Source organism: Micromonospora sp. NPDC006766 (assembly GCF_040636055.1).
Lineage (GTDB): Bacteria > Actinomycetota > Actinomycetes > Mycobacteriales > Micromonosporaceae > Micromonospora.
Window position 1 is genome coordinate 337,047 of sequence record NZ_JBEYIX010000002.1, and the last position, 48,685, is coordinate 385,731.

The following is a 48,685-nucleotide window of genomic DNA, read 5'->3' on the forward strand; positions in this document are numbered from 1 at the left end:
TCTCGCCGTGGTGCTGCTGCTGCGCCCGATCCGCCCGCGCGAGGTGGTCTTCGTGGTGGAGCCCGACCAGGTCCCGGTGCTCGCCGGGCGGCTCGGGGTCACCTCGCTCAGCGGGCTGGGCACCCGTGCGGCCACGCGCAGCCTGCCCGAGCGGCAACTGGTTTCCGTCGGATCGGCACCCGCCGAGCGGGCCCGACCGGCGATCGGACCGGTGCTCAGTCGACGCCCGGAGACCCTCGCGGACCTGCCGGTCCATGCGGCGTGGTCCTGGCCGCCCGCCTCGACGCCCGAGACACCCCGGCCGGTGGACGATCCCGCTCAGCGCAGGTTCAGGAGTGATTCTCAGCCGGTCGTCGCGCCGGCAGCGCCACCAGCAGCAGGAGACTGAGCAGCACGTACGCGTTGCGGGCGACGAACTCGCCGACGTTGCCGGTACGCGTCGGGGCGGCCCCCCAGTCCAGGAACGTGACCACCCCGTAGATGCTCACGAAGCCGGTGCCGGCAGCCAGCGTGAACAGCCTGCGCCGCCGCCGCGCGCCCTCCACCGTGTTCCGCCGCTCGTCCAGCCCGGCGCCGACCAGCACCACCACCGCCGGGATGAACCAGTAGACGTGATGGGTCCAGGTGATCGGGCTGAACAGCCCGCCGACCAGGCCGGTCAGGGTGAGGCCGGCGAGGGCGTCGCCGGCCCGGGCGACGCGCGCGGCCCGCCACAGCCCGTATCCGACGACCACCCCGACCAGCAGCAGCCAGGGCAGCTGGCTCGGCCGGTCCGGAGCGGTGAGCCGGCTGAGCAGGCCGAACAACGACTGGTTGCCGGTGTAGTCGGTGCGGCCCACCCGGTCCGTCGCCCACAACTCGCGCGTCCAGAACCGCCACGAGTCGGCCGGTGCGGCCGCCGCGGCCAGCAGGGTGGCCAGCGCCGCGGTCGCCGAGGCGAGCACCGCCGCCCGCCACCGCCGGGTGACCAGCAGATAAAGGATGAAGATGCCGGGAAAGAGCTTGAGCGCCGTCGCCAGCCCCACCCCCACCCCGGCCCAGCGCCGCCCCCCTGGTACGACGAAGAGCAGGTCCGCCAGGATCAGCACCACCAGCAGCATGTTGACCTGGCCGAAGGTGATCGTCTCCCGGGTGCTCTCCGCCGCGAAGACCAGCAGCACGGCGACCGTGACGGTGAACAGCCGGGGCAGGTCGTGCCGCTCCACCACGGGCTTCACCAGCCAATGGGTCGTCACCACCACGCCGAGTGCGGTCAGCACTGTGAAGATCGCCACCGTGGCGCCGAGCGGCAGCAGGGCGAACGGCCGCAGCAACAGCGCCGCGAACGGCGGATAGGTGAAGTAGAGCGCCCCCTGCACCCGATCCGGCTGGACGTAGTCGTAGAGCGGGTGGCCGGCCGCCCACCAGTCCATCGCCCGCATGTAGATCTTCAGGTCGAAGAAGTCGTGACCCAGGCTGGGGTGATACAGCGCCGGTAGCACCGCCGCCAGTGCCACCACCGTGACCAGCCGACGAGCTGTACGACCGCCCGGATCGTCGTCGGTTGCGGCGGGTGACGCGACTGGTTCGGCGGGCACGCAAGAACAACGACGGTCCGCCTCCGTCGGGTGCTCCAGTCGCGGGCGGTTCGGCGACGCGTAGTCTGGTCCGGTGGCTGATCTTCTCGTCTGGATCGATTGTGAGATGACCGGGTTGGACCTGGGCCGGGACGCCCTGATCGAGGTGGCCGCGCTCGTCACCGACCCCGACCTGAACGTGCTCGGTGAGGGCGTGGACGTGGTCATCCACGCCGACGAGGCGGCGCTGGACGGGATGCCGGAGATCGTCCGGACCATGCACGGCAAGTCCGGCCTCACCGAGGAGGTACGCCGCTCCACGGTCACCCTCGCCGAGGCCGAGGACATGGTGCTCGACTACGTCCGCACGTACGTCAAGGACCCCCGCAGCGCGCCGCTGTGCGGCAACTCGATCGCCACCGACCGGGGCTTCATCGCCCGGGACATGCCCCGCCTCGACGCGCACCTGCACTACCGGATGATCGACGTCTCCTCGATCAAGGAACTGTGCCGGCGCTGGTACCCGCGGGTGTACTTCGGGCAGCCGCAGAAGGGGCTGGCCCACCGGGCCCTCGCCGACATCCGGGAGAGCATCCGCGAGCTGGAGTACTACCGGCGCACCATCTTCGTCCCGCTGCCCGGCCCGGACGTCGACAGCGCCAAGGCCATCGCCGCCCAGCTCTGAGCCGCCGCCGGGGCCGAGCCGGAACCCGGTGGACGGGGCCAGCTCGGGTGTGGCTATTATTAGTCCGCACCCGGGCCGGGTCGACCGGCACGGAGAGCATGGTGGCTGTAGCTCAGTTGGCAGAGCACCGGGTTGTGGTCCCGGGTGTCGTGGGTTCAATTCCCATCAGTCACCCCATCAGTCAGGCCCCCTCAAACGAGGGGGCCTGACGCGTCGTAGGGGACAGGTAGGGGAACTCGATCAGGACGACGCCGATCAGCTCCATGGCGGTGGACGTGAAAAGCGATATGCCTCTGGGTCAGAAACATGACCCAGAGGCATATCGCTCAACAGGAGACAGCCCGCTCCAGGGAACGCTGGTCAGTTGGTCGGCTCGGTGCTGGGCTCGTCGGTGGTGTCCGGGTCCGGGCTGAGATCCTCGTCCGGCTGCGTCGGCGGCTCGTATGGCAGGGCGCTGCCCTTGACGTACTCGTCCCAGCTCATGTTCCAGTCAGTCCAACCGTTGCCGTTCTTGAGCTTGGTCTCGGTGCCCTTGACGGTGATCGGGTCGCCGATCCGAGTGTTGGCGAACAGCCAGGCACCGTTCGCCATCGAGACGTTCACGCAGCCGTGCGAGACGTTCTGCCGCCCCTGCACCCCCTCAGACCAGGGGGCCGCGTGGATGAACTCGCCGCCCCAGGTGAGCCGCTGGGCGTAGTCGATCTCCGCGCGGTAGCCGTCCTTGGGGCCCAGCTCGTCGAACGTGTCGAAGACCGTGTGGCGCTTCTTCTCGATCACCAACATCGTGCCGCTGGACGACGGGGTGGACGGCTTGCCGAGGCTTACCGGGATCGTCTTGATCACCTTGCCGTTCTTGGTGACCGTCATCCGCTTGCTGCTGTTCTCGACCGTCATGACGAGAGACGGGCCGATCTTGATGTCGACGGTCAGGTCGGGGCCGCCGTACCAGCCGCCGCCGAGCGGCAGCCCGCCCGCCTGCACCCGGTAGCTCACCGTGCTGTTGGCCTTCCAGAACTCCTTCGGCCGGTAGTGCACCTCGGTCGGGCTCACCCAGTGCCAGATGCCCTCCTGGGCCGGCTTCGCGGTCACCGTCATCCGGCGCTGCAGATCGGCCCGGCGGTCCTCCGGAATCGCCCGGCCGAACCTGACGATCAGCGGCATACCCACGCCGACAACCTGGTTGTCGCCGAGGAAACTGCTGATGTTGACCAGCTTGGCGGGCTTGGCCATGGTGGTGAAGGTGCTGGTCGCCGTCGCCGGCTTACCGTCGTCGCCGGTCGCGGTCACCGTCGCGGTGTACGTCTGGCCGTAGTCCAGAGCGCCGGCCGGGAGCCAGCTCTTCCCGTCGGCCGCGAGCTTGCCTTTGACGGCCTTGCCGGCGGAGTCCTTCAGCTCGACCGTGGTCTCCGTCGCCTCCTGCGTGGTGAAGGAGATGGCGGTGGCGGCCGGCACGTTCTCGGCGTCGGCCTTGGGCTCGGTGATGGTGGCCGTCGCCTTCGGCGGGCTCTCGCTGGGGCTCTGCCAGTTGGACGGCTTGTCGCCGCCCTTGCCGCCGGTGCAGGCGGTCAGCGCCATCGCGGCGGCGAGCACTGCGGCCGCGAACACCCGACGGCGCCCACGGCGTCGGGCGGCGCCGAAGCGGATCAGCTCGTCCTGGCTAGCTCGCATGATTCCCCCACAATCGTGATCCCGGGCCCCTCGTCTCTACAGACGCGCGAGTATGGATACCCGTTGCCGGAAGTGAATCGAAACACCTGATCGCAGAGTAACGATTCCGATACGGTGCGGCACCTCGCGAGCGGTCTCGTATCCCCAGCTTAGAAGGCCGGCTCGGCCCCGCCGTCGGGGACCGGCAGCGCGCTGCCTGCGACGAACTGCGACCAGCTCATGTCCCATGCCGTCCAGCCGTTGCCCGGCGCCACGCCCCGCTCGGTGCCCTTGACGGTGACCGGATCACCGACCAGGGTCCGGCCGAACAACCAGCGCGCGTTCGCCATCGAGACGTTCACGCAGCCGTGTGAGACGTTCTGCCGGCCCTGCACCCCCTCCGACCAGGGGGCCGCGTGGATGAACTCGCCGCCCCAGGTCAGTCGCTGGGCGTACTTGATGTCCGTGACGTACCGGTTCCGTGGGTCCGGCTCGTCCCGGGTGTCGAAGACCGTCGACTCCTTCTTCTCCATCACCACCAGGTTGCCGCTGGACGAGGGGGTGCTCTTCTTGCCCAGGCTCACCGGCATCGTCTTGACCAGCGCGTCGTTCTCGTACACGCGCATTTGCTTGTTCGCGTTGTCGACCTTCATCTCAAGCTTGCGGCCGATCTTGGCGGTCGCGCTCCGGTCGACGTTGCCGTAGCGGCCGTTGCTCAGCGGGATCCCGGCCAGCGCCAGCCGTACGCTGATCGTCGTGCCCGGCTGCCAGTACTCCGGCGCCCGGTAGTACGCCTGCGTGCCGTTGTCGAACCAGAACCAGGCTCCCGGCTGCGGCGGATCGGTCTGCACGAACATCCGCCTCTGCACCGCGGCCCGGTCCTTCTTCGGGATGCCCGGCGAGAACTCGACCACCACCGGCATCGCCACGCCGTACGTCGCGTCGTCGAACAGGTACAGCCCCGAACCGATCATCGACTTCGGCTTGGCCATCGTGGTGAAGGCGCTGGTGCCCTGGTGGGTCTGGCCGTCCGTGCCGGTGGCGGTGACCGTGGCGGTGTAGCGGGTGGCGTACTTCAACGGCGCGGACGGCACCCACGACGAGCCGTCGCGGCGCATCCGACCCGAGACCGTCTTGCCGTTCGCGGCGGTGAGGACGACCTCCGACACGGTCGCGCCGTCCGGCAGTTTCGCGCTGATCTCGGTGCTGGCGGGCCGGCCGGTCGAGCCGTCCGCCGGGCTCACCTCCAACGGCGGCGCGTCCGCCTGGGTCGGCCCGCTCGTCTCCGCGGGGCTGGTGGCGGAGCCGGTGGTCGACCCGGTGGCGGCCGGGTCGGCCGACTGCCCGCCGGGCACAAACGTCGGCTTCTTCTGGTCGTCACCGCATCCGGTCAGTGCCAGCGACGCCGTGAGTACCAGAGCGCTCATGACCGCCCCGGCCCGCCCGAACCTGCCCATCCCCACCCCTGTCCTCGCCTGCCTGGCGCACATCGTGCCGTAACACCGCCATTGCCTCGGGCCCTTGGCCGGCATAATGGGCGGTTTTGTGCCTGTTTCAGGCGTAAAGCTCGACCGAAGAGGGGAGCCTGGGATCGGATTGGAACCCGGGTCGGGGAGCGTGCTAGTGTTCTCCCCGTTGCCGACGAGCGCCGCTAGCTCAACTGGCAGAGCAGCGGACTCTTAATCCGCGGGTTCGGGGTTCGAGTCCCTGGCGGCGCACCACAGGTTCCCTTACGCGAACCGTAGCAGCGTGAGAGCCGGTCGATTCTTCGACCGGCTCTGTTGCTTCTTGCGGAACCCGATACGCGCGGCTTCGCTATTTGATCTGTTCCGGGTGCAGAACCGGCGGGGAGGTCCGCATCTCCTGCGGGCCGGTGGTCATCGCGGCGATGCTGGCCCCGAGCGAGAGTACGGCCACGACTCCGGCGATCACGAACAGCTTGCGGCGGGGCAGCACACGATCGTGCAGCAGCGCGGCGATGACACCCATGACGCACAGGCCGACGGTGTAGACCAGCCACCAGCGCGGGTTGCCCTCGAAGTAGTAGTCCGCGCCCGCCCCGTTGTCGCCGCCGTACCAGTACGTCCACGGCATGATCTCCCGATAGGGCCGGAATGCTTCGACGATTCCGCTGCCCGGGATGGTCACCGCGACCAGCAGCACGGCCACCACCAGCGAAGCGCCCGGCCAGCGCAGCCAGCGGCCGACGACCACGCCCAGGATCGATCCGCCGTAGGCGGCGACGACCGCGGAGGCAAGGTAGACGGCGATGATGTCGGCGGCCGCCTCTTCCGCCGAGGCGACGCGGCCGGAGAACGAGTCGATCTCATCGTCGGGAAGCGGCACCGGCGCCCGGCTACCCCGCAACCGCGATACCAGCTGACGTGCGCCGATGCCCTAGATCCAGGCCGCCACCTCGCCGTCCCCCCGCCACCGGGCGGCGCCACGCCAGACGGCGACGAAGGTGTCCTGTAGCACGTCCGCCACCACATCCTCGTCGCCGCAGCGACCCAGCAGCCGCGCGTACAGCCAGGCCGCATGCCGTTCGTAGAGGACCCGTAGTGCGCTCTGGTCCCCTCGCGACACGGCGCGCAGCAACTGCGCGTCGTCGCTCAGTACGGGTCCATCGGTCATGCCAAGACTGTCGCATCGAACCGCATGATCGGTTCATGGTCGAATTTGCTGGTGAAGCGAGCTGTCCACGTCTGGATCCGACGTAGCCGGCACACTGGCGTGAGGTACAGCCGCCGCTGGTCCGGCAGTGGCCGACCGATCCGGCTGTAACGGGCGCGGGGTGCTCCCGGCAGGCCCCGGCACGGGCGTGTTAACGTTTCTCCCCGTTGCCAGCGAGCGCCGCTAGCTCAACTGGCAGAGCAGCGGACTCTTAATCCGCGGGTTCGGGGTTCGAGTCCCTGGCGGCGCACCAGCAATTAGGCCCTGACCTGGCGTTTCGCGCCGGGTCGGGGCCTTTTTCATGTCCCCTCCATTGGTCGGGTGCTCGCTGGGTGCTCGGGAGCGGTTGGACGGTTCCGGCAAACCGTGGACGCGGTGCCGTGATCGTGGACACAAGCCACCCAAACGTGGGGCGGCGCGCGACCGGCAGCAAGGGTGCCGGCCGCGAGGTGGCTCCGTCCGTTGGGTTCCATGGCAGACCTTGCCTCTGGCCTCTTCTCGGGGCGCGGCGTCCTGTGGATTCATGCGGGAAGATTCATGCCGTGGATGTCCCCGAGCTTCTTCGCCGAGCTGCCTGTCACGTGCCCGCAGCCACGACGGGTGAGGCCGGCACGACGGTGGCCGATGCGACCGAGTACCTCGACCATGATGAGTGGGAAATCGCGCTGGACATCCTCGTGGAACTCGGCGACGCGTGCCGCACCGAGACCGTTTTCTGGGATTTCCTCGCGGAGGCGGCCAGGCTGATGCGGCTGTCCCGGACCGAGCGGTGGTGTCACTGGCGCCGGGCTGAAGTCCTTCACGGTGTGGTCCGCGCGGACCTTCAGCTCGTAGATCCGGACGTCCCCGGCGGCAGGCAGACGCCCGTTCCCGGCGACGGGCGCCTCCGACCTCTGTGGGACATCGGCGATGTGACGGCGGCGGGCGACCCGGACCTGTACGTCGCACGGCTCTGGGTCGAGGCACAGCCGGATCTTCAGCCTGCTGGAAGAGCGGTGGTCCGCCTGGCTCCGCTGAGCCTGCAGCGGTGGCGACGTCTGGCAGCCGGCGACGTGATCACGATGCATGAACAGAATCCGGTGGCCGGGACCGCGACCATCATCGAGTCACCCTGTACGGGTGTAGCAGTGGGCCGGGGTGTACGCGGTTGAGGAAGTGTTCGGGATCCGGCCGCAGCAACTCAACGATGACCGGGTGTCGGCCGGGCGTTGGACGCGATCGCACCGCACCTGGACAAGATCGTCGGGTCGGGCACCGTCGCCGGTCTCTACGCCGGCCGCCCCGCCGTCCCGACCACCCGGCTCATCCTGCAAGCCCTCGCCACCATGAAGATCATCCCCGCGACCGGCCGCAACCCACCCACCATCCCTCACCCCACGCCCTTACAACTCCGCCTCCTCGAACTCCTCGACATCGACCCACTGGAATGGTGCTGAGAATCAGCCACGTATGGGAATGCAGGGCTAGCCGCGCGAGCTCCTCCCGTAGCGCCTGGATTCGCGCGCTGTCCTCGGGATCAGCTTCAGCTCCAGCAAGGACATTCTGGGCGCCAGGACGGTCGTTGAATCGACGCCACACCCGACGTACCAGTGCAGGAAGCGCCGCTCTGCCGCCCTCACCGAGGCCCTCAACTGCCTTGGTTGCCACAGCGATCGCAACCGACGCCATCGGTTAATCATCCATCATCCGACTCCCGTACCCCCGGCAGGACGGGCGGAACCGTGGGGTCCGTCCCGGGTGGCAATCCCCTGCCGGGACGGACCCCATCTTCATTCTGCGCTCAATCAGGACCGGGAGGTCATAGGATCCGCTTGTCCCGCTTGCCGCGACACTGCGTAGCGGGTCAGCCGGCCCGGGAGGTGCGGCGTCGGTAGGCGGCTAGGGTGATGTCGACAAGCAGGAAGGCCAGCAGGCTGACCCCCAGCACGGGCAGGAAGAACCCGATCCCGACCACAACCACCGCCACGGCCACCAGCGCGGGCCAGGGCAGTACGCGCAGGCCACCGGGGCGGATCGCCGGGCCAGGGCGCCAGCGGGCGGCGGTGGTGGGGCGCCGCTGCCACCACATGCGGTAACCGAGTACCACCATCGTGACCAGGCCCACCGCGAGTCCGGCGAGTGCGATCTGGTTCGGCAGCCCAAACAAGACACCCATGTGGATGTCGACGCCCCAGCGGGTGAGCTTGGCCATGAAGGGGTAGTCGGCAAAGCGGACGGTGTCGGTGACGGTCAGCGTGGCCGGGTCGACGGCAGCGGCGTCCACGGCGGTGGGGTAGGCGCGATGTACCTCGGTGACAGTCCAGGTGGCCCCCGGTTTGGGCAGCCCGATCTCGACCTGGTCCGAGGCGATGTCGGCCGCGCGGGCAGCGGCGAGCACCGCGTCGATGTCCGCAACGTTCACTACAGCCGTGCCGCCGGACCCGCCGTGGTCAGCGTGGCCGCCGGTCGCGGGGGCTGCGGTCGTGGTGGTCAGGCTCGGGGTGGACCAGCCCATGCGTGCCCGCAGGTCGGTGACGTTTTCCCCGGCCAGGCGCGACCAGGTCAGGCCGGTAGCCGACAGAGCCAGGAAGCCGAGCAAGAGCCAAACGCCCAGGACAGCATGCCAGGAACGGGTCTTGGCCCGGCCCCGCGCACCCCGCTCCGGCACCAGCACGGCGCGCCCCGACCGGCGGGCACGCGCGCGGGTCACCCAGAGGGCCAACCCGCCCAGGGCCACCACCCAGAGCCAGGAGGCGGCAAGCTCGCTGTAGAGCCGGCCGGTCTCACCCAGGTGCAGCGTCCGGTGCAGGTCGCTGATCCAGGATCGCACTGGCATGGCGCCGCTGGTGCCATAGACGATCTCCTGGCCCAGCACCTTGCCGGTGGCAGGGTCGACGAAGACCGCGTGCCGGTAGGACTCGGCCATGGTGCCGTCGTCGAACAGCACGCGCGTCGTCCCACCCTCCGGGGCGGGCCGGACCGCGACCAGACCGTTCACGGTGGTCACCCGCTCCGCGGCGGTCACCTGGTCGGCCAGCGACACCTGGCCGGGAGAGGAAGCGGTCGGCGCTTCGAGCAGGTCAGCGTAGATCACGCGTTCCAGTTGCGGGCTGAGGGCGTACAGGCCTCCGCTGACCGCCGCGACCAGCAGGAATGGAGCGATTAGTACGCCTGCGTAGAAGTGCAGCCGAAGGACCAGCGGCCGCAGCAGCGCCCAGACACCCTGCGGTGCGGGTCGCGCCGCAGCCTTACGGGTCTGGTCGACCCTTGTATTACTGTCCAATGACAACGCGCACTCCTCGATGTGGGCGCAACAGCGCCGGACCCTCCTGGTACGACCGCTGCCTTGAGTTGGGCAGCGGCTGGTGAGGTAGTCGTCAACTGGCCCTCGTTGGTTCCCCGGCAGCGCGATAACGCCGAGCCGGAATCACCGCGTTCGGCCTGCTCGCGCATGGGTGACGGGCGCGCGACGGCTAGGGTTGCCGCCTTCGGCGCTCGTGGATCGCAGCAATTGGGCGTGCTTGTGCCGCCCCACCCGGTGCCACAATGCCGGCATCACATCGAGAGGTGTTTGTTAGCGGACCTCGGGCCGGGCCGGCATCCGCAGCGCCAGGACCTGGGATCGGCCCGCTGACCGCACGGTCATTACCGGCGGTGTTCGTCATGCCGGCAGGGTAGGCCGCCGGATGTGTGGAACCGGGCGATACTGCCCGATACTGCCGGGTCTAGCCTCTTAATCCGCGGGTTCGGGGTTCGAGTCCCTGGCGGCGCACCAACGAGTAAGGCCCTGGCCTGGTGTTTCACGCCAGGTCGGGGCCTTTTTCGTGTCTTCGCCGATGGCCGGGTGCTCCAGAGTCGTGAGACCGCGTCGGCGAGGGTTTCGGGCGCGGGTGTCGGCATGTCGATCATCAACCCTTTGCCTGTGGGGGCGTGTGTTGCTGCCCTAGCGACGTCGCGCGTAACGGCGTGGCCACGAGCGTCAGATTCACCGGTACGGCATCCACGGGTCGCTTGTCCGCGTCGCCGAGCGGCCGCCGTGCCCACCCAACGCTTACCCAGGTTGAGAAAATATGCGCACCACCACGATCGGCGACGTGAGGACCGGTGCGCGATCACCGGCTCCCGGTTCACCGGCACCAGGCTCACCGACGTCCGCCTCAAGGACGTTCGGTTCGACGGCTGCCGCTTCGACTACGCCACCTTCCAGCGCGTCATCGCCGCCGGCTCGGTCGCCTTCACCGACTGCACCCTCACCAACGCCACCTGGTCTACCTGCCGGCCTCCTGGTATCGCGCTGCGGTCCTGCGGCGTCGACGGCTTGGCATTGGACGCCTGCCATCTCGACGGCGCTGACCTGCGGGGCAGTCGCCTGTACGGACTGAAGGCACCCCTCGACAATCTGCGTGGCGTGGACGCGCAACGGGGACAGCGCGAGTGCGCAGACCGCGGTGGCACCGGCCGCGGCCACGGGTGAGGAACGCCCGGCCACCACGCCGGCGACGAACATGGCGACCGTGTAGAACGCCAGCAGTGCGGCGGTGACCAGCCCGTACGTGACCGCGGCGCTCAGCGCCTTGTCCACGTCGTACAGGTCGTGGCGGAGGATGCCGATCGCGGTCGCCGCCGGGACGGCGATCAGGGTCGCGACGACCCCGACCAGGGCCAGGTCCGGCCGGTCGAGCAGCAGGTAGCTCAGCCAGCACAGCAGCAACGTCGCGGGCAGGAAGAACGCGCCGAGCGAACCACTTCACCTGCGCCCGGCGCACCGGGTCGGTGGCCCGCCGGTAGCGCACCACCATCGCCGATGCGGACGCGACGAGCAGGGCGAGCAGCCCGAGCAGCAGGGCGACCGCGATCGGTGTCAGCACCCGCGCCAGCGCCGGGGACGGAGTGCCGAACGCGTGGTCGACGTCCGCGTACGGCGGCGGGAACGGGGCGGGGTCGAGGCCGGCGAGCACGATGAACGCCCCCGGCACGATCACGAGGCTGGCGGCCACCGCCCGCCAGCGCCGGCCGGGCAGCAGCCGCCCGTCGGGGAAGAGCAGCATGAGCAGCGCCGCCGGCACGTAGTTGAACATCCAGGCGCCCTGGCCGGTGGTGACCAGGAGCGACGACACCGGAAGCCGCCCCGGGTGGTGCGCGACGGCGTACGCGTAGACGTCGGCCAGGGCGACCCAGATCGCGAGCAGCCCGAAGAAGGTGAGCAGCGGACCGATCACATTGGTCGGGCGCTTCGACGCGATCAGCATGCCCAGGACCACCGAGGCGGTGGCGAGCAGGCAGGCGCTCGCGAAGTAGCCCACCTGGGCGGCATCGCTGCCGAGGGCCAGCAGCCAGCTCCCCGCGCCGACGAGCAGGACGGCGAGCGCCGTCGTCGCGTACGCGGCCAGCCGCGGCAGGGTCATGGCCTCCACCGTAAGCCCACCACCACGCCAACGGGTACGTGCCAGCACGGAGATCGTCTCCGTGCCTCCCCGCACCCCGACTCCCGAGCCCGCCCCGATGCCCTCGACCGGTCAGCGGGCCAAGACTGTTGGCAAAACATCCACTCAGGAGGCAACCGTGAGACATACCCCTACGTTCATAGTCGGTCTCGTACTCGCCGGCCTGCTCGGCCTCGCTGACCTGGCCACCGGGTTCTTCGGCGTGGGCGGGGAGGGCCAGCCGCCGCTCGCCGCGGCGGTGGTCATCACCCTGCTCGGCGCGATCACCCTCGCCGGTTCCTGGTTCGCCTGGCGCGGACGGCGCGGCGGCCTGGTGGCGGTGATCGTCACCCGGATCCTGTCCGGGCTCGCCGCGCTGCCGGCCTTCGCCGACGACAGCATTTCCACCGCGAACCAGGTGATCATCGGCGTCGGCCTCGCGGTCACCGTCGTCGCCCTGGCGCTGATCTGGCCGGGCCTGCGGCGGCCGGCGGTGGCCACGTCATGACCGCCACCCTCGACCGCGACGTCACGCTCGCCCCGATCGACACGCCGCGCCGCATCGGCACCGCCCTCGCGATGGTGCTCGCGCCGTGGGGGTTCGTGGTCGCCAACGCCGCCTACGCCGTCGCCACCGGCAACGGCGGCAGCGACGAGACTGGCGCGGACAGCCTCGCGCTCTCCGCCGCGCATCCGACGCCCCTGCGGGTGAGCACCATCGCGGCCCTGCTCGGCTGCCTGCTCATCATCCCGGCCACGCTCGGCGCCATGGGGTTCACCCGGCAGCGGGCGAACCGGCTCGGCCTCATCGGCGGATCCCTCATGATCGGCGGGTACGTGGCGTACTTCGGTGTCGTGATGGGGGGCTTCGTCACCCTGGCCATGGCCGAGCGCGGCGGCCCCACCGGCGACTACGCCGCGGTGTTGGACGCCGGCTCCGAGGCCGCGATCCCGTTCCTGCTGCTCTTCGTGGCCGGAAACCTCCTCGGCACGCTGCTGCTCGGCATCGCCCTGCTGCGCGCCCGGACCGTACCGATCTGGGCCGCGGCCGGGATCTGCGCCTGGCCGGTGCTGCACGTGACCGGCCTGGTCGCTGGCACGGAATGGTTCGAGGTGGCCGGCGCGACGCTGCAGGCGGTCGGCTTCGCCGCTCTCGCCGTTCGGCTGGCCCGCACCAGCTGACCCGTGCTGACCCGCTGGGGCCCGCGCCCGTCAACTAGTGGTTGACGGGCGCGGGCCGTCAACTTATGGTTGACGTATGGCGGATCCATTGAAGATGACCCACCCGGTACGCCTCGACGACCTGATCGAGGGCATCAAGAAGACGCACACCGACGCGCTGGACCAACTCGCCGACGCCGTCCTCGTCGCCGACCACCTGGACGACATCGCCGACCACCTGATCGGGCACTTCGTCGACCAGGCTCGGCGCTCGGGCGCCTCGTGGACGGAGATCGGCCGCAGCATGGGCGTCAGCAAGCAGGCCGCCCAGAAGCGGTCCGCCGCGAAGGCCGAGACGGCCGCCGCGGCGCTCGACCCGAACGCCGGATTCAGCCGCTTCACCGCCCGGGCCCGCAACGTGGTGATCGCCTCGCAGGAGGAAGCGCGGACCGCCGGCAACGCCGAGATCGGCCCGGAACACCTGGCCCTCGGCCTGCTCGCCGAGCCGGACGGGATCGCCGCGGCGCTGATCGTGGCCCAGGGCGTACCCCTGGAGCGGCTGCGGGAGGTCGTCACCGCGGCCCTACCGGCGAAGGCCGACGAGGTCCCGGACCTCATTCCCTACGACGCGCGGGGCAAGAAGGTCCTGGAGCTCACCTTCCGGGAGGCGCTGCGGCTCGGCCACAACTACATCGGCACCGAGCACATCCTGCTCGCCCTCATCGAGGACGAGGCCGGCGACGGTGTCCTCACCGGCCTGGGTCTGCGCAAGGACACCATGGAAGCGGCCGTCCTCGGGGCCCTTGAGATGGCGCGGCGGCGCTGACCCCACCCGGCACTGCCGGCCGGGTACGCGGCACAGGGCGCGTACCCGGCGTGGGCGGAACGTCAGTCGGCGGTGGGGAAGCCGTAGCGGGCCGCGTGCTCCGGGTCGGTCGGGTCGACCTGGCGTATCCCGGCGTCGGCGAGGCGCTTGTTGACCTCGTCGAGGTGCTCGCGCACCAGCCGCGCCTCCTCCTCGGTCACCCGGCCCCGATGCGGCTTGCCGGCGTGCTCGATGGTGCCGTAGTCGACCTTCTCGACGCTCCGCCGCGCCTTCGGCAGCTTGACCCGCTCGGCGGTACGCAGCAGTTGCGCCATCGGCACGTCGGTGGCCATGGCGTCGAACTCGCTGGCGGTCAGCACCACCCGCCGCGGCTCGCCCCCGCCGTGCTGGTCGTGGATCTCCACCACGGCCACGTCGAGCGCCGCGTCGTCGATGCTCTCCACCTCCAGCGGTGTGGCATCCAACTGCACGGGCCCGGCGACGAGGTCAGGGTGCTCCAGCACGACGACCTTGACCACCTGGTCGTCGTGCTGGAGCACCTGGCCGCTGAAGTCGGAGACCTGGATCGTCTTCTTGCCCATGCGCGGAGGTTCTCCTGTCGTAGGCCGGAATTTCGGACCAGACGACGCTACCCGACTCAGAGGCTGCCCTTCGGCACGACCCATTCGGTGGGCTGACCGGTGAGCGCGCCGAAATCACGCGAGGGTGGTGCCTCGGCGGGTGTCGTCGCCGGGCCGGCTTGGGGTGACGGCTGGCAGTGCGTTGAGTTCGGCCCACGAGAGCGGCCGAGTGTTTCGGGCCTCCCGGTATGGCGGCTGCGCCGGGAACCGCCCGGCGGTGGTGGTCGGCACGTTGCGCGCGATGTGCTGGTGCCGGTCCTTCGGCTGATTCGGCATGACCATTACCGTTCCAGAGAAAGTTGTACATGCATGGAAATAGATATGACGCGGGTTCGATGCCTCGGGTTCCCGCCGCCGTCTTGAAGAAGGTGGCGGCGAAGTCGGAGTGTTCCTGTCGCGCCGCTATGAACTTGATGACGTGAATGGATCGGCCCGGGGGCGAGTGGGCCTGAGTCGTTTACGTCATCAGGTCTGTAGGCAGCGAGGAGGAACCAGCCCCGGTGCGCTGGCGGGCCGACCGGGAGACAGCCGCGTCGCAGCCGGCCGGGCACCGTGACGGCGGCGGCTCAGCCGGTCAAACCGAGCACCTGCGCCGCCGCGCGCCCGTTGGCGTGGCTGGCGCCGTACGTGGTGACGAACGCGCGGGCCCCGGCCGGACGCCAGGCACCCGGCCAGCCCATCTCCACCACGGTCACCGGGTGCGCGGCGGCCAACGCCGAGACCAGCTCCCGCGTTCCGGGCAGCCGGTGCAGGTGGCGGCCGACCAGCACGATCGGCCGTTCACCGGCCCGCCGGCGTAGCTCGTCGGGGTCGGTCTCGCCGGCGACCACCCGGACCTCCTCGGCCCGGGCGAGGTGCGGGCCCAGCCCCCACGGCACCCGCCCCTCGGCGATGGTGGAGGCGGCGTGCACCTGCACCACCAGCGGCGTGGTCAGGCCGGTCACGTCGCCCTCGACGCGTACCGCGCGCAGCGCCGCGGCGTAGCCGAGGCCGTCGGGCGTGGCGGCCCCGGCCACGCCGGCCCCGGCCCCGGCGGCCAGCTCGGCGGCCCGCCCGGCCGCCTCCTCGACCCGGGCCCGCTCCAGCCGGCCGTCGCCGAGCGCGCCGACGATCTCCTCGACCACCAGCTCCACCAGATCGGCGTCGACCTTCGCGCCGATGCAGAGCAGGTCCGCCCCGGCGGCCAGCGCGCGTACGGCGGCCGGGGCGAGCCCGCCCGCGGCCAGCGCGGCGCCCTTCATCTCCAGCGCGTCGGTGATCACCGTGCCGGTGAAGCCGTACTCGCCGCGGAGCAGGTCGACCAGGACCGGCCGGCTGAACGTGGCCGGGCCCTCGCCGGTCAGCGCCGGGACCCGGATGTGCGCGGTCATGATCGCGCGTACCCCGGCGTCGATCACCGCGGCGAACGGTGGCAGGTCGCGCTCGCGGAGCACCGCCGGGGGCACGTCCACGGTGGGCAGTTCGTAGTGGGAGTCGGCGACGGTCGCGCCGTGCCCGGGAAAGTGCTTGGCGCAGGCGGCCACCCCGGCCGACTGGAGGCCGGTGACCGCGGCGGCCGAGTGGGCGGCCACCCGGGCCGGGTCGGCGCCGAACGAGCGGGTGCCGATGACCGGGTTCTCGTCGGCGCTGTTCACGTCGACGGTGGGGGCCAGGTCGAGGGTGATGCCGAGCGCCCCGAGTTCCGCCCCGATCGCCGCGTACACCTGGCCGGTCAGCGTCACGTCGTCCACCGCGCCGAGCGCGGCGTTGCCGGGGTACGGGCTGCCGGTGGCGTGTGCCAGCCGGGTGACGTCGCCGCCCTCCTCGTCGATCGCGATGATGGCGTCGGGGCGGCCGGCGCGCAGCGCGGCGGTGGTCGCCGCCACCTGGGCCGGGTCGTGGATGTTGGTGCCGAACAGGGTGTGCCCGGCGAGCCCCTCGGCGAGCAGGTCCACCGCCCAGTCGGGCGGGACCGGGCCCGGGTACGCGGCCAGCAGTGTGCCCAGCGCCAGCCGCCGGAGTCCTGGATCCTGCCCCACGAGTCTCCCCTTTCCCTGCCGGGTCGTCCGACGAACCCGGATCGGGGTGGCCGATACGCTGACGGACACCCCTGTACAGGCCTTTTTGCGGTTAGCAAACTTTACTGAAAATAGAGGACGTGGCATGAGTGCGACCCGGCTGCCCGGCACCCCCCGCCTGCTACGCGCGCTCAACGACCGCGCGGCGCTGGAGCTGCTGCTCGAACGCGGGCCGCTCACCCGGGCTCGGCTCGGCGAGCTGACCGGGCTGTCCAAGGTGACCGCGTCGCAGCTGGTGGAGCGGCTGGAGGAGCGTGGCCTGGTCACCCGGGTCGGCGAGCAGGCCGGCGGGCGGGGCCCGAACGCCCAGCTCTACGCGGTCCGCCCGAGCAGCGCGTACGTGGTCGGCGTGGACGTCGGCGCCGAGCGCGTGGTGGCGGCCTGCGCCGACATCACCGGTGCGGTCGTCGGCCGGGTGGAACAGTCCACTCGGGACACCGACGACCCGGTGGGCGTGGTGCACAACGCCGTGGTGCAGGCGGCGAGCAGCGCCGGCGCGGAGCTGTCGAGCGTGCGGCGCATCGTGCTGGGCACTCCGGGCCTGGTCGATCCGAGCACCGGCGACATCACCTTCGCGTTCAACCTGCCGCGCTGGCACCGCGGCCTGCTCGCCGCGCTCCGGGAGGACCTGCACACCCCGGTGCTCTTCGAGAACGACGTCAACCTGGCCGCCGTCGCCGAGGCCCAGTCCGGCGCGGCCCAGGACGTGTCGGACTTCGTGCTGGTCTGGGTGGGCGCGGGCATCGGTCTGGCCATCGTGCTCGGCGGCCGGCTGCACCACGGCAGCAGCGGGGCGGCCGGCGAGATCGGCTACCTGCCGGTGCCCGGCGCGCCCATTCCCCGGGACGTCTCGAAGCGAGCCAAGCCGGCGTTCCAGCAGCTCGCGGGCGCGGACGCGGTCCGCGCGGTGGCCGCCGAGCACGGGTTCGCCGCGGAACGCGTCGACGAGGCCGTGCGCGCCGCGATCGCCGCCGGCACCGCCGGTGGGCCGATGCTGGACGAGCTGGCCCGCCGGCTGGCCCTTGGCGTGGCGAGCACCTGCGTGGTGCTCGACCCGCCGCTGGTGGTGCTCGCCGGCGAGGTCGGCCAGGCGGGCGGGGCGGCGCTGGCCGAGCGGGTGCAGCACGAGGTCGCCGCGATCACGCTGGTCCGACCGCGGGTGGTCAGCACCGGGCTGACCGAGGAGCCGATCCTGCGTGGCGCGCTGCGCACCGCGCTGGACGCGGTCCGCGACGAGGTGTTCGGCTCGACGGTCGGCTGACCCTCCGGGTACGGCCCCGCTGCGCGGGGCCGTACCCGGTCGCGTTCAGATCAGGTCGCGGCGGCGGAACGCGGTGAAGGCGCCCCCCACCAGCAGGACCGTCAGCCCGAGCAGCACCATCAGCCCCGATCCCCAGCCGAGGTGGTAGGAGCCGTCGCAGAGGCCGTTGTACACGCCCTGGCAGGCGTGGTTGTCCCAGAACTGGATCCCGCCGTTGAGCCAGGCGAGCAGATAGCTGGAGAGCATCCACTGGTCCGGCCGGGCCGCGTCGAGGATGTGCAGCACCAGCCGCGCGCCCAACTCCCACACCACCAGGTACGCGGCCACCGTGCCCAGCGCCGCCGCGGTGTGTCGACCCAGCGTGGCGATGGCGAAGCCGACCGCCCCGGCGAGCAGCACCAGCACCAGCCCCCGCCCGTAGACGGCGCCCAGCGACGCCCAGAACGCCCCGTCCAGATATCCGGGATGCCCCGCCGTTTGGCCGATCAACCAGAACACCGCGAGGTACGCCGCCGATGCCACCGCGGAGAACGCCAGCAGCGCGCCCAGCAGCGTACCCAGCTTGGCGCCGAGCACCGCCCAGCGGCGCGGCCGCCACAGCAGCAGGTTGACCACCCCACCCGAGTTCAGGTCGGCGCCGATGTAGGAGGCGCCGACCAGGAACCCGAAGAGCACCAGGAACGCGATGAGGAAGTAGAGCAGCGGCCGGGCCTCGACGGAGAAGGTGAACACTCCGTTGAGGAAATCCGCCGCGACGGGCAGCCGCTCCATCTGGCGCGGGTCGATCTCGGCGCAGTCCGCCGGTATGTAGTCGGTCTCGCTCGGCGTCTCCTGCCCCGCCTTGATCCGGAGGCACCGGTCGTGTGCCGCCTCCATCTCACGTATCTGCGCGGCGGCCTGCTCCCGGGCGCCGCGCAGCTCAAACTCGTTGGGTCGGTGCGACCCGGCCAGCGTGGTCGCCGCGGTCACCGCGAAGGCGACCAGCAGCAGCACCACCATCAGTTGCACGAAGCGGCGGGCGGTCAGCCGCTCCAGCTCAGCTCGGACCAGGTTCACGCGTCCACCTCCCGGTTGTCGCGCACGTCGAGGTCGATCACCACGTCGTTCGGCCCGCCCAGCTGGCGGGGCACGTTCGGGTGTGGGGTGGTGCCGGTCAGCTCCAGGAAGACGCTCTCCAGGTCGGGGCGGAGCGGAATCAGCTCGCGTACCCAGAGGCCCTGCTCGCCCAGCGTGCGGCTGATCAGCTCCGGCTCGTCGACCCCGGTGACCAGCAGGTGGTCGGGGTGGGCGGTGACCGACAGACCGGCCTGCCCGAGCAACTCCACGGCCCGCTCCGGCTCGGCCACCCGGACCTGCCACTCGTGCTGGTCGAAGCCGGCCAGCACCTCGTCCACCCGGCCGTACGCCACCCGCCGGCCCTGGCTGATGATCGTCACGTGGTCGCAGATGAGCTGGATCTCGGCCAGGATGTGGCTGGAGAGCAGCACCGTCACCCCGGCCTCGGAGAGCGACCGCATCAGGTCCCGCATCTCCCGGATGCCGGCCGGGTCCAGGCCGTTCGCCGGCTCGTCGAGGATCAGCAGCTCCGGCTGCTTCAACAGCGCCGACGCCACCGCCAGCCGCTGCTTCATGCCCAGCGAGTAGCCCTTGACCCGCTCCTCGCCGCGGTCCCGCAGGCCGACCTGCTCCAGCACCTCGTCGACCCGGCTTGTGGGCACACCCCCGGCCACGGCCAGCAACCGCAGCGTGCGACGGGCGGTGAAGTTGCCGAAGAACTGCGGGCTCTCCACGATCGCGCCGACCCGTCCCGCCACCTCGGGCAGGCGCTCGGGCGAGTCGGCGCCGAGCATGCTCATCCGGCCGTCGTCGGCCCGGACCAGCCCGAGCAGGGCGCGCAGCGTGGTGGTCTTGCCCGAGCCGTTCGGCCCGAGAAAGCCGTGCACCTGCCCGGCCTCCACCAGCAGGTCGAAGCCGTCGACGGCGACGCGGCGTCCCTGGCGCAGGGTGTGGAAGGTCTTTCTCAGACCGGAGATCTCTATGACCGTGCTCACAGCGCCTCAGCCTATGGCGAGGGTGCCACCCGTGGGGGGCCGGCTCGCGACCTGCGTGGTTGGATGGAGCGGTGACCGGTGACCTGGATCTGGTAATCAGCCTCGACGGGGTCGGCGTCAAGCGCTCCGGCACCGCGCTGCTGCAGGACGTCGACTGGCGGGTCGAGCTGGACGAACGCTGGGTGGTGCTGGGCCCGAACGGCGCCGGCAAGAGCACCCTGCTCAACCTGGCCGCCGGCCGGCTGCATCCGACCACCGGCACCGCGCACGTCCTCGGCGAGCGGATCGGCCGCACCGACGTCAACGAACTGCGGACCCGGATCGGCCTCTCCACCGCCACGCTGGCCGAGCGGATCCCCGCCGAGGAGCGGGTCACCGACGTCGTGGTCACCGCGGCCTGGTCGGTGGTCGGGCGCTTTCGGGAGAGCTACGACCGCACCGACGAGGCCCGCGCCCACGCGCTGCTCAGCCAGTTCGGCGTCGGTCACCTCGCCGAACGGGCGTACGGCACGCTGTCCGAAGGGGAGCGCAAGCGGGTGCAGATCGCCCGGGCCCTGATGACCGACCCGGAGTTGCTGCTTCTCGACGAGCCCGCCGCCGGGCTCGACCTGGGCGGGCGCGAGGACCTGGTCGGTCGGCTCGCCGAGTTGGCGTACGACCCGGACGCGCCGGCCCTGGTGCTGGTCACCCACCACGTCGAGGAGATCCCGCCCGGCTTCACCCATGCGCTGCTGCTGCGCGACGGCGGCGTGATGGCGCAGGGGCTGCTCGCCGACACCCTCACCGCCGACAACCTGTCCAAGACCTTCGGCCTGCCCCTGGTCGTGCAGCGCTCCGGCGACCGCTGGACCGCCCGCGCCGCCTGAGATCGCTCAGGTCGCGACCGCTCGGAAGGCCCGCCGGTACGCCGACGGCGAGGTCCGCATGGCCCGGCCGAAGTGGTGCCGGTAGGTGACCGGGCTGTCGAAGCCCACCGCGGCAGCGATCCCCGCGACCGGCAAGTCGGTCGTCTCCAGCAGGGCGAGGCTGGCTCGGACCCGTTGGTTGATCAACCACCGGATCGGGCTGGCCCCGGTGGCCCGGGCGAAGTGCCGCAGGTAGCTGCGGGTTGACAGGTGCGCCTGCTGCGCGAGCGCCGCCACGGTCAGCGGCTCGGCCAGGTGGCGGATCGCCCAGGCCATGCTCGCGGCGACCGGATCGTCGTCCGGGTCGACGCTCACCGGCGCCTCGATGAACTGGGCCTGCCCGCCGTCGCGGTGCGGTGGGATCACCAGCCGGCGAGCGACCGCGTTGGCCACCGCCGCGCCGAAGTCGCGCCGGATCACGTGCACGCAGAGGTCCAGCCCGGCGGCGCTGCCGGCGCTGGTGAGGATGTCGCCGTCGTCGAGGTAGAGCACGTCCGGGTCGACGGTGACCGCCGGGTGACGGCGGGCCAGCAGGTCCGCGTACCGCCAGTGGGTGGTGGCCCGCCGGCCGTCGAGCAGGCCCGCCCCGGCGAGGGCGAACGCGCCGGAGCAGATCGACATGAGCCGAGCGCCCCGACGGTGGGCCCGGCGCAGCACGGCCACCAGTTCCGGCGACGGGTCGGCGGTGACGTCCGGGACGCCGGGCAGGATGACCGTGCCGGCCTCGGCGAGGTCCGCCAGGCCGTATGGGGTGTGTAGGGCGGCGCCGCCGACGACGGGCACCGGCCCGGGCCGTTCCGCGCAGACGGTGAGCCGGTACCAGTCGACTCCCAGCTCGGGCCGGGGCAGCCCGAACACCTCGGTCACGATCCCGGTCTCGAAGACCGACATCCCCGGGTACGCGAGCACCGCCACGGTCCGGTCGACGAGAGCCATGGCGGGATGTTAGCGAAGGATGGCGTTCGCGCCACTCCTGCTACTGCGCGGAAGGGCAGCAGGATCAGGTCATGACCTTCTCCGTACCGCCGGCAGATTCGGCGACCGCCGCTGCCCACTTCCTCGCCCGGCTGAGCTTCGAGACCGATGTCAGCGACGTGCACGCCGCGCTGGAGGCCGACACGCCCGGCCTGGTGGTGGTCGACTCGCGGGGCGCAGCCGCCTGGCGGCAGGGGCACCTGCCCGGCGCGGTGCACCTGCCCACCGCTGAGATCGCCGCCCGCGCCGCCGAACTGGTGCCGGCCGGGGCGACGGTGGTGACGTACTGCTGGGGCCCGGGCTGCAACGGTGCCACTCGGGCGGCGCTGGAGTTCGCCCGGCTGGGCCGGCCGGTGAAGGAGATGATCGGCGGCTTCGAGTACTGGGCCCGGGAGGGGCTGCCGGTGGTCACCCCGGAGGGGATCGTCCGCCGGCGGGTGGACGACCTGACCGCCGTGCGCGTGGCCGCGACCTGCGACTGCTGAGGCCGTCAGCGGCGTTCGCTCTGCTGCTCGATGGCGCGTTGCACGGCTCGGTAGATCTGCCCGAACCGGAGCGCGTCGGGGGTGCGCAGCAGCAGCACCTCTTGCCCGTGGTGCTGCACCCACAGCTCGTGCACCTGGCTGCCCCGCTCGTAGGAGCGGTCCAGCCAGCCGAGCGGCAGCTCCAGGAACGGGGTCAGCACCAGCCCGCCGACCACGAACGCGGCGAGGACGACCAGCGCCAACTTCCAGTTGCCCCGGTCCTGCGCGGCCCAGGCCAGGGAGACCACGCAGACCAGCGCGACCAGCGGCGGCAGCGAGAGGAGCAGGACCAGCACGCCCCGGCCGAGGACCCGACCCCGGACCGCCAGGGTGGTCGTGCCGCGGGCGTGCCACGCGTACGTGATGTCGGCGAGCTTGACGACGTGCCCACCGGCGTGGATGGCCTCGGACGTGACCTGTACCGCGTCGTCCCGGTAATAGAGGGTCATCATTCAGCTTAACCACCCGGGTTCAAGTGGGACGACTCCTCGTTCCCGAGACGTGGTGGCGTGAAAGGCCGTGGACGTCAAGGTGGGTGGGCACCGCCTTTGGAGCTGAATCGTCTGCGATATCGCCGAAAGCCGTTCGGCATCGCCCGGCGCGCGCTCTGCCCCGGCGGGGCGCTCGGGCCGGGCTCGCTCGGGCCGGGGCGCTCCGAGTCGTTTGCGATATCAGCTCCAAAGGCGATGAACAGGAGTGACCGCGGTCGACCGGGCAGGGCAGCACAGCGAACCCGGCCGCTGCCGGGGCGGCGGGAAAGGCCGTGCTCGGTAGCGGCCCCCGCATGGCGAACCGGGGTGGGGCGGACACGACCGAGCAGGAGCGCAACGTCGCGGTGGTCCCCGACCGTGCTCGACCACGACTGGGGCGAGCAGGACTCCTACGGCCTGCTGCGCGGCCTCGGGCTGCTGCCGGACGAGCCGGTCACGGTCTGACGCGACGACGCCGAGGCGGCCTCCATCGCCCGCTGCACCGCCCGGTAGATCTGGCCGAAGCGCAACGCGTCGCCGGTACGCAGTAGCCGCACCGGCCGGCCCCGCCAACGTGCCCACAGCTCCAGCTCCCGGCTGCCCCGGGCGTACGACCGGTCGAGGTGCTCGAAGAGGACGTCGGCGAGCGGTCCGATCCCGAGGCCGACCAGCACCGACGCTCCGATGATGGCGAGGGTGACGACGGGGGAGCGGTGCAGCCAGATCGCCAGCGCGACGCCGAGCGCGGCGGCCACCAGCGGCCCGGCCAGGGCCGCGCCGATCGCACCCCGGCCGGCGAGCGCCCGCCAGGAGCGGCTGCCCCGCCGGTGCCAGACCAGGCTCAACTCGGCGAGCGGATACGTGCGCCCGTCCACCCGCAGGGCGGTGGAGGTGACCTGCACCGACCGGTCGTCGTAGTAGGTGATCATGGCCTCACTCCGGGCATCGAGGCGGACACCACACTGTCTACCCCAACGATGCGGGCCGTAGGGTTGGCACGCGACTTCGACGAGGAAGTGAGGGCAGCGTGGGCGAATTCGTCAGGCTGGAAGTGAAGGACGGCATCGGCACCATCCGGCTGGAGCGGCCGCCGATGAACGCGCTCAACGTCCAGGTGCAGGAGGAGTTGCGCGCCGCCGCGACCGCGGCCACCGCCGACGCCGAGGTCCGCGCGGTCATCGTGTACGGCGGCGAGAAGGTCTTCGCCGCGGGCGCGGACATCAAGGAGATGGCCGACATGTCCTACGTGGACATGGCCGACCGGGCGGGCGGCATTTCCAGCTCGCTGGGCGCGATCGCCGGCATCCCGAAGCCGGTGGTCGCCGCGATCAACGGGTACGCCCTGGGCGGCGGCTGCGAGCTGGCTCTGGCCTGTGACTGGCGAGTGGTGGCCGAGGACGCCAAGCTCGGCCAGCCGGAGATCAAGCTCGGCATCATCCCCGGCGCCGGCGGCACTCAGCGGCTGGCCCGCCTGGTTGGGCCGGCGCGCGCCAAGGAGCTGATCATGACGGGCCGGATGATCGACGCCCAGGAGGCGCTGCGGATCGGGCTGGCCGACCGGGTGGTCCCGGCCGCCGAGGTCTACGACGCGGCCGTGGCGCTGGTGCAGCCGTTCCTGACCGGCCCGGCGCAGGCGCTGCGCGCGGCCAAGCTGGCCGTCGACGGCGGGCTGGACATGGACCTCAACTCCGGCCTGGCCTGGGAGAGTCAGCTCTTCGCGGCGCTGTTCGCCACCGACGACCGGCGTGAGGGCATGGCCGCGTTCGTCGAAAAGCGCAAGCCGAACTTCACCGGCCGCTGACCCGTCGTTCGGGTCGGCGGCTCGCCCGTCGCCGATCCGGACCCGGTTCCCATCCCGCCTACCGGCCAGTAGCGTGTGACTCCGGTCATGCGAACGAAGGGGAGTGGCGATGACGGAACGGGTCGAGGGGCACGGCGGCGAGCTGGCGCTGGCGGCGCTGCGCGCGCACGGCGTACGGGAGATGTTCAGCCTCTCCGGGGGGCACGTCTTCCCGCTCTACGACGCCGCGCACCGGACCGGCTTCCCGATCTACGACGTCCGGCACGAGCAGTCCGCCGTCTTCGCCGCCGAGGCGGTGGCGAAGCTGCAGCGCCGCCCCGGCCTTGCCGTGCTCACCGCCGGCCCCGGTGTCACCAACGGCGTCTCCGGCCTGACCAGCGCCTTCTTCAACGCCTCCCCGGTGCTGGTGCTCGGCGGGCGGGCCCCGCAGTTCCGCTGGGGCTCCGGCAGCCTCCAGGAGCTGGATCACCTGCCGCTGGTCGCCCCGGTCACCAAGCACGCCGAGACGGTGTTCAGCGTCGACGACATCCCGCGCGCGGTCACCGCCGCGCTCACCGCGGCGCTCACCCCGCACCGCGGCCCGGCCTTCCTCGACTTCCCGCTCGAAGCGGTCTTCTCCGCCGGCGACGCCGACCTGCCGGCCGTCACCCCGATCGCCCCGATCGAGCCCGACCCGGACGAGGTCGCCCGGGCGGCCGGTCTGATCGCCGGGGCATCCCGGCCCGTGATCATCGCCGGCTCGGACGTGTACGCGGGCGACGCGGTCGACGCCCTGCGCGCCGCCGCCGAGTACCTCCAGGTGCCGGTCTTCACCAACGGCATGGGCCGGGGCGCGTTGCCCCCGACGCACCCGCTCGCCTTCGCCAAGGCCCGCCGGGTCGCCCTCAAGGGCGCGGACGTGGTCGTGGTGGTCGGCACCCCGCTGGACTTCCGGCTCGGCTTCGGCGACTTCGGCGACGCGCAGGTCGTGCACGTCGTCGACGCGCCCAGCCAACGTGCCGGGCACGTCCAGCCGGCCGTCAGCCCCGCCGGCGACCTGCGGCTCATCCTCACCGCCTTCGCCGAGCACACCGGCGACCGGGCCGACCACACCGACTGGGTCGCCCAGCTGCGGGTCGCCGAGGACGCCGCGAAGACCCGCGACGCCGAGGAGATGGCCGCCGAGACCGACCCGATCCGGCCGGCCCGGGTCTACGGCGAGCTGCGCAAGGTGCTCGCGGCCGACGCGATCACCATCGGCGACGGGGGCGACTTCGTGTCGTACGCCGGTAAATACCTGGAACCGGCGCAGCCCGGCACCTGGCTCGACCCCGGCCCGTACGGCTGCCTGGGCACCGGCATGGGCTACGCGATGGGGGCCCGGGTGACCCACCCGGACCGGCAGATCTGCGTGCTGATGGGCGACGGCGCCGCCGGTTTCTCGCTGATGGACGTGGAGTCCCTGGTCCGCCAGCAGCTTCCGGTGGTCATCGTGGTCGGCAACAACGGCATCTGGGGCCTGGAGAAGCACCCGATGCGGGCCATGTACGGCTACGACGTGGCCGCCGACCTGCAGCCCGGCCTGCGTTACGACAAGGTGGTGGAGGCGCTCGGCGGCGCGGGCGAGACGGTGGAGAAGGCAGCCGACCTCGGCCCGGCCCTGGCCCGCGCCTTCGACGCCGGCGTGCCGTACCTGGTCAACGTGCTCACCGACCCGGCCGACGCGTACCCCCGCTCGTCGAACCTGGCCTGAGTCAGACCTCCGGGCGGTCCCGGTCGTTCTCCTGGCGGCGCAGGTCCTCCTCGCGTCGGCGCAGGTCCTCCTCCCAGCGGCGCAGCCGTTCCTGGTCGTCCCGGCGGTTCCGGTCGGCGAGGGAGGACAGGAACGCCGGGTCGTCGTCCGGCGCCACCGGCCGGGGGCGGTCCTGCTCGGAGAAGCCGTTCCCTAGCGGCCAGGCGGTGCGCGACCGCCGGGCGCCCGACTCCCGGCCGGCGGCGAACCAGGCGATCGAGCCGACCAGCGGGAAGAACAGGATGATCAGCACCCAGACGATGCGGGGCAGCACTCGGATCTCCCCGTCTTCTGCGGAGAGACAGCTGATCAGCGCGCAGACGGCGAGCACGATCTGGACCAGGAAGAGGAACCCGTAGAGGCGAGCCATGCGGACATCATGGACCACTCACCGCTGCCCGCGTAGCACCAGCACGACGCCGAGCAGCGCGAGACCGGCTGCGGCCAGCGCCGTGAGCGGAAACGACCAGCGTTGCGCCCGCCGTGGGCCGGTGCCGGTGGCCCGTCGCCAGGTGACCGCGAGCGTGCCGAGCCAGCCCAGCACGGCGAGCCCGGCCAGCGCCGCGCCGGCCCGACCGCCGGTGAGCGCCAGTCGGACCAGCAGCACGGTGACCCCGGTGAGCGTCAGCAACGTACGCCGCCAGGCCAGCCGGGTCCGCTCCGGTTGAAGGCCAGGATCGCCGGTCATCCGACGCCCCGCACGACGACCGCGAGCACCAGCAGCAGCGCACCCACGGCGACGGCGAGGGCCAGGATCGCCGGAAAACGGGACGCCGGAAGTTCCTCGCCCAGCCGGATCGCCCGCTCGGTCCGCGCCCAGTGGTCGACCGCCCGAATCGCGACCGCGGCGCCGAGCAGCAGCAGCGCGATGGCGATCGCCTCGCGCAGGTGGGCCAGCGGCAGCGGAGGCAGGAACTGCGCGGCGGCCAGCCCGCCGGCGACCAGCGCCAGCCCGGTACGCAGCCAGGCGAGGAAGGTTCGCTCGTTGGCCAGCGAGAAGCGGTAGTCCGGCCGCTCGCCGACCGACCGCAGCTCGCGCGGGTCGAACCAGCGCCTGATCGCCTGCCACACAGCGCCGATTATCCGCTTTACTCCATGTCTAGTCTGAGGGGATGACTGATCTTGATGCGCGCACCCTCCGCGACGCCTACGACACCCAGATCCGCCCGGAGATTCCGGACCCGGTGCCGGCTGGGGTGATCATCGACCGGGACGGTCCGCTGTTCCGCGTCCTCAATCTGGACCGGGGCGGCTTCCTCACCTACCGGACCCTGGGCGGGCTGGCCGGCGCGGAGTTGGACGCGTTGATCGCCCGGCAGGTCGAGTTCTTCCGGGCCCGTGGCAAGTCGGTCGAGTGGAAGCTCGTCGGCCACGACGAGCCGGCCGACCTGGCCGACCGGCTGCGCGCCGCCGGCTTCGTCCCTGAGGAGCAGGAGACCGTCGTGGTCGGCCCGGTCGCGGCCCTGGCCGCCGCCGTCCCGGTGCTGCCCGAGGGGGTACGCCTGCGCGAGGTGACCGCCGTGGCGGACCTGGAGCGGATCGCCGCGATGGAAGAGGCGGTCTGGAATGAGGACCGCAGCCACCTGGTGACCGGGCTGGCCAGGGAGATTGAGGCGGACCCGCAGTCCATCACGATCGTGGTGGCCGAGGCGGGTGACACGGTGGTCAGCGCCGGCTGGGTGCGTTATGAGGGCAAAACCGGCTTCGCCAGCCTGTGGGGCGGCTCGACGCTGCCGGAATGGCGGAAGAGGGGCATCTACCGGGCGCTGGTGGCGTACCGGGCGCGGCTGGCGGAGCAGCGTGGCAAGTCGCTCGTGCAGGTGGACTGCTCGCCGGACAGCCGGCCGATCCTGGAGCGGCTCGGGCTCGTTGCGGTCACCACGACCACCCCGTACGTCTACACTCCGTGATCATGGAACCGTTGACGGCGGACGAGCGGCTGACCCTCAAGACCGGGGCCTTCGGCGCCGTTTTCCTGGTCTCGAACGCCGAGCCCGGAATGCTGGCCATGGTGCGGGAGAGCATCGCGGCCTCCGGCGCGTTCGGCGCGGCCAGCGGGGTGGTGAAGGAGGCGCTGACCAGCGGTCCGCTGCCGGAGTTGCCCCGAGACTCCGTGCTGGAGATCGAGGCGACGGTGCTGCCCGCGCTGAGCCGGTCGGTGGCGATCCTGCGGGAGAAGTCGCCGGGAGACGTCGAGGTGTACCGGTCGGTGGTGCTCACCGCTGCCGACCGGGTGGCGCAGGCGCACCGTGGCGTGACGCCCGCCGAGGCGACGGTGATTGACCGGATCAGGGATGCGCTGGCCGAGCCGGCCTGACCGGCTCGGCGGACCAGAGCGCCCGGACGCTGGCCCGGACGCAGCGGTCGCGGACCCGGCCGCAGGCGCATCGGTAGGTGTCCGGGAGCAGTCGGCGACAGGTGGGCGTGTCTTCGACCACGCCGGGCGCGGTCGCTGCGGCCCCAATTTCGGACATATGCCCCCACCTCCCGATCCGGGAGCTTACCCGCCGTTACAAATGCCGGTGGCCTGTGTCACTTTGAGGTGCCCGGCCGGGGGATGCTACTTGTGGGTAACATGGCCCGTGGGCAACCGCACAGCAGCCCGCGGTTGACCGGTCGTTAAGTTTCGCGGGAGGCTGCGCCCGTGGCCGGGCGAGTGATCGCTACACCTAACAGGAGGGTCGTCGAAGCGCGATGAACATCGTCGTACTCGTCAAGCAGGTGCCCGATTCGGGCGCGGACCGCAGCCTGCGTTCTGACGACAACACCGTCGACCGCGGCTCGGCGAGCAACGTCATCAATGAGATGGATGAGTATGCCATCGAGGAGGCGTTGAAGATCAAGGAGGCGCACGGCGGTGAGGTCACCATCCTGACCATGGGTCCGGATCGGGCGACCGAGTCGATCCGCAAGGCGCTGTCCATGGGCCCGGACAAGGCCGTCCACGTGGTGGACGACGCCCTGCACGGCTCCTGTGCCCTGGCCACCTCGAAGGTTCTGGCGGCCGCGCTCGGTCAGCTGGGCGCGGATCTGGTGATCTGCGGCGCCGAGTCGACCGACGGCCGCGTCCAGGTCATGCCGCACATGATCGCAGAGCGGCTGGGTGCCGCCGCGCTGACCGGTGCGCGCAAGCTCACCGTCGACGGGTCGACGCTGACCGTCGAGCGACAGACCGAGGAGGGCTACGAGGTGGTCACCGCCTCGACCCCCGCCGTGGTGTCGGTGTGGGACACCATCAACGAGCCGCGTTACCCGTCGTTCAAGGGCATCATGGCCGCCAAGAAGAAGCCGGTGCAGACGCTGTCTCTGGCCGACCTGGGCGTCGCCCCGACGGAGGTGGGCTTCGACGGCGCGACCAGCGCCGTGCTCGAGCACACCAAGCGCCCGCCGCGCTCCGGCGGCGAGAAGATCACCGACGAGGGCGACGGCGGCGTGAAGCTGGTCGAGTTCCTCGCCACCGAGAAGTTCGTGTGAGGGGTCTGGACATGTCTGAGGTTCTCGTCGTCGTCGAAGCCACTCGGGAGTTCGGCGTCAAGAAGGTCACCCTGGAGATGCTCACCCTCGCCCGCGAGCTGGGCACCCCGAGCGCGGTCGTGCTCGGCGGCGCCGGCGCTGCCGAAGCGCTGAGCGCCAAGCTGGGCGAGTACGGCGCGGCCAAGATCTACGCCGCCGAGGGTGAGGAGATCGACGGCTACCTGGTGGCGCCGAAGGCGACCGTGCTGGCCGACCTCGTCAAGCGGGTGCAGCCTGGCGCGGTGCTGCTGGCCTCGTCACAGGAGGGCAAGGAGATCGCCGCCCGGCTGGCCGTGAAGTTGGACAACGGCATTCTGACCGACGTGGTCGCGCTCGACGCGGACGGCACCGCCACGCAGGTCGCCTTCGCCGGCTCCACGATCGTCAAGTCCAAGGTCACCAAGGGGCTGCCGCTGGTCACCGTCCGGCCGAACTCGCTCACCCCGGCCCCGGCCCCGGCCACCCCGGCGGTGGAGCAGCTCACCGTCACCGTCGGCGCGGCCGACAAGCTGGCCCGGGTGGTGCAGCGGGTCGCCGAGCAGAAGGGCACGCGCCCGGAGCTCACCGAGGCCTCGGTCGTGGTCTCCGGCGGCCGTGGGGTCGGCAACGCCGACAACTTCAAGCTCGTCGAGGAGCTGGCCGACCTGCTCGGCGGCGCGGTCGGCGCGTCCCGCGCGGCGGTCGACTCCGGCTTCTACCCGCACCAGTTCCAGGTCGGCCAGACCGGCAAGACCGTGTCCCCGCAGCTGTACATCGCACTGGGCATCTCCGGCGCGATCCAGCACCGGGCGGGCATGCAGACCTCGAAGACCATCGTCGCGGTCAACAAGGACGCCGAAGCGCCGATCTTCGAACTGGCCGACTACGGCGTGGTCGGCGACCTGTTCAAGGTCGTCCCGCAGGCCGCCGAGGAAGTCCGCAAGCGGAAGTGAGCCGAGGAGCTGATCGGCGGGACGGGGAGCCGAGCCCGCCGATCAGCCCGTCAGGGTGCTCCTCTGCTCGGCCGATAGGCTGAGCAGCGATGGCATACCTGGATCATGCGGCGACGACCCCGATGCTCGACGAGGCACTCGAGGCGTACGTCGCCACGGCCCGCGAGGTGGGCAACCCGTCGTCATTGCACGCGGCCGGCCGGCGCGCCCGGCGGCGGGTGGAGGAGTCCCGCGAGCGGGTGGCCGCCGCGCTCGGTGCCCGCCCCTCCGAAGTGATCTTCACCGCGGGCGGTACGGAGAGCGACAACCTTGCCGTGAAAGGCGTGTTCTGGGCCCGCCGCGCCGACCGCGCCGACCGCGCCCGGGTGGTCTCCAGCGCCGTCGAGCACCACGCCGTGCTGGACACGGTCGACTGGCTGGCCGGGCACGAGGGCGCAGAGGTCGGCTGGCTGCCGGTCGACGCCGCCGGCCGGCTCGACCCGGAGCAGCTGCGCACCGAGCTGACCGCGCACGGCGACCGGATCGCCGTGGTCACCGCCATGTGGGCGAACAACGAGGTGGGCACGGTGCAGCCGGTGGCCCAGCTGGCCGCGATCGCCGCCGAGCACGGCGTGCCGTTCCACACCGACGCGGTCCAGGCGGTCGGCCAGGTGCCGGTCGACTTCGCCGCCAGCGGCGTATCCGCGCTCACCGTCACCGGGCACAAGCTCGGCGGCCCGGCCGGCGTCGGCGCGCTGCTGCTGGCCCGGGACGTCGCCGCCACCCCGCTGCTGCACGGCGGCGGCCAGGAGCGGGATGTCCGCTCCGGCACCCTCGACACCGCCGGCATCGTGGCCTTCGCGATCGCCGTCGAGGCCGCGGTGAAGGGCCAGCAGGAGTACGCGACCCGGGTCACCGCACTTCGCGACGAACTGGTCGAGCGGGTCCGGCAGGCCGTCCCCGAGGTGGTCTTCAACGGCGACCCGGTCGATCGGCTGCCCGGCAACGCCCACTTCTCCTTCCCCGGCTGCGAGGGGGACGCGCTGCTGCTCCTCCTGGACGCCCAGGGCATCGCCTGTTCGACCGGCTCGGCGTGCTCGGCCGGGGTGGCTCAGCCCTCGCACGTGCTGCTGGCGATGGCCGCCGACGACGACCGGGCCCGGTCGTCGTTGCGGTTCAGCCTCGGCAACACCAGCACCCGGGCGGACGTCGACGCGCTCATCGCCGCGCTGCCGGGCGCGGTGGAGCGGGCCCGGCGCGCGGCCGCCCTCCGCACCCCCCGTTGACCCGGATACCCTCGGTGGGGATGAGGGGAGTGGGCCGGTGAGGGTTCTGGCGGCAATGTCGGGCGGGGTGGACTCCGCCGTGGCGGCGGCGCGGGCGGTGGAGGCTGGGCACGATGTGACCGGTGTGCACCTGGCACTGGCCCGCAACCCGCAGACCTACCGCACCGGCGCCCGGGGCTGCTGCACCCTGGAGGATTCCCGGGACGCCCGCCGGGCCGCCGACGTGATCGGCATCCCGTTCTACGTCTGGGACATGGCCGATCGGTTCCACTCCGAGGTGGTGGACGACTTCGTCGCCGAGTACGCGGCCGGTCGTACCCCGAACCCGTGCCTGCGCTGCAACGAGAAGATCAAGTTCGCCGCGGTGCTCGACCGGGCGGTCGCCCTCGGCTTCGACGCCGTGGTCACCGGCCACCACGCCCGGCTCGGCCAGGACGGCCTGCTGCGGCGCAGCGTCGACGTGGCCAAGGACCAGTCGTACGTCCTCGCGGTGCTGACCCGCGAGCAGCTCGACCGGTCGATCTTCCCGCTCGGCGACTCCACCAAGGCCGAGGTACGCGCGGAGGCCGCCCGGCGTGGCCTCGCGGTGGCCGACAAGCCCGACTCGCACGACATCTGCTTCATCGCCGACGGCGACACCCGCGGCTTCCTCGCCCAGCGACTCGGCGAGGCCCCGGGCGACGTGGTCGACGCGCTCACCGGTGCGGTGGTCGGCAGCCACACCGGCGCCTACCAGTACACCGTCGGGCAGCGGCGCGGCCTGCACCTGGACCGGCCCGCTGCGGACGGTCGACCCCGCTACGTGCTCTCCATCACTCCGAAGAGCAACACGGTGGTCGTCGGCCCGGCCGAGTCGCTGGAGGTCGCGCAGGTCCGGGCCACCCGCCCGGTCTGGACCGGTGGCGAGCGGCCCGACGCGCCGATCGAGTGTGAGGTGCAGCTGCGGGCGCACGGTGACGTGGTGCCGGCCACCGTGTCGCTGGACGCGGCGCAGCTGCACGCGTCGCTGCGCCGTCCGGTCCGGGGCGTGGCCGCCGGCCAGGCGATCGTGGCCTACCGTCCCGACCCCGAAGGCGACGTGGTGCTCGGCTCGGCCACCATCACCGACTGAGCAGGCTTTTCCCTGTTCTTTCCTGCGGCCCGCCCTGCCGGGCGTGTCACGCCACGGCCGGCACCCCGGTTTTCGCCGCCTTTCGAGCTGATGTCGTGAACGATTCACCCGCCCGTCGGTGGGAGGCGGCCGAGATGTGCCGAGGGGGGCGGATACGGGGGCGAGTCGTTGGTGCTATCAGCTCGAAAGCGTCGTCGGAGGCATGTCTCCCGCCTCGCGCGGCGGCCGGCCGAGGGGTCCGTGCCACCGCGCACCGCACCGGGGTCGCCACCGCACGCCACGTCCGCATCAGCGGCGTAATGGTTGGCGGATAGTCTGCGGCGGTGACTGATCAGCCCTGGCCCTGGCCCGCTGGAGCGGCGACCGCCATCGGTTCGCTGCCCGGCACCGACATCGCCGAGGCACAGCGCATCGTGCTCGGCGAGCTGCCCGCCCTGCCGCACCTGCCGGAGCTGCCCGCCCGGGGCCCCGGCGCGGACCTGATCGGCCGGACCGGCGGCCTCCTCGTCGAACTGCCGGTCGAGCTGTACGCGGCCCGCTGGCGCATCGCCCCGCGCCCCGGCCGGGACCTGCGCCGCGCCCGCGACCTCATGGAACGCGACCTCGACCAGCTCGCCGAGCAGGCCGAGGAGTACGCCGGCCCGGTCAAGGTCCAGGCGGCCGGCCCGTTCACCCTGGCCGCCTCGCTGGAGCTGCCGATCGGCGGCCGGCTGCTCCGCGACCCGGGCGCGGTCCGCGACCTCGCCGGCTCGCTCGCCGAGGGGCTGCGCGGGCACGTCGCGGCGGTCGCCCGTCGCCTGCCCCGCGCATCGGTGCTGCTCCAACTCGACGAGCCGTCCCTGCCGGCGGTGCTGGCCGGGCGGGTGCCCACCGAGAGCGGCTTCGGCACCCACCGGGCGGTGGAACCGGAAGTCGCCCGGACGCTGCTGCGCGGCGTGATCGAGGCGGCCGGGACGCCGACCGTGGTGCACTGCTGCGCGCCCGACGTGCCGCTGGAGCTGATCCGGGCCGCCGGGGCGGTCGGTGTCGCCCTCGACCTCGGCCTGGTCACCGACCTGGATCCGCTCGGCGAGGCGATCGACGCCGGCCTCGGGCTGCTGGCCGGCGCCGCGCCCACGCTGCCCCCGTCCACCGGTCGCGCGCCGACCTCGGCCCAGGTCGCCGACCGGGTACGACAGCTCTGGGACCGGCTCGGCTTCCCCCGCCGCCGGCTCGCCGAACAGGTGGTGGTCACCCCCGCCTGCGGCCTGGCCGGCGCCACCCCGGCGTACGCCCGGGCGGTCCTCACCGCCTGTCGGGACGCCGGCCGGCGTCTGGCCGAGGAATGAGGTTTGCTTCGGTGCCCGCGCCCAGCTCAGGGCAGGTGACGGGCCGATTGTCAGCCCCGCCCGCTACCGTGCGGAGGTAGCACGATCACGGGAGGTCGACCGGTGTCACAAGGCGGCAGGGTGTCCGAGGAAGCGGTTCCCCAGGCGGTCAGCGCCGCGCAGGAGGCGGCGGCGGGCGCCGAGCCGACCCCGCAGGCGCGGGAGCGGCACGCCACGCTGAGTCAGGAGCTCACCGAGCACCAGTACCGCTACTACGTGCTCGACGCGCCGACCATCACCGACGCCGAGTTCGACCGGCAGCTGCGCGAGCTGGAGGCGCTCGAAGCGGAATATCCGGCGCTGCGCACCCCCGACTCGCCGACCCAGCGGGTCGGCGGCACCTTCTCCACCGACTTCACCCCGGTCACCCACGCCGAGCGGATGCTCTCGCTCGACAACGCCTTCGCCGACGAGGAGCTGGCCGCCTGGGCCGAGCGGGTCGAGCGGGACGCCGGCGGCCCGACGCCCTACCTCTGCGAGCTGAAGGTCGACGGCCTGGCCATCAACCTGACCTACGAGAAGGGCCGGCTGGTCCGGGCCGCCACCCGGGGCGACGGGCGCACCGGCGAGGACGTCACCGCCAACGTACGCAGCATCAAGGGCGTGCCGGCCCGGCTGACCCCCGCCGACGACTTCCCGGACGTGCCGGAGTTGCTGGAGGTGCGCGGCGAGATCTACTTCCCGGTCGCCGCCTTCGCCGACCTCAACGCCGGCCTGGTCGAGCAGGGCAAGGCGCCGTTCGCCAACCCGCGCAACGCCGCCGCCGGCAGCCTGCGCCAGAAGGACCCGCGGATCACCGCCACCCGGCCATTGCGCCTCGTGGTGCACGGCATCGGTGCCCGCCGGGGCTTCCAGCCGGCGACGCAGTCCGAGTCGTACGCGGCGCTCAAGGCGTGGGGGCTGCCGACCAGCGACCGCTGGCGAGTGGTGCCCGATCTGGCCGGGGTGGCGGAATACATCGGCCACTACGCCGCGCATCGGCACGACGTCGAGCACGAGATCGACGGCGTGGTGGTCAAGGTCGACCCGGTTTCCATCCAGGGGCGGCTCGGCTCGACCAGCCGCGCGCCGCGCTGGGCGATTGCCTTCAAATACCCGCCGGAGGAGGTGACCACCAAGCTGCTCGACATCGACGTCAACGTCGGCCGCACCGGCCGGGTCACCCCGTTCGCCGTCCTCGAACCGGTCCGCGTGGCCGGCTCCACGGTCGCGCTGGCCACCCTGCACAACGCCCGCGAGGTGGAGCGCAAGGGCGTGCTGATCGGCGACACCGTGGTGCTGCGCAAGGCCGGCGACGTCATCCCCGAGGTGCTCGGCCCGGTGGTCGACCTGCGCCCCGCCGACGCCCGCCCGTTCGTCATGCCGGACACCTGCCCGGCCTGCGGCACCCCGCTGCGACCGGAGAAGGAAGCGGATGTCGACATCCGCTGCCCCAACACCCGCAGCTGTCCCGCCCAGCTGCGGGAGCGGGTCTTCCACCTGGCCGGCCGGGGCGCCTTCGACATCGAGGTGCTCGGCTACAAGGGCGCTGCGGCCCTGCTCGACGCGGGGATCATCCAGGACGAGGGCGACCTGTTCGCCCTCGACGCCGAGCAGCTCGCCCGTTCGCCGTTCTTCGTCAACAAGGACGGCAGCCTGGGCAGCAACGCCACCAAGCTGCTGGACAACCTGGCCGTGGCCAAAGAACGGGACCTGTGGCGGGTGCTGGTCGCGCTCTCCATCCGGCACGTCGGCCCGACCGCGGCGCAGGCCCTCGCCCGGCACTTCCGCTCGATCGAGGCGATCAAGACCGCCGGCGAGGAGGAGCTGTCCTCGGTGGACGGCGTCGGCCCGACCATCGCCGCCAGCCTCAAGGAATGGTTCGCCGTCGACTGGCACCAGGAGGTCGTCCGCAAGTGGGCCGAGGCCGGCGTACGGATGGCCGAGGAGGCCGGCGAGGAGGGGCCGCGCCCCCTCGAAGGGGTGACCGTGGTGGTGACCGGCACCCTGGCCGGGTTCAGCCGGGACCAGGCCTCCGAGGCGATCCAGAGCCGGGGCGGCAAGGTCACCGGTTCGGTTTCCAAGAAGACCAGCTTCGTGGTGGTCGGGGACAATCCCGGCTCCAAGGCCGACAAGGCGGCCAGCCTGAAACTGCCGGTCCTCGACGAGGAGGGTTTCCGGGTGCTGCTGGAGTCCGGCCCGGAAGCGGCCCGGGAGGTGGCCCGCGTCGAGGGCTGACACCAGGCGCGAGGTGAAACTTGCGGGGCGTCACCGCGTATACCAACTTAATTACGACTCCGACCGATTCGTGACTGTCGTGTGGGGGAATTCGACCCCGAGGGCGTTTGATTGGCGTACGGCGTGTGAACGGCACACGCCTGGGCCGTCCCCGGGAGGTGCGATGGAGACCGGCGACCCGCGCAACTCCGTACCGCCCGGGCGGGGCGCGCCGTTCTTCGGGTTCGTCGTCGCGGTCGGTGTCCTGGCCGTGCTCGTCTCGGCCGGTCCACTGGCCCGGCTGCCCGACCGGCTGCCCGACCTGCCGGCCGCGTTCTGGACCATGGCGGCGCTCGCCGTCGCCTGTGACGCCCGACCGTTCGTGCCACCCGGCCGGCGTCGGGCCTCGGCGGTCTTCCCGTCGACCTGCTTCACCTTCGCCATCCTGCTCGGCTGGGGGCTCGGCCCGGCCGTCGCCGTGCAGGCTGTGGCGGTGGCCGTCTCCGGCTGGCGGCTGGGATACGCCCTGTGGCGGACCGGCTTCAACGCCGCCCAGTACGCCTGCGCGCTCGGCGCCGCGTACCTGGTCACCCGGCTCGGTGCCGGCGACCTCTTCCACGGCGGGCAGCTGCACTGGGCGGAAGTGGCGGCGGTGGGCGGCGCCGCCGCGGCCTGGTTCGCGGTCAACTACGGCCTGGTCACCACCGCGATCCGGCTGCGCTTCGGCGCCCGCTGGTGGCCCCGGGTCCGGCTCGGCCTGGGATATGAACTGCTCTCCACCGGCTCGCTGCTGCTGCTCGCCCCGGTGCTGATCGCCGCCGCCCGGGCCAGCGCCGCGCTGATCCCGCTGGTGCTGGTGCCGCTGTTCGCCGTGTATCGAATGGCCCGGCTCTCCACCGAGCGGGAGCAGTTGGCGGCCCTCGACCCGCTCACCGGGCTGCCCAACCGCAAGGCGCTGCTCGCCGAGGTGGCCGAGCAGGTGCACCTGCACGCCGAACGGGCCGCCCGCGGCGCGCCGGACGCCCACCTGGCCCTGCTGCTGCTCGACCTGGACCGGTTCAAGCACGTCAACGATGCCCTCGGGCACGCGGTGGGCGATCGGCTGCTGGTCGAGGTGAGCGCCCGGCTGACCGGCGTGGTGGGCGAGGGCGACCTGGTGGCCCGCCTCGGCGGCGACGAGTTCGCCATCGTCGTACCCCGGCTCACCGGCACCGACGACGCGCGTGAGCTGGCCGACCGGGTGGTCGCCGCGCTGGCCGAACCGGTACCGCTGGACGGGCTGCCGCTGGACGTGGGCGGCTCGATCGGCATCGCGATCTTTCCCGAGCACGGCGAGGACTTCGTCACCCTGATGCGCCACGCCGACGTGGCCATGTACGACGCCAAGCACCGCAACGACACCGTTGCCGTGTACGCGGCCGAGTCCGACCACAACTCCGCGGAACGGCTCAGCCTCCTCGCCGACCTGCGCCGCGTCCTGGAGGCCACGCCGGCGGTCGCCGCCGAGGAAACACCCGGCGTACGCGGGGGTGACGGTGCCGCCCTCGCTCCCGCGCCTGGCCTGGCCGGGCCCACCCGCAACGGACGGGCCCTGCCCCGCAACGGTGGCCGTGCCGGCGGCGAGACCCGGCCGGGCGACGAGTCGGGGCGGTGGCGGCTGCGGCGGCGCGAACGCGTCGAGGCACCGCACGACGACGAGCTGATCAACCGGATCGTCGCCAACGCCGATCCGATCCGCCGTCGGGCCGGCCGGGACGCCGCCACCAACGAGGCCGTTGCCGGCCTCCACATCGATGGTCCGCCCGTGGCCGGCGGCACGGACGACCCGGCCGGGGACCCGGGTGAGATCACGATGTATTACCAGCCGCAGATCGAGATCGCCACCGGTGAGGTGGTCGGGGTCGAGGCGTTGCTGCGCTGGCGGCACCCGCGCCGGGGCATGGTCGACCCGGGGGAGCTGATCCAGGTCGCCGAGCAGAGCGCGGTGATGCGGCTGCTCACCCGGCGGGTGGTGAACGACGTGGTGGGGCAGCTCGCCAAGTGGTCGGCGGCCGGCATCACGCTGCGGGCCGCGCTCAACGTCAGCGTCCGGGACCTGCACACCGGCGAGATCGCCGACCAGATCGCCGACCGGCTCGCCGGCTACGGCGTACCCCCGGACCGGCTCCAGGTGGAGATCACCGAGGGTGCCCTGATGGCCGACCCGCGGCGGGTGCTGGCCAGCATCTCGCAGCTGCACCGGATCGGCGTGGGCATCGCGTTGGACGACTTCGGCACCGGCTACTCGTCGTTGCAGCACCTGCGCCGGCTGCCGCTGTCCGAGGTGAAGGTGGACCGGTCGTTCGTCCTCGGCATGGTCGAGGACCCGGACGACGCGGCGATCGTCCGGTCGATGATCGAACTGGCCGGGGCGCTCGGGCTGCGCGTGGTGGCCGAGGGCGTGGAGGACGAGCGCACCTGGCGGCTGCTGCACGCCGCCGGCTGCGACATCGCCCAGGGCTGGTTCCACGCCCGGCCGATGCCGGCCGGGGAGCTGGTCGCCTGGCTGGCCCGCTACCGCCCGGTCCACCCGGTGGCGGCCGCCGACGCGGAGGGGCAGCGTCAGCATCCGCGTGGTTGACCACTTCCCCGGCGGTGCGGGCCGGCCGCCTCGGGCGGTCGCCGCCCGGGGAGCCGGAGGCACCGCCGGAGGGCCAGACACATAGACTCGGCGCGGCACCACCTGCGCGGCACGCGGGCAGGTCGGGCACGCAGCACTCAGCCAGGAAGGGGTCGTCATGGCCGCCATCTCCCGCGAGGAGGTCGCGCATCTCGCGCGACTGTCGCGGCTCGCCGTCACCGAGGAGGAGCTGGACACGTTCGCCGGCCAGCTCGACGTGATCCTCCAGTCGGTGGCCCAGGTCGGTGAGGTCGCCGCGGCGGACATCCCGCCGACCTCCCACTCGGTGCCGCTGACCAACGTCCTGCGTGAGGACGTGGTGGTGCCCGGGCTGACCTCGCAGGAGGCGTTGTCGGGTGCGCCCGACGTCGAGGAGCAGCGGTTCCGCGTTCCGCGGATTCTGGACGAGGATGTGGCCTCATGAGCGACCTGACCAGACTGACCGCGAGTGAGATCGCGGGGCTCGTGGCGAGCGGGGATACCTCCGCCGTCGAGGTGACCCGGGCCCACCTGGACCGGATCGCCGCCGTCGAGGACCGGGTGCACGCGTTCCTGCACGTCGACACCGAGGGCGCGCTGGCCGCTGCCCGTGCGGTCGACGAGCGCCGGGCGGCCGGCGACGAGTTGGGCCCCCTCGCGGGCGTGCCCGTCGCCGTGAAGGACGTGCTCACCACCAAGGGCGTGCCGACCACCGTCGGCTCGAAGATCCTCGAGGGCTGGCGCCCGCCGTACGACGCGACGATCGTGCAGCGGCTGCGCGACGCGGGCACGGTGATGCTCGGCAAGACCAACATGGACGAGTTCGCGATGGGCTCTTCCACCGAATACTCCGCGTACGGGCCGACGCGTAACCCGTGGGACCTCGACCGCATTCCGGGCGGCTCCGGCGGCGGCAGCGCCGCGGCCCTCGCCGCGTACGAGGCGCCGCTGTCGATCGGCTCGGACACCGGCGGCTCGATCCGCCAGCCGGGCGCGGTCACCGGCACCGTCGGCGCGAAGCCCACCTACGGCGGCACCTCCCGGTACGGACTGGTCGCCTTCTCCTCCTCGCTGGACACCCCCGGCCCGTGCGCCCGTACGGTGCTGGACGCCGCGCTGCTGCACCAGGTGATCGGCGGGCACGACCCGCGTGACTCCACCTCCATCCCGGCTCCCGTGCCGGACGTGGTCGGCGCGGCGAAGCTGGGCGCGACCGGCGACCTGACCGGCGTCAAGCTCGGCGTGGTCACCGAGTTCACCGGCGAGGGCGCCGAGCCGGGCGTGATGGCCGCGTTCCGCGAGTCCGCGGAGGCCCTGGCCAAGCTGGGCGCCGAGATCGTCGAGGTCTCCTGCCCGCACTTCAAGTACGCGCTGCCGGCGTACTACCTGATCGCGCCGAGCGAGTGCTCCTCGAATCTGGCCCGGTTCGACGGCGTCCGGTTCGGCCTGCGGGTCGGCGACGACGGCAACCGGTCGCTGGAGGAGGTCATGTCGCTGACCCGCGAGGCCGGCTTCGGTCCCGAGGTCAAGCGGCGCATCATGATCGGCACGTACGCCCTCTCCTCGGGCTACTACGACGCCTACTACGGCCAGGCGCAGAAGGTCCGCACCCTGATCACCCGGGACTTCACCGCGGCCTTCGAGCGAGTGGACGCGCTCATCTCGCCGACCACCCCGTTCGTGGCGTTTCCGATCGGGGCGCGCACCTCCGACCCGTACCAGATGTACCTGGCCGACCTGTTCACCATTCCGACCAACCTGTACGGCGGTCCGGCCATCTCGGTTCCGTGTGGCCTCTCCGAGGGGCTGCCGGTCGGTTTCCAGATCATGGCGCCGACGATGGCCGACGACCGGATGTACCGGGTCGCCGCCGCCCTGGAGTCCGCGGTCGGCACGTTCACCCCGCCCGCGCTCTGACGCGCACGCACCGCCACGGCCGGCGTCGACGGGAAACTCCCGTCGACGCCGGCCGTGGCGTCAAGCCGGGCTACGGCGCCACCCGGCGACACGCGGTCACCGTTCGATCCATTACGCCTCACCCCTGGTCCTGATTGGATATTGTCGGATTCCCCTGGCAACCGCGACTGCCTTGCTCGATCAATTTCCTGGACGGGGCGATGAAGAAGCTGCAGCCCATCATGATTTTCTGCGTGCTCCTGGCGCTGCTCTTCGGCACGGCTCAGCCGGCGGCTGCCGCGACCATCACCATCACGTCCGGCCCGCCCACCTCTTCGGTCACCGCCTACGAGACGTATCCGACGCACACGTTCACGGCGTCGGGTGGCACCGCGCCGTACACGTTGGCGTTGCGGGCGGGTGCGTTGCCGCCGGGGATGGCGTTGGCGTCGCTGGCGCGGACCTTGTCGGGCACGCCGACCACGCCGGGCACCTACGATTTCGAGATTCGGCTGACCGATTCGGCCGGCCTCTACGCGGAGCAGGCCGTCACCATCGTGGTGGTCGCACCGAAGATCACCATCACCTCGGGTGCCCCGGCGTCCCCGGTCACTGCCTATGAGGCGTATCCGACGCACACGTTCACGGCGTCGGGTGGCACCGCGCCGTACACGTTGGCGTTGCGGGCGGGTGCGTTGCCGCCGGGGATGGCGTTGGCGTCGCTGGCGCGGACCTTGTCGGGCACGCCGACCACGCCGGGCACCTACGATTTCGAGATCCGGCTGACTGACGCGCACGGCTTCTACGCCGAGCAGGATGTGACCGTCGTGGTGGTGGCACCCACGATCACCATGACCTCGGGCGTACCCACCTCGCCTTGGTACATCGGTCAGCCGTACCCGACGCACACGTTCACGGCCTCGGGCGGCACCGCGCCGTACACGTTGGCGTTGCGGGCGGGTGCGTTGCCGCCGGGATTGGCGTTGGCGTCGCTGGCGCGGACCATGTCGGGCACGCCGACCGCCACGGGCAGCTACCAGTTCGAGGTTCGGCTGATCGACGCGAACGGCTTCTACGTCGAGCAGGACGTCACGGTCGTCATCGCCGACCCGGCAGCCACCATCACGTCGGGGGCGCCGCCCAAGGGCACGGTCGGTAAGGCGTACTCGTTCCGGTTCACGGCCGCCGGCGACTCCAACATCACGTTCAGTGTGGCCGCCGGCGACCTTCCTGGTGGGCTCGACCTCGGCGCGGACGGCGCGCTCAGCGGCACTCCGAAGACCGAGGGCAGCTTCACCTTCACGGTCAAGGCAACCGGCAGGGCGACGAGCGCCACGGCCGAGGTGACCGTCGTCATCGGCGCCGCGCCCTCCTCGCCGACCCCAACCCCGACCCCGACCCCGACGGCGACGGCGACGGCGACTCCGACGCCAGACCCGACGTCGACCTCGCCGGGCACGCCGGGGACGGCGACGCCGTCGGCCACGGCCGGGCCCGGGCTTCCGATCACCGGATCGAACCTGGCCAGCATGCTGCTGCTGGGCGTCGCCGCGATCGCCATCGGTGGGATGGTCCTCATCGCGGTCCGCGTCCGCCGCCAGCGGTTCACGGCGGGTGGGTGACGCCCCACCGAGGCGGGGCAGGCCGAGCGGCATGTGGTGTCCACTAACGTTCGCCGGGTTGGCGCTGCAGAGAGTTGTCGTACCGGTGGTGTTGGGTGTTGTTCGTGCCTCGCCGTAGGGATCCAGCCGCGCCTCGGGTCGTGCATCGCACGGCGCGTGTCGCTCTGCGGGTGACGGCTGGGCAGCGGCGGCGGTGTTTCGGGCTGTTGCGCTCGGCCGGTGACGTGTGGGCGTGCGTGTTGGAGATCAACGGGTGGCGGCGCCACCGTCGCGACGTGCCGCTGGCTGGTTATAAGGAGTTGTTTCGGGAGCTGGCCGAGTCGGGGCCGGGCACGTTCGGCGAGTTGGATTCGGCGGGTGCCCGGTCGGTGTTGCGCCGGTTCTCGGATGCGTGGTTCGCCGCAGCGAAACGCCGCAGGGAGGGTGATTCGTCGGCGCGGTTTCCGCGCCGCCGCCGTGGGGTAATGCCGGTGCGTTGGTATCACGGCACCTTTGGCCTTGACGAGCGGCGGGTGCGGATCCCGGTGGTCAAGGGCAGACCGCCGTTGTGGGTCAGGTTGGCGCGGGAAGTGCCGTATCCGGTCGATCAGATTCGGTCGGTCACTCTGCTGTGTGAGGGCGGTCGCCTATTCCTGGACGTGACCGCCGAAGTCCCGGTGGCCACCTATGCGCCGGGTGAGGGGCCGGACCCAGGCCGGGTCGCCGGGGTGGATCTCGGAATCATCCACCCCTATGCCGTGGCCGGCCCGGATGGTGAGGGCCTGTTGGTGTCGGGGCGGGCGATCCGCGCCGAGCACCGCATGCACCTGGCCGACACGAAAACTCGCCGCCGTGCGGTCGCCCACCGAGCGCCAAAACCCGGCCAGGAGGGGTCGCGGCGGTGGCGCAGGTACCGGCGCCGGGCACGATTGGTGGAGGGCCGGCATCGGCGGCGGGTCCGGCAGGCCCAGCACGAGGCCGCCGGAATGGTCGTCGCCTGGGCCGTTGAGCAGCGGGTTGGTGTGCTCAAGGTCGGCGACCCGCGCGGGGTCCTCGACATCGATGCGGGGCGGCGGCACAACCTGCGGTTGCGGCAGTGGCAGATCGGCCGTCTTCGGCAAGTCCTGGAAGACAAGGCCACCCAAGCGGGCATCGTTGTCGACCCAGTTAACGAACGAGGCACCTCGTCGACCTGCCCCGCCTGCCTCCGGCGGGTGCCGAAACCCCGTGGGCGGACTCTGACCTGCCCGCACTGCCGCTTCTCCGGGCACCGCGACCTGGTCGCGGCCGCCATCATCGCCACCCGCACCCCGGGCGGCGGACCCACCACTTCAACAGCCGTTGTGCTGCCGGAGGTGGTCACGCACCGTCGAGCCGGCCGGCACCTACCCGGTGCCGGCCGGTCCCGGCGTGATCCCCGTCGCCCACTCGTGGCGGCGCGAGGATCAGTTGGCCTGCGGAGGCCCGCCCCACCACCACCCGGTGATGGGGAGTCGCTCGCCAATCGGCGAGGATTTACAACACCATCGGACCCCCGGTGAACGTTAGTGAACACCGCACTAGGCTTGGCCCGTTGTTTCCGGATGCCGCCGCGCGCCGGCTGCCGCCCGAAAGCTGGAGTATCTGATGACCACGACGCTGCCCGTGTACGACGAGGTCGTCGCGCGGTACGAACCGGTGATCGGCCTGGAGACCCACGTCGAGCTGGGCACGAACACCAAGATGTTCTGCGGTTGCCCGACCGACTTCGGCGGCGAGCCGAACACCCGGGTCTGCCCCGTCTGCCTGGGCCTGCCCGGCTCGCTGCCGGTGGCCAACAAGGCCGCCATCGAGGCGACCATCCGGATCGGGCTGGCGCTGAACTGCTCGATCGCGCAGTGGTGCCGGTTCGCCCGGAAGAACTACTTCTACCCGGACATGCCGAAGGACTTCCAGATCAGCCAGTACGACGAGCCGCTCTGCTTCGACGGCTACCTGGACGTCGAGGTCAACGGCGAGCTGGTGCGGATCGGCATCGAGCGGGTGCACCTGGAGGAGGACACCGGCAAGACGCTGCACGTCGGTGGCGCCACCGGCCGGATCCACGGCGCGACCGAGTCGCTGGTCGACTACAACCGGGCCGGCATTCCGCTCGTCGAGATCGTCACCAAGCCGATCCCCGGCACCGGCGCGCTCGCGCCGGAGGTGGCCCGGGCGTACGTCACCGAGCTGCGCGACGTGCTCCGCTCGCTGGGCGTCTCCGACGTCCGGATGGAGGAGGGCTCGCTGCGCTGCGACGTCAACACCTCGCTGAACAGGCCGGGCGAGGAGTGGGGCACCCGCACCGAGACCAAGAACGTCAACTCGCTGCGCTCGGTCGAGCGGGCGGTCCGCTCGGAGATGCTGCGCCAGGCGTCGGTGCTCGACGCCGGCGGCAAGATCACCCAGGAGACCCGGCACTTCCACGAGGACACCGGGGACACCACGCCCGGCCGGTCCAAGGAGACCGCCACCGACTACCGTTACTTCCCGGAGCCCGACCTGGTCCCGCTCGCCCCGGACACCGCCTGGGTGGCCGAGCTGAAGGCCGCCCTGCCGGAGCTGCCCCGGCTGCACCGCCGCCGGCTGCAGGAGCAGTGGGGCCTGTCCGACCTGGACATGCAGTCCGTGCTGAACGCCGGTGCGGTCGAGCTGATCGAGGCCACCGTGGCCGCCGGCACCACCCCGGCCGCCGCCCGCAAGTGGTGGCTGGGCGAGCTGTCCCGCCGGGCCAACGAGACCGGCGTCGAGCTCGCCGACATCGGGGCCACCCCGGCGCAGGTAGCCGAGCTGCAGGGCCTGGTCGACGCTGGCAAGCTCAACGACAAGCTGGCCCGTACCGTCCTGGAGGGCGTGGTGGTCGGCGAGGGCTCGCCGACCGAGATCATGACCAACCGGGGCCTGGAGGTGGTCTCCGACACCGGCGCGCTGACCGCCGCCGTGGACGAGGCGATCGCCGCCAACCCGGACGTCGCCGACAAGATCCGTAGCGGCAAGGTCGCCGCGGCCGGCGCCCTGGTCGGCGCGGTCATGAAGACCACCCGCGGCCAGGCGGACGCCAAGACCGTCCGCGACCTGATCCTGGCGCGCCTCGGCCAGGCGTAAGGAAGGGCCCCTTCTTAACGCCTCGTGCATAGGAGGGGCCCCCTCTTAACACCCTCCCGGAAGGCCGCCGCCGTGACCCGGCGGCGGCCTCCGACCGTTTCGACCAGGCGCGTGATCCGCGCCGTTCCCTCGCGTGGGCGTCAACGGCGACGCCCGGATGGAGTCATCGTGAACCAGCACGACCTCGACGTCCTCGACGAGATCCAGCGGCGGGTGCTCTGGCTCGCCACCCGCATCGTGGACGCGGCCAACCATGACCGGAACACGGGCGACGGGGTGAAGGTCGGTGGCCATCAGGCGTCCAGCGCCTCCCTGGTCACCTCGATGACCGCGCTCTGGTTCGCCCACCTGAACGGCGAGGACCGGGTCGCGGTCAAGCCGCACGCCTCGCCCGTCTTCCACGCCATCCAGTACCTGCTCGGCAACCTGGACCGGTCGTACCTGCCGAAGCTGCGGGCGCGCGGCGGGTTGCAGTCGTACCCGTCGCGGACCAAGGACCCGGACGAGGTGGACTTCTCGACCGGCTCGGTGGGCCTGGGCGCCGCCGCACCGCTGTTCGCCGCGGTCACCCGCCGCTACGTCGACGCCCACTTCGGCGAGCGGCCGAGCTCCCGGTTCGTCGCCCTCATCGGCGACGCCGAGCTGGACGAGGGCAACATCTGGGAGGCCGTCGCCGACCCGGCCACCACTGGGCTGGGCAACGTGATGTGGCTGGTCGACTTCAACCGCCAGTCGCTGGATCGGGTTGTTCCGGGCATCCGGATCAACCAGTGGCGCGGCCAGTTCGAGGCCGCCGGCTGGCACGTCGTCGAGGTCAAGTACGGCCGCAAGCTCGCCGAGGCGTACGCCCGGCCGGGCGGCGAGGCGCTGCGCGACTGGATCGACCGGATGCCGAACGAGCAGTACCAGTCGCTGTTCGGGCTCGCCGGAGCGGACCTGCGCAAGCAGTTCCTCGACGGCGCTCCGGCCGAGGTGTCCGCCTTCGTGGCCGACATTCCCGACGACGAGTTGGGCCCGCTCGTTACCGACCTGGGCGGGCACGACCTCGAGGCGATGCTCGACGCGTACGCCCAGTGCGACGCGGTCACCGACCGGCCCAGCGTGGTCTTCGCCTACACCGTCAAGGGCTGGGGGCTGCCGATCGCCGGCAACCCGCGCAACCACTCCGCGCTGCTCACCACCGAGCAGGTCGACGCGCTGCGCGTCGCGCACGGCCTGACGGCCGAGACCGAGTGGGACCGCCTCGACCCGGCGTCCCCGGCCGGCATCCGGGCCGCCGCGCGCCGGGAGGCGCTGTCCCGCGCGCCGCGCGAGCGGGCGCTGGGGGTCACCGTGCCCGAAACCACGAGGGTACGCGCGAACAAGCCCGTCTCCACCCAGGAGGTTTTCGGCCGGGTGCTGGTCGACCTGGCCCGGGACGCGAACGTGGCCCCCTACCTGGTCACCACCGCACCGGACGTGGCCACCTCCACCAACCTGGCCGGGTTCATCAACAAGACCGGCGTGTTCGCCCCCACCGAGCAGCGGTCCTGGACCGAGGACCGGATGCTGCGCTGGACGGAGAGCCCGGCGGGCCAGCACATCGAGCTGGGCATCTCCGAGATGAACCTGTTCCTGCTGCTCGGTCAGCTCGGTCTGTCGTGGGACCTGTCCGGGCAGCCGCTGCTGCCGGTCGGCACGGTCTACGACCCGTTCGTGCTGCGCGGCCTGGACGCCTTCCTCTACGGCACCTACTCCGGTTCCCGGTTCGTGGTCGCCGGCACCCCGTCCGGCATCACGCTCGCCCCGGAGGGCGGCGCCCACCAGTCCACCATCACCGCCTCGGTCGGCTTGGAGCTGCCCGGCGTCACCTTCCTCGAGCCCGCGTACGCCGGCAGCCTCGACTGGCTGCTCTGCGACGCGCTCGGCCAGATCGCGCAGGGGGCGGCGCCCGCCGCCACCGCCGCACCGGCCGAGGACGGGGCGTACTACTTCCGGCTCAGCACCCGGCCGATCGACCAGGCGCCGTTCGAGGCGGCCCGGGCCCGGCTCGGTGACGCGGTGCTGCGCCGGCAGGTGGTGGCCGGGGCGTACCGGCTGGTGGACGCGCACGAGGCGTACCCGCACCTGGCGGACGCCCCGGTCGTGCAGCTCGCCGCCTCCGGCGCGGTGCTGCCCGAGGTCCTCGCCGCCGCCGCCGAGCTGGCCGAGGAGGGCATCGCCGCGCACGTGATCGACGTGACGAGCCTGGACCGGCTCTACCGGGCCTGGCAGCGGACCCTGCGCCAGGGCGTACGCACGGCGACCGTGCCGAGCGTGCCCGGCGCGCTGCGGTCGGCCTTCGTCGACCGGGTGCCGGTGGTGACCGTGCACGACGCGGCGTCGCACGCGATGGCCTGGCTCGGCTCGGCCCTCGCCGCCCCGGCGGTCCCGCTCGGGGTGGACGAGTTCGGCCAGTCCGGCAGCGTCCAAGAGCTGTACGACCTGCACGACCTGCTACCCGGCAGCATCGTCAACGCCGCCCTAGCCGCCCTCTCCCTCCGCTAACAACCCCCACCCCACCCCACCCCCACCCCACCCCACCCCCACCCCACCCCCCTCCGCCGCGATCATGGAGTTGTGGTTGTTCGCGAAAGCCGTGAACCCGGCAGAATCGGACACCACAACTCCATGATCGAC

43 protein-coding genes, 3 tRNA genes and 2 pseudogenes (1 of these 48 running past the window's edge) are annotated in these 48,685 nt (G+C 71.9%); 31 read left to right on the forward strand and 17 right to left on the reverse strand.

The window, feature by feature from the left end:
• A pseudogene (locus tag ABZ671_RS05360) lies at window positions 1–388 on the forward strand (hypothetical protein) (its annotated part extends 95 nt beyond the left edge of the window); the annotation flags it as partial.
• Here ABZ671_RS05360 and ABZ671_RS05365 read toward each other — a convergent pair.
• Window positions 330–1,577 carry a glycosyltransferase family 87 protein gene (locus ABZ671_RS05365; protein WP_357851567.1) on the reverse strand — a complete coding sequence of 416 codons (1,248 nt, stop codon included), beginning with the start codon at window positions 1,575–1,577 and terminating at the stop codon, window positions 330–332. The pseudogene ABZ671_RS05360 and the gene ABZ671_RS05365 overlap by 59 nt on opposite strands.
• Window positions 1,578–1,650: 73 nt before the next feature.
• On the opposite strand from ABZ671_RS05365, the gene orn reads away from it, so the two are divergent.
• Window positions 1,651–2,241, forward strand: coding sequence for an oligoribonuclease (gene orn / locus ABZ671_RS05370; protein WP_357851570.1), 591 nt, complete (start codon window positions 1,651–1,653; stop codon window positions 2,239–2,241).
• A gap of 101 nt (window positions 2,242–2,342) precedes the next feature.
• A tRNA-His gene (locus ABZ671_RS05375) sits at window positions 2,343–2,418 on the forward strand.
• Window positions 2,419–2,601: 183 nt separating this feature from the next.
• Here the strand turns inward: ABZ671_RS05375 and ABZ671_RS05380 are convergent.
• The gene (locus ABZ671_RS05380; RefSeq protein ID WP_357851573.1) at window positions 2,602–3,909 is read right to left on the reverse strand and encodes an Ig-like domain-containing protein; all 1,308 of its coding nucleotides are present in this window, start codon (window positions 3,907–3,909) and stop codon (window positions 2,602–2,604) included.
• Window positions 3,910–4,058: 149 nt separating this feature from the next.
• Window positions 4,059–5,345 carry an Ig-like domain-containing protein gene (locus ABZ671_RS05385; protein WP_357851576.1) on the reverse strand — a complete coding sequence of 429 codons (1,287 nt, stop codon included), beginning with the start codon at window positions 5,343–5,345 and terminating at the stop codon, window positions 4,059–4,061.
• Between the two features lie 188 nt (window positions 5,346–5,533).
• Between ABZ671_RS05385 and ABZ671_RS05390 the strand changes: the two genes are divergently transcribed.
• Window positions 5,534–5,609, forward strand: a tRNA-Lys gene (locus ABZ671_RS05390).
• 94 nt (window positions 5,610–5,703) lie between these two features.
• On the opposite strand, the gene ABZ671_RS05395 is transcribed toward ABZ671_RS05390, so the two are convergent.
• Together ABZ671_RS05395 and ABZ671_RS05400 are read right to left on the reverse strand one after the other, a co-directional pair.
• A complete protein-coding gene (locus ABZ671_RS05395; protein WP_357851580.1) occupies window positions 5,704–6,234 on the reverse strand; it encodes a hypothetical protein in 531 nt (176 codons plus the stop codon).
• 51 nt (window positions 6,235–6,285) lie between these two features.
• Window positions 6,286–6,522 (reverse strand): sigma factor, encoded by a 237-nt coding sequence (locus tag ABZ671_RS05400; RefSeq protein WP_357851583.1) that lies wholly within the window; start codon window positions 6,520–6,522, stop codon window positions 6,286–6,288.
• 216 nt (window positions 6,523–6,738) lie between these two features.
• Here ABZ671_RS05400 and ABZ671_RS05405 point away from each other — a divergent pair.
• The 3 genes from ABZ671_RS05405 to ABZ671_RS05415 all read left to right on the forward strand — a co-directional run bounded on the left by ABZ671_RS05405 (window position 6,739) and on the right by ABZ671_RS05415 (window position 7,997).
• Window positions 6,739–6,814, forward strand: a tRNA-Lys gene (locus ABZ671_RS05405).
• A gap of 289 nt (window positions 6,815–7,103) precedes the next feature.
• Entirely contained in the window at window positions 7,104–7,712 is a 609-nt protein-coding gene (locus tag ABZ671_RS05410) for a hypothetical protein (RefSeq protein WP_357851585.1), read from the forward strand.
• 57 nt (window positions 7,713–7,769) lie between these two features.
• A complete protein-coding gene (locus ABZ671_RS05415) occupies window positions 7,770–7,997 on the forward strand; it encodes a hypothetical protein (RefSeq protein WP_357851588.1) in 228 nt (75 codons plus the stop codon).
• A gap of 407 nt (window positions 7,998–8,404) precedes the next feature.
• Here ABZ671_RS05415 and ABZ671_RS05420 read toward each other — a convergent pair whose 3' ends face one another.
• Window positions 8,405–9,829, reverse strand: a complete 1,425-nt coding sequence (locus ABZ671_RS05420) for a PepSY-associated TM helix domain-containing protein (RefSeq protein ID WP_357851591.1) — start codon at window positions 9,827–9,829, stop codon at window positions 8,405–8,407.
• A gap of 810 nt (window positions 9,830–10,639) precedes the next feature.
• On the opposite strand from ABZ671_RS05420, the pseudogene ABZ671_RS05425 reads away from it, so the two are divergent.
• The 4 genes and pseudogenes from ABZ671_RS05425 to ABZ671_RS05440 form a co-directional block, all read left to right on the forward strand.
• Window positions 10,640–10,951, forward strand: a pseudogene (locus tag ABZ671_RS05425) (pentapeptide repeat-containing protein); the annotation flags it as partial.
• Window positions 10,952–12,102: 1,151 nt separating this feature from the next.
• A complete protein-coding gene (locus tag ABZ671_RS05430) occupies window positions 12,103–12,471 on the forward strand; it encodes a hypothetical protein (RefSeq protein ID WP_357851594.1) in 369 nt (122 codons plus the stop codon).
• Window positions 12,468–13,145, forward strand: a complete 678-nt coding sequence (locus tag ABZ671_RS05435; RefSeq protein ID WP_357851597.1) for a hypothetical protein — start codon at window positions 12,468–12,470, stop codon at window positions 13,143–13,145. The genes ABZ671_RS05430 and ABZ671_RS05435 overlap by 4 nt, the downstream gene beginning before the upstream one ends.
• Before the next feature lie 76 nt (window positions 13,146–13,221).
• A complete protein-coding gene (locus tag ABZ671_RS05440; RefSeq protein WP_357851600.1) occupies window positions 13,222–13,950 on the forward strand; it encodes a Clp protease N-terminal domain-containing protein in 729 nt (242 codons plus the stop codon).
• A 62-nt stretch (window positions 13,951–14,012) separates the two neighbouring features.
• Here the strand turns inward: ABZ671_RS05440 and ABZ671_RS05445 are convergent, their stop codons facing one another.
• The 3 genes from ABZ671_RS05445 to ABZ671_RS05455 form a co-directional block, all read right to left on the reverse strand.
• Window positions 14,013–14,531, reverse strand: coding sequence for a hypothetical protein (locus ABZ671_RS05445; protein ID WP_357851602.1), 519 nt, complete (start codon window positions 14,529–14,531; stop codon window positions 14,013–14,015).
• A gap of 114 nt (window positions 14,532–14,645) precedes the next feature.
• Window positions 14,646–14,846, reverse strand: coding sequence for a DNA repair protein (locus ABZ671_RS05450; protein WP_357851605.1), 201 nt, complete (start codon window positions 14,844–14,846; stop codon window positions 14,646–14,648).
• 290 nt (window positions 14,847–15,136) lie between these two features.
• Window positions 15,137–16,588, reverse strand: a complete 1,452-nt coding sequence (locus ABZ671_RS05455; protein ID WP_357851608.1) for a glycoside hydrolase family 3 N-terminal domain-containing protein — start codon at window positions 16,586–16,588, stop codon at window positions 15,137–15,139.
• 124 nt (window positions 16,589–16,712) lie between these two features.
• Here ABZ671_RS05455 and ABZ671_RS05460 point away from each other — a divergent pair, with 124 nt between their 5' ends.
• Window positions 16,713–17,888, forward strand: a complete 1,176-nt coding sequence (locus tag ABZ671_RS05460; protein WP_357851611.1) for an ROK family transcriptional regulator — start codon at window positions 16,713–16,715, stop codon at window positions 17,886–17,888.
• A gap of 45 nt (window positions 17,889–17,933) precedes the next feature.
• On the opposite strand, the gene ABZ671_RS05465 is transcribed toward ABZ671_RS05460, so the two are convergent.
• Entirely contained in the window at window positions 17,934–18,944 is a 1,011-nt protein-coding gene (locus tag ABZ671_RS05465; RefSeq protein ID WP_357851614.1) for an ABC transporter permease, read from the reverse strand.
• Entirely contained in the window at window positions 18,941–19,939 is a 999-nt protein-coding gene (locus ABZ671_RS05470) for an ATP-binding cassette domain-containing protein (protein WP_357851617.1), read from the reverse strand. The genes ABZ671_RS05465 and ABZ671_RS05470 overlap by 4 nt, the downstream gene beginning before the upstream one ends.
• 71 nt (window positions 19,940–20,010) lie before the next feature.
• On the opposite strand from ABZ671_RS05470, the gene ABZ671_RS05475 reads away from it, so the two are divergent.
• On the forward strand, window positions 20,011–20,805 hold the full coding sequence (locus tag ABZ671_RS05475) for an ABC transporter ATP-binding protein (protein ID WP_357851620.1): 795 nt from the start codon (window positions 20,011–20,013) through the stop codon (window positions 20,803–20,805).
• 6 nt (window positions 20,806–20,811) lie between these two features.
• Here the strand turns inward: ABZ671_RS05475 and ABZ671_RS05480 are convergent, their stop codons facing one another.
• The gene (locus ABZ671_RS05480) at window positions 20,812–21,780 is read right to left on the reverse strand and encodes a helix-turn-helix domain-containing protein (protein WP_357851623.1); all 969 of its coding nucleotides are present in this window, start codon (window positions 21,778–21,780) and stop codon (window positions 20,812–20,814) included.
• A gap of 71 nt (window positions 21,781–21,851) precedes the next feature.
• Here ABZ671_RS05480 and ABZ671_RS05485 point away from each other — a divergent pair, with 71 nt between their 5' ends.
• Window positions 21,852–22,304 (forward strand): rhodanese-like domain-containing protein, encoded by a 453-nt coding sequence (locus ABZ671_RS05485; protein ID WP_357851626.1) that lies wholly within the window; start codon window positions 21,852–21,854, stop codon window positions 22,302–22,304.
• 5 nt (window positions 22,305–22,309) lie between these two features.
• On the opposite strand, the gene ABZ671_RS05490 is transcribed toward ABZ671_RS05485, so the two are convergent.
• Both ABZ671_RS05490 and ABZ671_RS05495 read right to left on the reverse strand, forming a co-directional pair.
• The gene (locus tag ABZ671_RS05490) at window positions 22,310–22,792 is read right to left on the reverse strand and encodes a DUF6232 family protein (protein WP_357851744.1); all 483 of its coding nucleotides are present in this window, start codon (window positions 22,790–22,792) and stop codon (window positions 22,310–22,312) included.
• A 431-nt stretch (window positions 22,793–23,223) separates the two neighbouring features.
• Window positions 23,224–23,742 (reverse strand): DUF6232 family protein, encoded by a 519-nt coding sequence (locus tag ABZ671_RS05495; protein WP_357851629.1) that lies wholly within the window; start codon window positions 23,740–23,742, stop codon window positions 23,224–23,226.
• 98 nt (window positions 23,743–23,840) lie between these two features.
• Here ABZ671_RS05495 and ABZ671_RS05500 point away from each other — a divergent pair, with 98 nt between their 5' ends.
• Together ABZ671_RS05500 and ABZ671_RS05505 are read left to right on the forward strand one after the other, a co-directional pair.
• Window positions 23,841–24,614 carry an enoyl-CoA hydratase-related protein gene (locus tag ABZ671_RS05500; protein WP_357851632.1) on the forward strand — a complete coding sequence of 258 codons (774 nt, stop codon included), beginning with the start codon at window positions 23,841–23,843 and terminating at the stop codon, window positions 24,612–24,614.
• A 109-nt stretch (window positions 24,615–24,723) separates the two neighbouring features.
• On the forward strand, window positions 24,724–26,346 hold the full coding sequence (locus ABZ671_RS05505; RefSeq protein ID WP_357851635.1) for an acetolactate synthase: 1,623 nt from the start codon (window positions 24,724–24,726) through the stop codon (window positions 26,344–26,346).
• 1 nt (window position 26,347) lies between these two features.
• On the opposite strand, the gene ABZ671_RS05510 is transcribed toward ABZ671_RS05505, so the two are convergent.
• The 3 genes from ABZ671_RS05510 to ABZ671_RS05520 are packed head-to-tail and all read right to left on the reverse strand — an operon-like array spanning window position 26,348 to window position 27,456.
• A complete protein-coding gene (locus ABZ671_RS05510) occupies window positions 26,348–26,755 on the reverse strand; it encodes a PLD nuclease N-terminal domain-containing protein (protein WP_357851638.1) in 408 nt (135 codons plus the stop codon).
• 18 nt (window positions 26,756–26,773) lie between these two features.
• Window positions 26,774–27,073, reverse strand: coding sequence for a DUF202 domain-containing protein (locus ABZ671_RS05515; RefSeq protein WP_357851641.1), 300 nt, complete (start codon window positions 27,071–27,073; stop codon window positions 26,774–26,776).
• A complete protein-coding gene (locus ABZ671_RS05520) occupies window positions 27,070–27,456 on the reverse strand; it encodes a DUF202 domain-containing protein (RefSeq protein WP_357851644.1) in 387 nt (128 codons plus the stop codon). The genes ABZ671_RS05515 and ABZ671_RS05520 overlap by 4 nt, the downstream gene beginning before the upstream one ends.
• Window positions 27,457–27,497: 41 nt before the next feature.
• Between ABZ671_RS05520 and ABZ671_RS05525 the strand changes: the two genes are divergently transcribed.
• From ABZ671_RS05525 to ABZ671_RS05595, 15 genes are all read left to right on the forward strand, one after another.
• Window positions 27,498–28,295, forward strand: a complete 798-nt coding sequence (locus tag ABZ671_RS05525; protein ID WP_357851647.1) for a GNAT family N-acetyltransferase — start codon at window positions 27,498–27,500, stop codon at window positions 28,293–28,295.
• A gap of 2 nt (window positions 28,296–28,297) precedes the next feature.
• Complete coding sequence (locus ABZ671_RS05530; protein ID WP_357851650.1) at window positions 28,298–28,702, forward strand: hypothetical protein; 405 nt, start codon at window positions 28,298–28,300, stop codon at window positions 28,700–28,702.
• 377 nt (window positions 28,703–29,079) lie between these two features.
• Window positions 29,080–29,859, forward strand: coding sequence for an electron transfer flavoprotein subunit beta/FixA family protein (locus tag ABZ671_RS05535; RefSeq protein WP_357851652.1), 780 nt, complete (start codon window positions 29,080–29,082; stop codon window positions 29,857–29,859).
• A gap of 11 nt (window positions 29,860–29,870) precedes the next feature.
• Entirely contained in the window at window positions 29,871–30,830 is a 960-nt protein-coding gene (locus ABZ671_RS05540) for an electron transfer flavoprotein subunit alpha/FixB family protein (protein WP_357851655.1), read from the forward strand.
• Between the two features lie 89 nt (window positions 30,831–30,919).
• Window positions 30,920–32,095 carry a cysteine desulfurase family protein gene (locus ABZ671_RS05545; protein WP_357851658.1) on the forward strand — a complete coding sequence of 392 codons (1,176 nt, stop codon included), beginning with the start codon at window positions 30,920–30,922 and terminating at the stop codon, window positions 32,093–32,095.
• A gap of 37 nt (window positions 32,096–32,132) precedes the next feature.
• Window positions 32,133–33,206 (forward strand): tRNA 2-thiouridine(34) synthase MnmA, encoded by a 1,074-nt coding sequence (gene mnmA, locus ABZ671_RS05550; protein ID WP_357851661.1) that lies wholly within the window; start codon window positions 32,133–32,135, stop codon window positions 33,204–33,206.
• A gap of 323 nt (window positions 33,207–33,529) precedes the next feature.
• A complete protein-coding gene (locus ABZ671_RS05555; protein ID WP_357851664.1) occupies window positions 33,530–34,534 on the forward strand; it encodes a methionine synthase in 1,005 nt (334 codons plus the stop codon).
• Window positions 34,535–34,654: 120 nt separating this feature from the next.
• A complete protein-coding gene (gene ligA, locus ABZ671_RS05560; protein WP_357851667.1) occupies window positions 34,655–36,790 on the forward strand; it encodes an NAD-dependent DNA ligase LigA in 2,136 nt (711 codons plus the stop codon).
• A 163-nt stretch (window positions 36,791–36,953) separates the two neighbouring features.
• Window positions 36,954–39,389 (forward strand): EAL domain-containing protein, encoded by a 2,436-nt coding sequence (locus ABZ671_RS05565; protein WP_357851670.1) that lies wholly within the window; start codon window positions 36,954–36,956, stop codon window positions 39,387–39,389.
• A 157-nt stretch (window positions 39,390–39,546) separates the two neighbouring features.
• Window positions 39,547–39,852, forward strand: a complete 306-nt coding sequence (gene gatC / locus ABZ671_RS05570; protein WP_357851673.1) for an Asp-tRNA(Asn)/Glu-tRNA(Gln) amidotransferase subunit GatC — start codon at window positions 39,547–39,549, stop codon at window positions 39,850–39,852.
• Window positions 39,849–41,324: an Asp-tRNA(Asn)/Glu-tRNA(Gln) amidotransferase subunit GatA gene (gene gatA / locus ABZ671_RS05575; protein WP_357851676.1), complete on the forward strand. Its 1,476-nt coding sequence runs from the start codon at window positions 39,849–39,851 to the stop codon at window positions 41,322–41,324. Before gatC ends, gatA begins: the two co-directional genes overlap by 4 nt.
• Before the next feature lie 200 nt (window positions 41,325–41,524).
• On the forward strand, window positions 41,525–42,925 hold the full coding sequence (locus tag ABZ671_RS05580; protein ID WP_357851679.1) for an Ig domain-containing protein: 1,401 nt from the start codon (window positions 41,525–41,527) through the stop codon (window positions 42,923–42,925).
• A gap of 224 nt (window positions 42,926–43,149) precedes the next feature.
• A complete protein-coding gene (locus ABZ671_RS05585) occupies window positions 43,150–44,445 on the forward strand; it encodes a transposase (protein ID WP_357851747.1) in 1,296 nt (431 codons plus the stop codon).
• A gap of 85 nt (window positions 44,446–44,530) precedes the next feature.
• Window positions 44,531–46,027: an Asp-tRNA(Asn)/Glu-tRNA(Gln) amidotransferase subunit GatB gene (gene gatB / locus ABZ671_RS05590; protein ID WP_357851682.1), complete on the forward strand. Its 1,497-nt coding sequence runs from the start codon at window positions 44,531–44,533 to the stop codon at window positions 46,025–46,027.
• 168 nt (window positions 46,028–46,195) lie between these two features.
• A complete protein-coding gene (locus ABZ671_RS05595; RefSeq protein ID WP_357851685.1) occupies window positions 46,196–48,553 on the forward strand; it encodes a transketolase C-terminal domain-containing protein in 2,358 nt (785 codons plus the stop codon).
• Window positions 48,554–48,685: the final 132 nt, after the last annotated feature.

What these genes read in the sequence shown, in the direction of transcription:
- ABZ671_RS05515 (WP_357851641.1), bottom strand. Translation starts at nt 27,073, where the DNA reads ATGACCGGCGATCCTGGCCTTCAACCGGAGCGGACCCGGCTGGCCTGG.
- ABZ671_RS05495 (WP_357851629.1), bottom strand. Translation starts at nt 23,742, where the DNA reads ATGATCACCTACTACGACGACCGGTCGGTGCAGGTCACCTCCACCGCC.
- ABZ671_RS05440 (WP_357851600.1), top strand. Translation starts at nt 13,222, where the DNA reads ATGGCGGATCCATTGAAGATGACCCACCCGGTACGCCTCGACGACCTG.
- ABZ671_RS05485 (WP_357851626.1), top strand. Translation starts at nt 21,852, where the DNA reads ATGACCTTCTCCGTACCGCCGGCAGATTCGGCGACCGCCGCTGCCCAC.
- ABZ671_RS05565 (WP_357851670.1), top strand. Translation starts at nt 36,954, where the DNA reads ATGGAGACCGGCGACCCGCGCAACTCCGTACCGCCCGGGCGGGGCGCG.
- ABZ671_RS05535 (WP_357851652.1), top strand. Translation starts at nt 29,080, where the DNA reads ATGAACATCGTCGTACTCGTCAAGCAGGTGCCCGATTCGGGCGCGGAC.
- ABZ671_RS05460 (WP_357851611.1), top strand. Translation starts at nt 16,713, where the DNA reads ATGAGTGCGACCCGGCTGCCCGGCACCCCCCGCCTGCTACGCGCGCTC.
- ABZ671_RS05490 (WP_357851744.1), bottom strand. Translation starts at nt 22,792, where the DNA reads ATGACCCTCTATTACCGGGACGACGCGGTACAGGTCACGTCCGAGGCC.
- ABZ671_RS05450 (WP_357851605.1), bottom strand. Translation starts at nt 14,846, where the DNA reads ATGCCGAATCAGCCGAAGGACCGGCACCAGCACATCGCGCGCAACGTG.
- gatC (WP_357851673.1), top strand. Translation starts at nt 39,547, where the DNA reads ATGGCCGCCATCTCCCGCGAGGAGGTCGCGCATCTCGCGCGACTGTCG.
- ABZ671_RS05580 (WP_357851679.1), top strand. Translation starts at nt 41,525, where the DNA reads ATGAAGAAGCTGCAGCCCATCATGATTTTCTGCGTGCTCCTGGCGCTG.
- ABZ671_RS05480 (WP_357851623.1), bottom strand. Translation starts at nt 21,780, where the DNA reads ATGGCTCTCGTCGACCGGACCGTGGCGGTGCTCGCGTACCCGGGGATG.
- ABZ671_RS05545 (WP_357851658.1), top strand. Translation starts at nt 30,920, where the DNA reads ATGGCATACCTGGATCATGCGGCGACGACCCCGATGCTCGACGAGGCA.
- ABZ671_RS05540 (WP_357851655.1), top strand. Translation starts at nt 29,871, where the DNA reads ATGTCTGAGGTTCTCGTCGTCGTCGAAGCCACTCGGGAGTTCGGCGTC.
- ABZ671_RS05380 (WP_357851573.1), bottom strand. Translation starts at nt 3,909, where the DNA reads ATGCGAGCTAGCCAGGACGAGCTGATCCGCTTCGGCGCCGCCCGACGC.
- ABZ671_RS05435 (WP_357851597.1), top strand. Translation starts at nt 12,468, where the DNA reads ATGACCGCCACCCTCGACCGCGACGTCACGCTCGCCCCGATCGACACG.
- gatB (WP_357851682.1), top strand. Translation starts at nt 44,531, where the DNA reads ATGACCACGACGCTGCCCGTGTACGACGAGGTCGTCGCGCGGTACGAA.
- ABZ671_RS05385 (WP_357851576.1), bottom strand. Translation starts at nt 5,345, where the DNA reads ATGGGCAGGTTCGGGCGGGCCGGGGCGGTCATGAGCGCTCTGGTACTC.
- ABZ671_RS05525 (WP_357851647.1), top strand. Translation starts at nt 27,498, where the DNA reads ATGACTGATCTTGATGCGCGCACCCTCCGCGACGCCTACGACACCCAG.
- ABZ671_RS05400 (WP_357851583.1), bottom strand. Translation starts at nt 6,522, where the DNA reads ATGACCGATGGACCCGTACTGAGCGACGACGCGCAGTTGCTGCGCGCC.
- ABZ671_RS05505 (WP_357851635.1), top strand. Translation starts at nt 24,724, where the DNA reads ATGACGGAACGGGTCGAGGGGCACGGCGGCGAGCTGGCGCTGGCGGCG.
- gatA (WP_357851676.1), top strand. Translation starts at nt 39,849, where the DNA reads ATGAGCGACCTGACCAGACTGACCGCGAGTGAGATCGCGGGGCTCGTG.
- ABZ671_RS05445 (WP_357851602.1), bottom strand. Translation starts at nt 14,531, where the DNA reads ATGGGCAAGAAGACGATCCAGGTCTCCGACTTCAGCGGCCAGGTGCTC.
- ABZ671_RS05510 (WP_357851638.1), bottom strand. Translation starts at nt 26,755, where the DNA reads ATGGCTCGCCTCTACGGGTTCCTCTTCCTGGTCCAGATCGTGCTCGCC.
- ABZ671_RS05530 (WP_357851650.1), top strand. Translation starts at nt 28,298, where the DNA reads ATGGAACCGTTGACGGCGGACGAGCGGCTGACCCTCAAGACCGGGGCC.